Origin of the sequence: Microcoleus sp. Z1_B2, assembly GCF_036700325.1 — a bacterium.
GTDB lineage: Bacteria > Cyanobacteriota > Cyanobacteriia > Cyanobacteriales > Microcoleaceae > Microcoleus.
In genome coordinates this window covers 60,841-107,318 of the sequence record NZ_JAUBOQ010000025.1, presented here as the reverse complement: position 1 = coordinate 107,318, position 46,478 = coordinate 60,841, and the positions used below count along the sequence as shown (strand labels likewise).

Annotated in this window: 32 protein-coding genes and 1 riboswitch; of the genes, 11 read left to right on the top strand and 21 right to left on the bottom strand. The window is 46.7% G+C overall.

Annotation, left to right across the window (positions count from 1 at the left end):
- Positions 1-213: 213 nt before the first annotated feature.
- Positions 214-4,236, top strand: a complete 4,023-nt coding sequence (locus QT984_RS16530; RefSeq protein ID WP_333374472.1) for an FG-GAP-like repeat-containing protein — start codon at positions 214-216, stop codon at positions 4,234-4,236.
- 539 nt (positions 4,237-4,775) lie between these two features.
- On the opposite strand, the gene dprA is transcribed toward QT984_RS16530, so the two are convergent.
- The 3 genes from dprA to QT984_RS16515 form a co-directional block, all read right to left on the bottom strand.
- Complete coding sequence (gene dprA, locus QT984_RS16525) at positions 4,776-5,927, bottom strand: DNA-processing protein DprA (RefSeq protein ID WP_333211611.1); 1,152 nt, start codon at positions 5,925-5,927, stop codon at positions 4,776-4,778.
- A gap of 356 nt (positions 5,928-6,283) precedes the next feature.
- Positions 6,284-6,937: a YdcF family protein gene (locus QT984_RS16520; RefSeq protein ID WP_333340705.1), complete on the bottom strand. Its 654-nt coding sequence runs from the start codon at positions 6,935-6,937 to the stop codon at positions 6,284-6,286.
- A 127-nt stretch (positions 6,938-7,064) separates the two neighbouring features.
- Entirely contained in the window at positions 7,065-7,712 is a 648-nt protein-coding gene (locus tag QT984_RS16515) for a DUF2301 domain-containing membrane protein (protein ID WP_333055172.1), read from the bottom strand.
- 79 nt (positions 7,713-7,791) lie between these two features.
- On the opposite strand from QT984_RS16515, the gene QT984_RS16510 reads away from it, so the two are divergent.
- On the top strand, positions 7,792-8,469 hold the full coding sequence (locus tag QT984_RS16510; protein ID WP_333374470.1) for a calcium-binding protein: 678 nt from the start codon (positions 7,792-7,794) through the stop codon (positions 8,467-8,469).
- Positions 8,470-8,657: 188 nt separating this feature from the next.
- Here QT984_RS16510 and QT984_RS16505 read toward each other — a convergent pair whose 3' ends face one another.
- Both QT984_RS16505 and QT984_RS16500 read right to left on the bottom strand, forming a co-directional pair.
- The gene (locus QT984_RS16505) at positions 8,658-9,413 is read right to left on the bottom strand and encodes a DUF561 domain-containing protein (protein WP_333374468.1); all 756 of its coding nucleotides are present in this window, start codon (positions 9,411-9,413) and stop codon (positions 8,658-8,660) included.
- An 81-nt stretch (positions 9,414-9,494) separates the two neighbouring features.
- Positions 9,495-10,298, bottom strand: a complete 804-nt coding sequence (locus QT984_RS16500; RefSeq protein WP_333374466.1) for a creatininase family protein — start codon at positions 10,296-10,298, stop codon at positions 9,495-9,497.
- A 182-nt stretch (positions 10,299-10,480) separates the two neighbouring features.
- Here QT984_RS16500 and QT984_RS16495 point away from each other — a divergent pair, with 182 nt between their 5' ends.
- The gene (locus QT984_RS16495; protein WP_333374464.1) at positions 10,481-15,835 is read left to right on the top strand and encodes a PAS domain S-box protein; all 5,355 of its coding nucleotides are present in this window, start codon (positions 10,481-10,483) and stop codon (positions 15,833-15,835) included.
- Between the two features lie 340 nt (positions 15,836-16,175).
- Here QT984_RS16495 and QT984_RS16490 read toward each other — a convergent pair whose 3' ends face one another.
- A complete protein-coding gene (locus QT984_RS16490; RefSeq protein WP_333055180.1) occupies positions 16,176-16,487 on the bottom strand; it encodes a WGxxGxxG family protein in 312 nt (103 codons plus the stop codon).
- Positions 16,488-16,969: 482 nt separating this feature from the next.
- Between QT984_RS16490 and QT984_RS16485 the strand changes: the two genes are divergently transcribed.
- Together QT984_RS16485 and QT984_RS16480 are read left to right on the top strand one after the other, a co-directional pair.
- Positions 16,970-17,614, top strand: coding sequence for a hypothetical protein (locus QT984_RS16485; protein WP_190661578.1), 645 nt, complete (start codon positions 16,970-16,972; stop codon positions 17,612-17,614).
- A 20-nt stretch (positions 17,615-17,634) separates the two neighbouring features.
- Positions 17,635-18,384, top strand: coding sequence for a pentapeptide repeat-containing protein (locus tag QT984_RS16480; RefSeq protein ID WP_333055181.1), 750 nt, complete (start codon positions 17,635-17,637; stop codon positions 18,382-18,384).
- A 385-nt stretch (positions 18,385-18,769) separates the two neighbouring features.
- Here QT984_RS16480 and QT984_RS16475 read toward each other — a convergent pair whose 3' ends face one another.
- Complete coding sequence (locus QT984_RS16475) at positions 18,770-19,297, bottom strand: hypothetical protein (protein WP_333233264.1); 528 nt, start codon at positions 19,295-19,297, stop codon at positions 18,770-18,772.
- Positions 19,298-19,966: 669 nt separating this feature from the next.
- Here QT984_RS16475 and pyrE point away from each other — a divergent pair.
- The 4 genes from pyrE (at position 19,967) to QT984_RS16455 (ending at position 23,858) form a co-directional block, all read left to right on the top strand.
- Entirely contained in the window at positions 19,967-20,542 is a 576-nt protein-coding gene (gene pyrE / locus QT984_RS16470) for an orotate phosphoribosyltransferase (RefSeq protein ID WP_333374462.1), read from the top strand.
- A 120-nt stretch (positions 20,543-20,662) separates the two neighbouring features.
- Positions 20,663-21,715, top strand: coding sequence for a restriction endonuclease (locus tag QT984_RS16465; protein WP_333374460.1), 1,053 nt, complete (start codon positions 20,663-20,665; stop codon positions 21,713-21,715).
- A gap of 53 nt (positions 21,716-21,768) precedes the next feature.
- On the top strand, positions 21,769-23,055 hold the full coding sequence (gene dcm, locus QT984_RS16460; RefSeq protein ID WP_333374458.1) for a DNA (cytosine-5-)-methyltransferase: 1,287 nt from the start codon (positions 21,769-21,771) through the stop codon (positions 23,053-23,055).
- Between the two features lie 350 nt (positions 23,056-23,405).
- The gene (locus QT984_RS16455) at positions 23,406-23,858 is read left to right on the top strand and encodes a hypothetical protein (RefSeq protein WP_333211593.1); all 453 of its coding nucleotides are present in this window, start codon (positions 23,406-23,408) and stop codon (positions 23,856-23,858) included.
- 552 nt (positions 23,859-24,410) lie between these two features.
- Here the strand turns inward: QT984_RS16455 and thiC are convergent.
- From thiC to QT984_RS16420, 7 genes are all read right to left on the bottom strand, one after another.
- Positions 24,411-25,784, bottom strand: a complete 1,374-nt coding sequence (thiC, locus tag QT984_RS16450; RefSeq protein WP_333160705.1) for a phosphomethylpyrimidine synthase ThiC — start codon at positions 25,782-25,784, stop codon at positions 24,411-24,413.
- A 7-nt stretch (positions 25,785-25,791) separates the two neighbouring features.
- A riboswitch (TPP riboswitch) is annotated at positions 25,792-25,888 on the bottom strand.
- A gap of 299 nt (positions 25,889-26,187) precedes the next feature.
- The gene (locus QT984_RS16445) at positions 26,188-26,877 is read right to left on the bottom strand and encodes a hypothetical protein (RefSeq protein WP_333374455.1); all 690 of its coding nucleotides are present in this window, start codon (positions 26,875-26,877) and stop codon (positions 26,188-26,190) included.
- Positions 26,878-26,889: 12 nt separating this feature from the next.
- Complete coding sequence (locus QT984_RS16440; protein ID WP_333374453.1) at positions 26,890-27,144, bottom strand: HNH endonuclease; 255 nt, start codon at positions 27,142-27,144, stop codon at positions 26,890-26,892.
- An 80-nt stretch (positions 27,145-27,224) separates the two neighbouring features.
- Positions 27,225-30,095 carry a dynamin family protein gene (locus QT984_RS16435; RefSeq protein ID WP_333374451.1) on the bottom strand — a complete coding sequence of 957 codons (2,871 nt, stop codon included), beginning with the start codon at positions 30,093-30,095 and terminating at the stop codon, positions 27,225-27,227.
- A 367-nt stretch (positions 30,096-30,462) separates the two neighbouring features.
- Positions 30,463-31,023 (bottom strand): Uma2 family endonuclease, encoded by a 561-nt coding sequence (locus QT984_RS16430; protein WP_333374449.1) that lies wholly within the window; start codon positions 31,021-31,023, stop codon positions 30,463-30,465.
- 320 nt (positions 31,024-31,343) lie between these two features.
- Positions 31,344-33,527 carry a tetratricopeptide repeat protein gene (locus QT984_RS16425; RefSeq protein ID WP_333374447.1) on the bottom strand — a complete coding sequence of 728 codons (2,184 nt, stop codon included), beginning with the start codon at positions 33,525-33,527 and terminating at the stop codon, positions 31,344-31,346.
- A 252-nt stretch (positions 33,528-33,779) separates the two neighbouring features.
- Positions 33,780-34,652, bottom strand: a complete 873-nt coding sequence (locus QT984_RS16420) for a 6-carboxytetrahydropterin synthase (protein WP_333055196.1) — start codon at positions 34,650-34,652, stop codon at positions 33,780-33,782.
- A 102-nt stretch (positions 34,653-34,754) separates the two neighbouring features.
- On the opposite strand from QT984_RS16420, the gene QT984_RS16415 reads away from it, so the two are divergent.
- Positions 34,755-34,889, top strand: coding sequence for a hypothetical protein (locus QT984_RS16415; RefSeq protein WP_333211587.1), 135 nt, complete (start codon positions 34,755-34,757; stop codon positions 34,887-34,889).
- A gap of 204 nt (positions 34,890-35,093) precedes the next feature.
- Positions 35,094-36,593, top strand: coding sequence for a cyclic nucleotide-binding domain-containing protein (locus tag QT984_RS16410; protein ID WP_333055199.1), 1,500 nt, complete (start codon positions 35,094-35,096; stop codon positions 36,591-36,593).
- A 152-nt stretch (positions 36,594-36,745) separates the two neighbouring features.
- Here QT984_RS16410 and QT984_RS16405 read toward each other — a convergent pair whose 3' ends face one another.
- The 7 genes from QT984_RS16405 to psbD form a co-directional block, all read right to left on the bottom strand.
- Entirely contained in the window at positions 36,746-37,426 is a 681-nt protein-coding gene (locus QT984_RS16405) for a J domain-containing protein (RefSeq protein WP_333055200.1), read from the bottom strand.
- A 555-nt stretch (positions 37,427-37,981) separates the two neighbouring features.
- Entirely contained in the window at positions 37,982-38,944 is a 963-nt protein-coding gene (cysK, locus tag QT984_RS16400) for a cysteine synthase A (protein ID WP_333055201.1), read from the bottom strand.
- Between the two features lie 56 nt (positions 38,945-39,000).
- Positions 39,001-39,441: an RrF2 family transcriptional regulator gene (locus QT984_RS16395; protein ID WP_015176708.1), complete on the bottom strand. Its 441-nt coding sequence runs from the start codon at positions 39,439-39,441 to the stop codon at positions 39,001-39,003.
- A gap of 393 nt (positions 39,442-39,834) precedes the next feature.
- Positions 39,835-42,027 (bottom strand): iron uptake porin, encoded by a 2,193-nt coding sequence (locus QT984_RS16390; RefSeq protein WP_333233252.1) that lies wholly within the window; start codon positions 42,025-42,027, stop codon positions 39,835-39,837.
- Between the two features lie 292 nt (positions 42,028-42,319).
- A complete protein-coding gene (locus QT984_RS16385) occupies positions 42,320-43,972 on the bottom strand; it encodes an HD domain-containing phosphohydrolase (RefSeq protein WP_333374441.1) in 1,653 nt (550 codons plus the stop codon).
- A gap of 141 nt (positions 43,973-44,113) precedes the next feature.
- The gene (locus tag QT984_RS16380; protein WP_333374439.1) at positions 44,114-44,395 is read right to left on the bottom strand and encodes a 4a-hydroxytetrahydrobiopterin dehydratase; all 282 of its coding nucleotides are present in this window, start codon (positions 44,393-44,395) and stop codon (positions 44,114-44,116) included.
- A gap of 762 nt (positions 44,396-45,157) precedes the next feature.
- Complete coding sequence (psbD, locus tag QT984_RS16375) at positions 45,158-46,216, bottom strand: photosystem II D2 protein (photosystem q(a) protein) (RefSeq protein ID WP_333055206.1); 1,059 nt, start codon at positions 46,214-46,216, stop codon at positions 45,158-45,160.
- Between the last annotated feature and the right edge of the window lie 262 nt (positions 46,217-46,478).

The window sequence follows — 46,478 nt, the reverse complement described above, 5'->3', positions numbered from 1 at the left end:
CCGACGCCAACACCAACGCCGACAACTGGCACTCCGACGCCAACACCAACGCCGACAACTGGCACTCCGACGCCAACACCAACGCCGACAACTGGCACTCCGACGCCAACGCCAACGCCGACAACTGGCACTCCGACGCCAACGCCAGTCACTACAGGAACAGGCAACCCAAACATATTCCCGATCGGATTACCGAGCTCTAACGAAACTCCCTTGGGAATAACGGACTCTAATGCTCGGCATGAGGGGGAAGCGGATGACCACCCAGTATTCACCAACGAACTCGCCGCTCTGAAAATACCTGGTTTTGTCGGCCCTAATGCGTGGGGAGACTACGACAATGACGGCGATTTGGATCTGTTGGTGATGGAAGGAGGTAGTTCAAACTCATTTTCTTTTCCCCGATCGCAATACATCCCGAAAGTGTACAGCAACGAAGGTGATCAAGGCTTTAAACCAATTGATATAGGGCTGCCTCCCGTTTATGGAGGTGTGATTCAGGAAAATGGGAAGAATCATGATTCCAAACCTTCTGCTACCTGGGGAGACAGCGACAATGATGGCGATCTCGATATCTTGCTCACAGGCGTACAAGACAACTCCACCCCCGGTTCGCCCTACACCCCCATCACCAGCCTGTACCGGAACCCAAGGATTGATAATTTCCCGTCTCCTTTCCAAACTGAGCCGATCGACCTCGATAAATTTGATCTAGACAAAAATGTAAAGCTGCCTGGTATTTTCCAAGGTTCGGCGGCTTGGGGAGACTACAACAACGATGGCAGACCGGATCTCGTACTCACCGGCGACACGGGCGCAGGCGGCTACATCGCCAAAGTATTCCGCAACGAGGGCAGAAACTTTGAGGAGGAGACTGGGGCTAGCTTGCCGGGTGTTATTGGCAATGCGGCCTGGGGAGACTACAACAACGATGGCAAAATCGATATTTTGCTGGCAGGCGATACCGGTTTAAAAAGCGACAACGGTTCAGCAATTTACGTCGCAAAGTTGTATCGCAACACTGGCAATGGCTTTACTCAAGAGAGCAATTCACTGCTGCAAGATCCAAATTCCAACGAAGCTATTACTTACGGTGCATGGGGAGACTACGACAATGATGGCAAACTAGATATCTTGCTTACACCTGGACTATATAAGTTCGGTCCTACCAGAGTGATCCGAAACAATAGCAATGGGGATACTACTAGCTTTCAATCTTACACATTGGGGTTTTATGCTACGAGTCCTGGTGCTTGGGGAGACTACGACAACAATGGTAAGCTGGATATCCTGCTGACAGAATTGGGTACTTCGGGTGAGATCGCCAAAGTTTACGAACAAAATGATTCTGGCACCAATTTTGAACTCCTCAAGGATGCAGGGCTGCCTGATAATGTTGCCAGCCCGAGTTCTTGGGGAGACTATGACGAGGACGGCAGACTAGATATTGCACTCACGACAAAAGATAATTCACCTAGCAGTGGCAGCTTTGTCAAAATCTACCGCAACAACACCCCTGATGCGAACACGCCACCTTCTGCACCTCAAGTTTTAAATTCTCCTCATCCTCTGATTACTCAGGAAGGAGTTATCTTAAGTTTGCCCCAAGGATGGGGGAATCCGATCGACGATCAAACTCCAAATCAGGGTTTAAGCTACAATCTGCGAGTTTGGACTACTCGTCCCAATCCCACTCCCGGTGGCGACCCTATTAAAGAGTACATTGTTGGCCCAATGTCCAGTGATGACGGGACTCGGCAAGTAGTGCAGTTGGGAAATGTCCATCAAGGCAACCCCAACAGCCCCAGCAATTCCTACTGGCCTAATTGGCTGTTAAAACCAGATTACTTAATCCCTGGACAAACTTATAACTGGAGTGTACAGGCGATCGACGGTGCTTGGGCGGGTTCACCTTTTTCCGAAGTAAAAAGTTTTGTTGCCCCCGATATCAAACCAACCCTCACTATCACTGCTACAGATCCTTATGCGGCTGAAACACGTTGGGATGAACCCCCGAATCCGGGAAAATTCACCATTACCCGTACTGGTGGCAACCTAGCTAATGATTTGAATGTCCGCTACAAGTTCGATAATCTATTCGATAATCAACACTACCTACGGATACCGGGTACTGCTATACCTGGTATCGGTTACGAATTGTTTTCCGACTCCGAGCCCCGTCAGCAGTTACCCTACGCTGGCGATTACGGCTATGTCACCATTCCAGCCGGTAAACGCAGTGTCAACATGGTTGTCGATGTCCGCAATGACAGCCTAGTAGAAGGCAACGAAGCAGTGTTTATCAGCTTACAGACTCCCGACCCCCAAAAGATAGGCGAGCCCTATAGTGCTACTGTGACGATCGCGGACAACGACCCCAACAACCCGCCTGTCATCAATTACGGCCCCGATACAACCCCTTGGCATCACGGGTCCATAGTAAGCAATATCCCCTTCACATTCGAGTACCAATTTCCGCAGAACACGTTCACAGACCCCGATCAAGGTGACACGCTTACCTACACAGCAACTCTGATGGACGGCAGTCCCCTGCCAAGTTGGCTCACATTCAATCCAGATACCCGTACACTCAGTGGCACAAGTCCTGAACCGCAGGAATTCAGGATTAAGTTAACAGCAACAGACAGGGCGGGTCTTAGTGTCAGCGACGACGAGACGGGTCCATATACGGGTGACCCGATGGACCCATATGGGGGTAAGGGTATGTTGCTGCAATTTAGCAGCACGGGCGTAGTTATCGACGGTTATATCTCCGGTGCAACCCTCTTCCTCGATGCCAACAAAAACGGCGTCCTCGATACCAACGAACCATCCACCACAACCGATTCAGGCGGTAAATTCAATCTCAATATCCCCTTCGAGACATTCGACACCAACAAAAACGGAGAAATCGACCCATCAGAAGGCAATCTAGTAGCCACAGGAGGCATTGACACCGCCACCGGCTTACCCCTAGAAACACCAGTCACCGCACCCCCAGATTCTAGTGTAGTCACCCTCCTAACCAGCTTAGTCGCCGACTTAACTGACAAAGGAATTGCACAAGAAGAAGCCCAATCCTTAGTCAAAGCCGCCCTTTCTCTCCCCGCTGACGTTGACCTAACTAGCTTAGATCCAATCTTAGCGACCAACAACGACCAACCGGGCGGAGTCCAAGTCTTATCCGCAATGGTGAAAGTCCAAAACTTCATCACCCAAACCAGCGGTTTGATTGACGGTGCTTCCAGTGCAGTCAATACTGATATTGTCAAGGCTGTTGTCAGTTCAATTACGAATCAAATTCAATCCGGTACAGTCTTAAACCTCAGCAATGCCGCAGCTTTAGAACCAATCATTCAGCAAGCAGCCGCGAAAATCCAGCAAATAGACCCCAGTTTCAACTCTCAACAAATCAGCCAAATTACATCGCAATCCGCGACAGTAATGGCAACAGCCAATCAACGCATTGATGCGGCTGTCTCCAACCCAACAGCAACATCAATTCCTGAATCACTTGCCCGCCTCCAACAAGTAGCCTTGGGCCCAACTACTCAAGACTTCAAAGAAGTTGGTACGGGAAATAAACCAATTTCCCAGGTAGTTGCTGACAATACTGGTACTGCTTTAGATAGCAGAATTGAAGCTGTAGTATTACCTGTTGGGATTGCAACTCCTGTTGTCAGCGGCGATGCTGATTTGGGCAGCAATTCCCCGGATGCAATTCTCGGTACTAATGGCGACGATATCCTGACTGGCGACAGCGGGAATAATGTGTTGATGGGCATGAGGGGCAATGATTCCCTCGATGGAGTTCTGGGGAATGACACTATTTTCGGTGGCAAAGGTAGCGATACAATCCTCGGAAGTGGCGGTGATGATGCCTTATTTGGCAACCGTGGTGCTGACATCTTGAATGGCGATGATGGTAATGATATTCTTTACGGAGGTAAGGGAGATGATTTACTGTCGGGCGGTTTGGGAATTGATACTTTGGTAGGAGGAATGGGAGTAGATAAGTTCCTACTCTCTACCAATTCCGGTACTGATACGATTACTGATTTTGAAGTCGGTCAAGACTTGTTAGTATTGGGTAACGGGTTGAGTTTCTCGCAATTGGCTATTGCTCAAGATAGCGGTTCGACTTTAATCCGGTTTGCACAAACTGGGGAGATTTTAGCTTCTCTGGCTGGAGTTTCTGCTAGCAGTATTAGTGCTGCTAATTTCGGATTGATTTGAGAATTGGGCAGGGAAACGGCATTGCCCATTAGTGTCAACTTAAGCTTTTAGTCCGTTAGTCTTCTCGCTCATCCGTCAGTCCGCCAGGGGTTGAAACCCCTGTCTAATAGCTAAAGTCCTCGCTATGAGGACTAATGAGTTCTTCAGTCCTCTTCAGAGGACTTTAGCTTTGAGACAGGGAATAAATTCCCTGTCGGACTATCGGTTTTACCTTAAGTTGACACCAATTGCGCTGTTGCCGTGTCCTCAATTGCCGTGTTATCGATCGTTATATCCGATCGCCCAATCGGGCAATTTCATCATCCAATCCGGTTGATTTTACCCATTACCCGAAATCAGGATACGGCTGTGCCTTGTCCCTACAATCGATCGCGTGATGCTTAAATCCGAGCGAGGAAAATTGATTATTTTAGGGTAGGGAAACGGCAATGCCGTGTCCTCCGTTGCCTTCAATCCGCGCAGGGGGATTTTGTCTGTGTAGACGCGGTTTCAACCGCCGAGTATCTGTATAAAATGCGGATTTAATCTAACATTCCAAATCAGCACCGCTGATATCGCATTCCCGGTAACTGCGAAACTAATCCCAACAATTCCAACTGCAAAAGTATACTAGAAACTGTTCCCGCTTCTAATCCAGACACTTCCACAATTACATCAAAAGAAATCGGCCCAGATACGATCGCACTTAACACCTTAGCCAATTCTGGCTCCAACAGCGGCCCTTGCTTCTCAACCGTCGGATTTGGAGGAAATAGCGACAACTGCTCGGCTCTATCCAATTTTGGCATAGCTCCGAGCATTTCCAACAACCTGTCTTCGCTTAAGTGTCGATCGCTACTCGGCAGAATCGGATGAGCACCTTTACTCAGCAACTCCAAACACCCAAAGGAACGCTCATCATCCAATCTTGCTGTCAAAACATACACATCCCGACAAAAATCATTCGCTTGATAAGCAGTAATTAAAGCACCAGATTTATGCGGAGCTTCTATCACGATTGTAGCGCGACTTAAGCCAGCAATTATGCGATTTCGGCGCGGAAAATTAGTTTTATTCGGTTGAGTCCCCGCCGGATATTCACTAATTACCAATCCCTGCTGCAAAATGCGATCGCACAACCTCTCATTTTGTTTAGGATATACAATATCTACCCCCGTCCCCACCACTGCGAAAGTCCTTCCTCCCGCCTCCAAACAGCCTGTATGAGCCTCTGTATCAATGCCCGCCGCCAATCCCGAAACCACAGTAAAACCGCTTCTAGCTAAAGCCGTACTAATTTTGCGAGTCCACCTTCTGCCGTATTCCGTTGGGCTGCGAGTACCAACCATTGCCACCGTCGGCGTAATTCCTTGATTCTCTTTGCGATCGACATTACCGCGATAATACAACACTGGTGGCGGATTGGGAATTTCCAATAATAAGCGGGGATAATCTGAATCGGCGGGCGTCCAAAAACTGGGATTTTTTATAAGATGTTTTTCGAGAAATTCTTCAGGATTGAGTTTAGTTCGTTCTTGGGAAATTGTTTCAATTATCTGCTTACCAAACCCTTCGACTCGCATGAAATCTACTGGTTTTGCCGTCCAAGCTTCTGCCAAACTATTGAAATTTTGGTGCAATCTTTGCAACAAAATCGGCCCGATACCGTTAATTTGCGACCATGCCAACCAGTAAGCGCGTTCTTCTACCAAGGAGTTACCCTCAACTTATATGAAAATAATTTTATCATTTTTGGTTGAATATATAGAAATCCTAAATCATTTGTAAATTTCTTACTCCCTCCCCGAACCCGCGGGGAGGGTTGGGGTGGGGCAAAAAAATACTACTCCTGCAAAGATTGCTATAAATATTTTTTACGAACCGCGAAGGCGCTAAGAAGGCGAAGGGAATTAAGAGGGAGGTTGACAATTACTGGCTAAGGATCGCGAATTAAATAACTTACAATTTTAATTGTTATTGTGGGATGGGCTCTTATAGCCCGTCCACTCATGACGGGCTCTTATAGCCCATCCCACTTTCAAGAGTGGAAGTTATTTAATTCTCATTCCTAAGCTTTCCAATCAACGAAACGCACGTAAATATAACCAATAATTTCTCCGATCACAGTCCGAAAACCTTCGCTCGATTTCCACCATTCTTGGGGATTGTAATCTTGCGGTTCAGCAGCTATAATCCCGACTTTAATGTCAGGATTCAGCACTTCTTTGAAAATAATCCAACTTCTGCGGGCGTGAGGGCCAAAAGAATAAAGATTAATTGACTCAACTTTTATGGCAGAAGCACCTAGCCAATCCTGAAGTGCGATCGCAGAAGCAGCAGTGCGGTGTTTGAGAACACTCGCTGCTGGTACTGCTACTACTTTGTTTTTATCAAATCCTAGCGCAATACAAGTCGCGGCAGCTAGTTCGGCATAATTTTTATATTCAGCAAGATAGTAGCCTTTACTTAAAGGAACTCCTGTGGTAACTAATTGGCGGTATTCGCCTTTTTTGAATTCGGCGATCGCACTTTGGATCGCATAATCGGGCAACCAGCCTTCGACAACCAAAACATCTGCTTTAATCGGCGCATTTACCGCCAAAAATGGATGGATATTTGTGAGAATTAAGATCATTGCAATTATTAATCCCATCAGAGCAATTACCCAACCTTCCTTGGTAACTGCCCACATTTCTCGGCGGCGGATTAGACGAATTCTCATTTTAACTAGCTCTAGATGTTTTAGGCTATGGAGGCAGATTCGGCGAGACTGAGAAAGAGGGAAATAGTGGGAAAGTGATAGAATTTCCCAATGCCCCATGCCCCATTCCCAATGCCCCATTCCCAAATTATTGGTGTTTCAGATACTCAAAAACGCTTTTATCCCCGATATCCTGCGGCATTGGTTGAAAAAACTTACGCACAGCAAAGATGATAAACAAAGCCGCCCAAACAGCCAGCAAAAATTGTTCATTTTCGGCTGACAAAAATCCGAAAATATGTCCTAAAATTAACAGAGGGACTCCCGGAGTCAAAAACTTAGTTTCGAGGCGATTAAAGCAGAATGCTTCCTTAAAATAAATGCCATTTAAGGCTGCAAAAGTAAAGCCAATTCCCCACAATGTGGCGGGATGTTCGTACACTGCTAAAGCTAGAGGTTGGCTGCTTTGTAGGGCGACAAACAATGCTGCCGCGCCGCCGATCGCCCAAAACGCCTGTAGTGTGCGGTGCAGCGCAATCATGTAAATGTGAATAGTTGCCAAGCTGACGCCTAAAGCTATCCAGAAACAAGCAAAAACAGGCGTTACAGCTTGGATTGCCATCGGGTTGTCGCCCTGTTGCAGCACCAGAGTAGTGCCGATCGCAAAACACAGCGCCGCCACCCCCAATCCGGCGCGGTAAATCAACACTCCCGTGCGATCGTTTTGAGTAATCGTAAACTCGCCGAATTGTCCTTGATAGACTGGCGATTCATCAGGTGATTTCAGTAGTTGCATTACAGCTTCCTCCTATCAGACACAATGTACTTCTGCCAAGATATACTTTATTGATAAACCGAGCCAGCGAGACCGAGCGATGCCTAAATTTAACAAGCCTAAACTTAACCAGCCTAAAGTTAACAAATCTAAAGTTAACAAATCTAAAGTGGACGATCGCCCAGAGCAAAGCCAATCCCTTCCTTCACAATCCGAACTTCCTCCAGTTCAGCTTGATGAAACCATTGTAGCAGGCAGAAGACCCAAACCGGTCAACGACTTTCAGAGGCTGCTGGAGGAATTATCCGAATTGAGAGCGGGGTTCGATCCAGAAATGTTAGCGCATCTCGATGAAAATCTCCCATTTAATACCAAGCAATTTGAAACTAAAATCAGTAAAATTTTGGGGTCAAAAAATATTGATTTCAGCCTAAAAAATTCCGTCAAATATCTAGAGTACATCAAGCAAAATATTCAACTACCCTGCCACGTTACCGGCATAGAAGAGTTTGAATGGGAAGAAGAATATACAATGGGTTCGGGCAGCAAAAAAGAATATGCACGGCTCAAAAAAACTCAACCTTCTTATACTGATAGATTCACAATTAATCGGTTGGAGGATTTGGTGCTTCAGGAAGAAGGCATATTTGTGGAAGTGCAGCGCGTCGGCGATCGCCAAAAGTTTATGTTGCCTTTATCAGAGTTAGAATCAGTTGATGTAACCTCCCGAAACAATCAGTTATTAGATGATTATGCCGTGTGGTTTATCAATTATTAAGGAAGAGTGGAAAAGTGGAAAACTGGAGGAGGGGAAGAGGGGAAGAGGGGAAGAGTGGGGATGGGAAAAATCTCCCTTCTTCCTTCTTCCGGACATCCGTTACAGAATCCGTTGCCGAACTTCCTTCTTCCTTCTTCCGGACATCCGTTACATCCGTTACAGAATCCGTTGCCGAACTTCCTTCTTAATTAAATAGAAGCCGGCAAGTGCGATCGCGAAACCAAAGCCAAAGCTTCAACCAAACTGCGAACAGCCGCAATCATCGCCACTTCGCTATTAAGTTGGCTAACAGCAGAACCGACACCAACACCCGCAGCACCGGCTCCAATAGCGAGGGGTGCGGTGACGCTGGAGATACCGGAAGCGCAGAGTACGGGGACGGATACGGCGCGGGAAATTTCAAAGGCTGCAGCCAAAGTAGGCGCTGCTTTTTCAATTAATCCCAAGGTGCCGGCGTGAATTGGTTGAGCACTGGTGCCACCTTCTGTTTGGATGATATTAGCCCCAGCTTTGACTAATTCAATTGCTAATTGCACTTGTTTGTCGAGTGTCAAAATGTGGGGAACTGTCACAGAAAGAGTGATGTTTGGAAATAGCGATCGAGTTTCGCGAGTCAACTGCAAAACTTCCTCAGCTTCAAAGCGGCGGCCTTCTGCGTAGAAAGCATCAAAGTTACCAATTTCAATCAAATCAGCGCCGGCTTCTACCGCAGGCACAAACTTTTCCGGTTCCACCGCCGATACACAAATTGGCAAATTTGTCAACTGTTTTGCCATCAATACCAAATCGCGATCGGCAGCAATATCGACAAAGGAAGCACCGCCGAGATCCGCTGCTTTGACGACAGCAGCAACGTTGGCGGCATCAAAATTATTTAAACCGCTGATAATTTTCAGGGCGCGACCTTGCTCAAAAGCGCGCTGCAATTTAGAATTTACACTCATCGTTAGTTTTCCAACTCAAAAAATTTCTTAGACTCATTTTGACACGAATTAGAACAATTTTTGATTTTTAATTCTTAATTTTTAATTACTACGCGGCTGGCGAAATTTGTAAACATCTTTGATAACTTGTGCCCAGCCGTCAGAGAGAGATTCGAGAATACGAGAGCCCTTTTCTTTCGTCGCCACCGTCGCATCGCCCAACACACCGCTTTCAGTCAACTCTCGCGTCAGCCAAGCAAAAGGCAAATTCCCTTCCATACTCAGCAAACTGTCTTTTGGTAAACCCTGCGGGTACTCGCAAACGGCCAGTTCCATTTTCACCTGTTCGGGCAAAATTGCCAACATCAAACTCGTTTCTGCATCACCCGCGTGAATCCCAAACTCCAACTCCTTGGCAGTTAATAATTCAGCAGCCACATTAGGAACCCGCCAAACAAACAGCGGAAAAACAGAGAAATCCTGATATTTTTGATGAATATCCCGCGCCGCAATTTCCATCACCTGTGGCTGTCCGCCGTGACCATTCATTAACACTAATTTCCGAAAGCCAGCCTGATAAATACTGTCCGCAATTTCACTGATTACTGCTAAAAGTGTCTGAGCACTGAGCATAATTGTACCGGGAAAATGGCAGTGTTCGTTTGACTTACCATAGTACAAAGGTGGCAAAGCATAGGCGGGAATATTTGCCTCTAACTTTGCCAGGGCTTGGCCTGTAACTGCCGCGCTAATTGCCGCATCTACAATTAAAGGCAAATGGGGGCCGTGCTGTTCGATCGCACCTAGCGGCAGAATTATCACAGTATTTTCCTTATCCGGCATAGACTGAATTTCTCTCCAAGTCAGATATGGAAAAAAGCGCGATTCTGGAATGAAATTGTGCATAAGGCGGCGACAAGAGTAAAGGCAACTAAGGCAATCCACTAGCCTGAAAAATAAAAAGTAATTACCAAGATAGATAACTAATTTTGTCTCTGGGTAAATGCTATAATTTGTAGCAGATGGTTGAAGAGGGCGCTGATATACGCTCGCCAGCTCAGACCGAAAGACATAGAGACCACTAATTGATGGAAGCTTGGCACACCCCACAAACTAATTTAACCGACATTCCGATCGCCGATGAACTGTCGCGCCGCATCCCTCGATCACACGATCGAAAAGCAGAAAACCGAGCGCTGCAAACGCTGGCTCGACAATTGGCAACCTCACCGCACAGGCTGCTAAAAACACTCGTTGCGATCGCTCAAGATTTGTGCGACGCCGGAAGCGTCGGAGTCTGCTTGCTAGAAGAAAATGCAACTTCCGAACAAATATTTCGCTGGGAAGCCTTAGCGGGCGCGTGGGAAGCAGCAGAACATAAAAACACACCCCGCAAATTGCGTTTGTCGGGCACCGGGATCGATCGCCAAACTCCCCAGCTTTACTTTGCTCCCGAACAATATTTTACCGACTTACAACAGTTAGAATTGCCGATCGCCGAAGCGTTAGTCGTGCCACTGCAAGCAGAAAATCAATCGCTGGGGGCAATATGGATTGTATCTCACGAGGACGATCGCCAATTCGATGCCGAAGACTTGCGGATCGCGATCGCCTTAGCAGACTTTGCCGTTGCCGCCGTACAAATCGATCGCGCCCATCAAACCAAAGAAGCTTTGCGAGAAAGCGAAGAACGCTGGCAGCTAGCCTTGCAGGGCAACAACGACGGCATTTGGGATCAGAACCTGCAAACGAATTGCCAGATCCTGAGCGATCGGTGTTTAGAGATTTTGGAACGTCGGCCCGAAGAAGTCAAAAACTTCAGCCAATTTTTGAGCTACGTTCATCCCGATGATGTGGAGATCGTGCAAAGCAATTGGCAGCAGCACTTGCATCGAGAAACCTCACATTACTGCTGCGAGTACCGCATCCGTTGTGGGGACGGGCGCTACAAATGGGTTTTAGCCAGAGGGCGAGCAATTTGGGACGAGTCAGGCAATCCCGTGCGCGCCGTGGGTTCCCTCACAGATATCAGCGAGCGTAAACAAACAGAAATTGCCTTAAAACAAAGCGAAGAACGTTTGAGCATCGCCATCGAAGGCTCAGGCATGGCAACCTGGGATTTAGACGTGCGAACAAATCGAGTAATTTGGTCGGCGACCCATTTCAGCATTTTGGGCTGCCAACCGGTACCAGGCGGGGAAGCAAGCGCGGTTGTGTGGGAAAACTGCGTGCATCCAGACGACTTCAAGCAAGTCATGCAAGCAGCCAAAACAGCTCGGCAAACCCGATCGCTCTACTCCCCCGAATACCGGATCATCCGCGCCGACAACGGAGAAATCCGCTGGTTGAGCGCGTTCGGGCGCTATCTCTACGACGCAGCAGGCGAAGCAGTGCGGTTTATCGGAGTATTATTTGATGCTACCGATCGCAAAAAAGCCGAACTCGCCCTACAAGAAAGCGAACAAACCGTGCGGCGTCAACTTGTAGAGATAGAGTCGCTCTACCAAACAACTCCCGTGGGTTTAGCCGTTTTAGACACAGATTTGCGGTTCGTGCGGATCAACCAGCGGTTTGCCCAAATGAACGGCTTGGCAGTAGAAAGGCACATCGGCCATACCCTGCGCGAAATTGTCCCCGACTGGGCAGACACAGCCGAACCTTTGTTGGGACACCTTCTAGACACCGGAGAACCGATCCGGAATTATGAACTCACCGGTGCAACTAGGGATCAACCCACAGTTGTTCGCACTTGGCTCCAGAATTGGTGGCCGCTCAGAGACAGGGGCCCAGAGATTGTGGGGATTCATATCGTGGTACAGGAAATTACCGCTCGCAAAATGGCAGAACTCGCCTTGCAAGAAAGCTACAACCGTTTCCAATTAGCTACAAGGGCGATCGACGGCATGGTGTTTGAGTGGGATTTGGCAGCAAACTCAGTTTACCGTTCCCAGGGACTGTGCTCGATCGTCGGTGTCTACCCAGAGGATGCACCTGCAACACCAGAGTGGTGGAGAGAACGCATCCATCCGGTCGATTTGGCACGCATCCAAGCCGGGGGGCAATCAATCTTGAATATTCCCGATCGCTATGAAATCGAGTACCGAGTCCGGCACGAAGACGGGCGCTGGATCGATGTTTGGGAGCGCGGCTGTTCGATCCGCAACCAGCAAGGTGAAGCGACCAAAATAGTCGGCTTCACCAGCAACATTACCCAGCGTAAACAAGCAGAAGCAGCACTGTGCGATCGTGAAACCCACCTGCAGTTGATTCTCGACAGCGCCAAAGACTACGCCATCTTCACCATTGACACCGACGGACACATTACCAGTTGGAACGCAGGGGCCCAGAGATTGCTGGGCTATTCCGAAGCCCAAATCGTCGGGCAGCACGGACGCATCATCTTCACCCCAGAAGACTCAGCAGCCCGGATGCCGGAAGCAGAAATGCACAGCGCCCTGACTCAAGGAAAAGGAGAAAACGAGCGCTGGCACCTCCGCAAAGACGGCAGCCGCTTTTGGGGCAGCGGGCTGGTGATGCCCCTGCGCGACGCAGCAGGCGAGGTGCAAGGTTTCCTGAAAATTATGCAGGACAAAACCGAGCGCCGGCAAATAGAAGAAGCACTGCGGCACAGCGAAAATCTCTACCGCACCCTCGCCGATGGCGTCCCGGAATTAATGTGGATCAACACCGCCGACGGCAGGTTAGAGTTTTGCAACCAACACTGGAAAACCTATACGGGCATGAGGCCAGAATTGCCGATGCCTGCGCCGGTGCTGCAATTATTTCATCCTGATGATCTGCCAGCAGTTGTCGCCACGCGCACTCCTGCGATTGCAGCCGGGGAAGCCTACGAATTCGAGTGTCGGGTACGCAGGTTTGATGGTAATTACCGCTGGCATCTAGCGCGACTTGTACCCGTCAAAGACAGGAAGGGAAAGGTGGTGCAATGGGCTGGTATCGGCATTGATATTGACGATCGCAAACGAGCAGAAGAAAGCTTAGCAGAAAGCGACCGCCGCTTTCGCTTCCTCGCTGAGTCGCTGCCCCACCTGCTTTGGAACGTAAGTTCCGGCGGGGAAATTCGCTTTACCAATCAACAACAATGGTTGGAATATCTGGGAATGTCTTACGAGGAAGCCGCTCAAAGCAATTGGCAATACCTAGTCCCGCCCTCGGATTTGGCAGAATCTTGGGCCCGCTGGGAAGAATGTCTAATCAGCGGAGAAGTTTATCAAATTGAGCTGCGCCTGCGGCGGGCAGCAGACCAAATGGAACGCTGGCATTTGTCCCGCGCCGTGCCAATTCGCGACGCAGGGGGGCAGATTGTCGAGTGGATCGGCACAAACACCGATATTCACGATCGCAAACAAGCCCAACTCAACGAGCAGTTTCTCTCCGATCTCGAAGCCCGCTTGCGACAGCGCTTCAACCCCACAGAAATGTTGTGGGAAGCCATGAAAAGTCTGGGAGAATATTTAAAGGTCGATCGCTGCATCTGGCACGAAATCGATTTAGAAGCCGATCGGGCAATTGTCCACCAAGACTGGCACCAGTCCGACATTGCCAGCGCCGCCGGCACCTATCAAATCTCAGACTTTAAGACGCCAGAACTGAAAGCTCTGTCTATGGCAGGTCAAACCCTTGTCATCTCAGATATCGCTACTTACCCCCATACAGCGCATTTATTCGATAACTACGGTGCCGTTTGTATTCGCGCTTTGGTCGATGTTCCCTGCCTTCAGGAAGGGCGCTGGGTGGCTCTTTTGCTGGTGACATCAAGGGTGGTGCGGCACTGGCGGCCCGATGAAGTTTGGCTGATGCAAGAAGTGGTGGCTCGCCTCTGGACGGTGATCCTGCACGCGCGAGCTCTGCATGAGCTGCACGAAAGCGAGGCTCGGTTCCGCGCTCTAGCTGACAACATCGCTCAGTTGGCTTGGATGACAGATGCTGCTGGGGGGATTTTCTGGTATAACAAACGCTGGTTTGACTACACAGGCACCACCCTAGAAGAAATGCTAGGCTGGGGCTGGCAAAAGGTGCACCACCCGGAACACCTCGATGGCGTTGTGGAAAAATTTAGGCGCTGCATTGAAACAGGCGAACTCTGGGAAGATACTTTCCCCTTACGGGGCAAAGACGGATCGTACCGCTGGTTTCTCTCCCGCGCCGTGCCGATTCGCGACGAGCAAGGCCAGGTGCTGCGCTGGTGTGGCACTAACACCGATATTACCGATCGCAAAGTTGCAGAAGCAGAACGGGAAAGCCTTCTAGCACGGGAAAAGGCAGCGCGGGAAGAGGCAGAACAGGCTAACCGCGTCAAAGACGAATTTTTGGCTGTTTTGTCCCACGAATTGCGGACTCCCTTAAACCCGATTATGGGCTGGGCGAAGCTGCTGCAATCGAATCTTCTGACACCCCAAAAGCAGCGTTATGCCTTAGAGACGATCGAGCGCAACGCCAAACTGCAAACCCAGCTTATCGAAGATTTGCTCGACGTGTCGGGGATTCTGCAAGGCAAGGTTAGCTTGAATATTGCACCTGTGGATTTAGCCGAGGTCATCGGCGCTGCTATTGAAACGGTGCGTCTGGCGGCCCAAGTCAAGTCGATTCAAATCACCACTCAATTTGCACCGGATCTGGGCCCGGTGTTGGGCGATGCGGGCAGACTTCAGCAGGTAGTCTGGAATTTGCTGTCAAATGCCGTCAAGTTCACCCCGCCGTCGGGCAAAATCCAAGTCGTTCTCGATCGGGTGGACACCTTGGCCCAAATTACTGTAACTGATACGGGAAAAGGTATCGAACCTGATTTTCTGCCCTATGTATTCGACTACTTCCGGCAAGCTGACAGCTCGATGACGCGCAAGTTTGGCGGATTGGGTTTAGGATTGGCGATCGTCCGCCATCTCGTCGAACTCCACGGCGGCACGGTGAAATCCGACAGTCCCGGCGAAGGAAAAGGTGCAACCTTGACCGTCAGGATACCTCTGATGCCCGTGCAATCTCAGACAAGTCCTGCGGGAACTGCGGCGCCGGACCCATCCTTCAATTTAAGCGGTATCAGGGTGTTAGCGGTGGATGATGATGCCGATGCGCGAGATTTGGTGGTTTTTCTGCTTGAGGATTGTGGGGCAAGTGTTACAGCAGTTGCTAACGCCGCCGATGCTTTGGCGGTTTTAACCCAGTCTGTGCCGGATTTGCTGTTGAGCGATATTGGAATGCCCGATACTGACGGTTATATGTTGATGCGACAGGTTCGGGCTCTAGCGCCCGAAAAAGGGGGACGGATTCCGGCGATCGCCCTCACGGCTTATGCTGGAGAGATTGACTATCAGCAGGCCCTGGCTGCGGGGTTCCAGCGCCACATTTCTAAGCCTTTAGACCCCGACAAGTTGGTGCAGGCGATTGGGGAGGTACTCGAGCGATCGGGCAAAAACCTTATTTAAAGTGTTTTTGTGTCGGAAAAGTCTTTATTTAATGAACCGCGAAGACGCAAAGAACGCGAAGGAGGGAGGGAAGAAGATAGGAAGAAGTTAATAATCTCAATTCCGCTTATATCTGAGATATTGCACCATTTTTATGAACAGGCTTTCCGGCCTGTTCATAAAAATCTGATTGACAATGGTACAATATCTCAGATGTAACCAATTTAATCGTCGATCGATCGCGCATCATCTCCAATAAAAAAACCTCACAGATGGAGGTTTTTTGATGATTATTGGTGCTAGTCGGACAGGTTAAAACATCCTGTCCCTGCATGATGCCCACAGCACTAAGACTCAATTCTTAGCGGTAGTCACTTCGCACGGCAGGCTCGCGATCGCTGGTTGTAGTTGTATAGCGGACATTTTCTTCACGTTTGCGGGGAATCAAGCCCAACAAACCAGACAAACCTAACAATCCCAACCATCCCCAATCAAAATCGCGATCGTTCTCAGCATTGTAGACATCGGAGCGAGGAGTGGTGGTGGTTGTAGTGTTGTTAGTACCGCCAGTTGTATCTGTCTGAGCTGAAGCAGGCAGATGAGCTGGTGCTAGGGCTAACCCAGCAGCTATAATACCTGCACCGATTGCTTTGGATAAATCAGAACGTTTCATAATTCAAATGCTCTCTGTTGGCTAAAATCTTTAACTATCAAAACTATATCGATTGGCTTTTAAAGTTAAATCCATCTCTAGCGGTAAACATTGCTAAGTTCCACGTATAACTACAGATTGATATCAAATTTTTAGCAGGCGCACAAAATTAAAAATTGCTCGCAGAGGCACTCCGACACTAGAAATAGCGGGTCTGACCGAAAGCATCCAGGATACCCGCCACGTGATTCATTCCGAAAGCAGACTCAGGACCGGTGAAATAAAAAACCTATATCCGATGAAACTTGCCGAACGTATTTATCCGTAAGGTCAATGCTTCAATCTAAAACCTAAAATCTAAAATCTAAAATCGATTGACACCTCACCCGGTTGTGAGGCAGTGCGACAGTCTCGACAATAGACAAGGTGTTGTTGACAAAAAAAGGTAAACTCAGATATTGCACAGATAAGTGTTGGAACTCGATCGACGGAGATAGAAACTTTTGGGTATAGAGCTACGCAGCTACGTATTTCTAGACAACTTGCAGCCACAGCACGCAGCATACATCGGCACAGTCGCCGCCGGATTCTTGCCGCTGCCGGGGGATGCGTCGCTGTGGATAGAAATCTCGCCCGGTATCGAAATTAACCGAATTACCGATGTCGCCCTCAAATCTGCCTCCGTGCGCCCGGGAGTGCAGATAGTCGAACGCTTGTACGGCCTTCTGGAAGTACACTCGAGTCAGCAGGGGGAAACGCGGGCCGCAGGCAAAGCAATTCTAGAATTCATCGGACTCCGCAGAGAAGAAGGTATCAAACCGCGAGTGATTTCCAGTCAAATTATTCGCAATATTGACCCCCACCAAACACAATTAATTAACCGCACCCGCCGCGGACAGTTGCTGCTGGCGGGACAAACGCTTTACGTCTTAGAAGTAGAACCGGCGGCCTATGCAGCGCTGGCGGCCAATGAAGCAGAAAAAGGCGCATCTATTAACATCTTAGAGGTTCAGGCTGTAGGCAGTTTCGGACGGCTTTACCTCGGCGGCGCAGAACGAGATATTATAGCAGGTTCCCAGGCAGCAATTGCGGCGGTGGAAAACGTGACGGGTCGAGAAAATCCAGCAATTGTTGGTCGCAAGGAATAGCCGTTAAAGGAGATGTAATTATGGCAAATACACAGCATTTAGCGCTGTTAAAAAAAGGTGCAGTTAGTTGGATTGAATGGAGAAGTCTCAACCCAAATATAGAGCCGGATCTCAGCGAAGCTAACCTCGCCGAAGCAAATCTCAGAGGTGCGTATCTTTGGCGCTCGAACCTTTTTAAAACAGATTTGTTTAAGGCTAAATTAATTGCGGCAAACCTCGCAGAATCTAATTTTAGTTTAGCAAATCTTGCAGGAGCGCAACTGCTGGAAGCTAATTTAATTAAAGCTAATTTAACTGGAACCAACCTCCAAGCGGCTGACTTCAGAGGATCTGATTTGAGCGGTGCTAATTTAATTGGGGCGGACATTAGCGGTGCCAATCTCCAACAAACCGATTTTGGAGAGGCGAATTTAATCGGTGCGGTGATGTTTCGAGTTAATGCGATGGGCGCGAACCTCAACTGTGCTAATCTCAGTCAAGCCAATCTGACTCAAGCCGAATTGATTGAAGCACATTGCTATGCAGCCAATTTCTCTAAAGCTAACCTCGCGGAAGCTCACTTCACAGCAGCATATCTTTTCCGGGCAAATCTCTGTTTTGCACAGTTGAGCGCGGCAGATTTCCGGTGGGCAAACCTCGGCAAAGCTGATTTGAGAGGGGCTAATTTGACCGGGGCAAATCTCCGGGGAGCGAACTTGGCGGGAGCGAATTTGGGGGAAGCTATTTTGAAAGGAACAATCATGCCTGACGGCAGCATTGTTTCATCATAAGTCTGAGCAACGGAGGACACGGCATTGCCGTTTCCCTACCCCAAAATAATCGATGGCGCTCGCGAGAGATGTAACTATCGCCCGATTAATTGCAGGAAACGGCATTGCCCATTGGTGTCAACAAACACGTTAAACCGATATTCCGACAGGGGTTGAAACCCCTGCCTCAAAGCTGAAGTCCTCTAAAAGAGGACTAAGGAATTATTCAGTCCTCTTTGAGAGGACTTTCGCTATTAGACAGGGAATTCATTCCCTGGCGGACTGCCGGGTAGGCGGGAGGACTAGCGGACGAAAAGCTTAATTTGACACGCCTGGGGCATTGCCGTGTCCTGACTGTGGGTAATATTAATTCGGATGCAACCGGAAACTTATACCGAACTGGCAGTTAATTTCTACCAGGGGGCGATACTTGATAAAGTCCTCTAACGGGCCCTTGATCGGTCGGTGAATTTTGCTGCTGCGTTGGAAGTGTAAACTGATCTTGGAGTCCGCCGGGAGTAGGGAAACAGCCGCTTGGTTGAGGTCCTAGCTGACAAGCTGCAGGCAGTGCCATGATTGAGGCATCGAAGGGATTGACGGCATCTGGGACGCGGAGAATCGGGTCGCTGGAAACTTGCCGCTGCATGACTCGTCGGTAAAGGCCGCTGAGGCGACTAGCATCCCGCTCGATTTCTTTTTCGGGAAAGGCAACGACGCCGCTGGGGGAACCGATGCCTAAATAGTCGCCCAAGTAACCTTGCAAGCTGACGTTGTGGTAAAAGTCTCCTGAAGCTTCAAAGTATTGTCGGTTGAAGTCGTCGGCAATCGGGTGAAATCGCTCTGTTTGTGCTTGAGCTGGTTTGACGTATGCCAGTGCGGCAGAGGCGACAGCGAGAATCAACGCGCCGCTTAGGCTTTTTAATTTTTGACTCATATATTTGGGCCTCCTTAATTAATTCCGATTCCAATTTGACACTCCCTGACCTAAAGGACAGGGATTCTTAATTCAGCGACTGACCTTAAAATGTTGCGTCCTTTCGGCAATCCTTAAACTTTTCAACCGTGCAATTGCACCAATTGACGAGCTTAACTCACAACCACCCCAGAGGGTCTATCTCCAAAAGCGTACTAGGATACGAACCTAGAGTTCGGGTGTGCCCCACCCTACTTGATTGAAACAAATTATTGATTTTCTGGTGCGTGAGAATGCGTTGATTCCCTAGCTCTGTTTTACAAGGTTTTCGCTACCCTTCTTTTTGCTTTTAAAAAGCTTTCAGGTTCGAGGGTGCCGACTAAAAGCCGCTTCACAACCGCCCACCTTGGGAATTACAACCATGTCTATTCTATCAAAAAGCCGTCAAGCGATTTTAGATTTTAGATTTTAGATTTTAGAATTGAAGCATTGACCCCACGGATAAATACGTTCGGCAAGTTTCATCGGAGACAGGTTTTTTATTTCTGGGTCCTGAGTTGGCGCGTTGGAATGAATCCGGGGGCTTTTATCCTGGATGCCTTCGGTCAAGCGAAGGACGGGATTTTCAACCCAATTTTTTGATAAACTGATTATCGGCGGATTATTTGTGTTTTTTACAGGGTGTGAGTTATGGATGCTGCGGATTTAAAGGTGTTGCGCGATCGACTTCTAGATTTGTTGTGCGAGTTTGCCTATCGCGAAGGCGATTTTATGCTGTCTTCGGGGCAGAAAAGTTCTTATTACATTAACTGCAAACCTGTGACGCTGCACGCTGAAGGTGCTTTGGCAACGGGACGTTTGTTGTTGTCGATGCTGTCGTCGGATGTGGAAGCTGTGGGCGGTTTGACTTTGGGTGCTGACCCGATTGTAACTGCAGTAAGCGTGGTTTCGGCTCTGGAAGGTCGATCGATTCCGGCGCTAATTGTCAGAAAAGAGACAAAGGGACACGGGACAATGGCTTATATTGAGGGGCCGCTGTTACCAGAGGGCACGAATGTGGCGGTTTTGGAGGATGTTGTGACGACGGGTAAGTCGGCGATGCAGGCGGTGGAAAGGTTGCGGGCGGCTGGTTATAAGGTCGATCGCGTGTTGTCGCTGATTGACAGAGAGCAAGGTGGTGCCGAGTTTTATCAATCTGTTGGATTGGACTTTGAAACAGTTTTTACGATTAACGATCTGCAAAAGTGGATGGCTAGCAAAAAATAGGCAAAAGTGCGATCGCCAGCCTCCTCCTCAGAAGAATCCCGTCAACCGCCCAACATTTAATAGCGACCGGGGGGGCGATCGCATCAAACTCACAGCATTTAATACCACAAAAAACCAAAAATGTCAACTCAAAATTACAGAAGAACAGTTGAAGAAATCCGTGAGTTAGCTTCTATGTTTTGGCCTTCCGACTTATCTCAAAAGGAAGCAGAACTCAGTGTCATACCAAAATTGATAGAAACTCAAGAGCAATTTATTGCTATTCTTAGCGTCCCAGTTTCGGAGTTAAGCGGATTATTTCAAATAGTAGAAGCTTCAACACTTTCTGCAAATATGTTCCTGAAGCATTTAATTGTACTGGCGGACTTTGGGGGAGAAATGATAAAAAGAGTGAATAGTCAGTTTAATTCTATGTTTCCCTTAAAGAGATTAGATTACCTTTGGAACCTGCAAACTTACTCTTATCAATTCACTTTTCTACCAGCATCAGGTCAACTAACCAATAATAAACTAGGGATTGACGGTAAAAAAATACTCCAAAATCAATCTCTGTCTTTGGCACATAAAGATTTAATAGCAATTCTTCTGTTCGGCGCTAGTTCACTGAATGAAAAAAGCGCTGAGGTTCTAGCTAAATGTGAAATTGGTAATTACTTAGGTCAACCCGATAAATTAAATAAGTTTATTAAACAACGATATATCTGGGTTAGCCGGATAACCTCTGGGTCACAATCCAACACTTTAGGTCAAATCGCTCAAAACTTTGTCAAAGAATACTTACAAGATAATTTAGGGGTTATAGATATAGCTATTAGACCTAACGGTCATTTACCCGGCGTTAGACATACTGACCAAGAAAGCGAAAAAGGACTAACAACATTTGATCTGGTTATTTCTAAAGAAGATAAGTTTGTTGCAATAGAGATTAGCTTTCAGGTAACAACAAATAGTGTAATTGAACGTAAAGCTGGACAAGCAAGAGCTAGATTTGAGCAGATTGAAAATGCAGGTTATAAAATGGCTTATGTCATTGATGGCGCTGGTAACTTTGAGAGGGAAAATGCAATCAGAACCTTGTGTACGTACAGTCATTGCACTGTTGCATTTTCCCACAATGAACTTAATGTACTTTGCGATTTTTTGAGGGATTACTTTGTGCCTAACAATGAGTAAAGAGATGGTATACTGAAGAAATGGTGTTAAAATCTAAACTAACTAAAATTATTATGCCAAAAATCCGTTTTATTGACTTATTCTCAGGAATAGGCGGCATGAGATTAGGGTTTGAATCCGCCGCTCGTTCCTTGAATCTGGAAACAGAATGCGTATTAAGCAGCGAAATCAATCCCGACGCTCAATTAGTTTACCATAAAAACTTTGCCGACACACCTTTAGGCGACATCCGATTAATTGACAAACTGCCTGAACATGAAATTTTACTAGCGGGATTTCCTTGTCAGTCTTTCTCCTATGCGGGCAAAAAAGAGGGCTTTGGAGACACCAGAGGCACCCTATTTTTTGAGATTGCAAGGTTAATTGATACCTTTAAACCTCAAGCATTTATTTTCGAGAACGTGCGGGGGCTTGTCAGCCACGACGGCGGCAGAACCCTCGAAACTATTAAGGGCGAAATTAAAAGCCGAGGTTACAGCTTCGATTATTTCTTGCTCAACAGCTCTAACTTTAGTTTACCTCAGAACCGTGTCCGAGTTTACCTAGTAGGAATTTTAAATGCTTCGCCCCAATTTAAGCTAATTACCGACGTAGGCCCAAAAGATTCGCATTCCTCTAGTCATCAACAGCTATCGTTATTTTCCCCGTTAAGTCAACCTGTCACAGTTGCAGATATTTTGGAAGACAATCCAGATCCAAAATATGATTGTTCGCCAGAATTTGTTAATGCCTTGAAACAAATAGTTAACAATGATTTCAGCCGACTGCACGGTAGGCGGCTAATTGACTATCGCGGCGGCAATTCGATTCATTCTTGGGAACTGGGTTTGCGAGGCGAGTGCAGTTTAGACGAAATTGAATTAATGAATCTTTTTATCTTGAAAAGGCGCAATAAAGAATTTGGAGCTGACCAAGATGGCAAGCTATTAACTAAAGAGCAAATAGCTACTTTTTTTGCTCATCCCAATCTCGATGAAATTCTGGATTCCTTGGTAACAAAAAAGTACCTGCAACGGAACAACAATCAATACAAACCTGTATCCGGTAACTTTTCCTTTGAAGTCTATAAATTTCTAGATCCGCAGAAAATTTCTGTAACAATTGTTGCCAGTGATGCTAATAGATTAGGAGTTTACTATCATAACCGAGTTCGCAGGATTACTCCCCGCGAGGCGGCGCGGTTACAAGGTTTTTCCGATAGTTTTATTCTGCATCCTAATGATGATAAAGCTTATCATCAACTGGGTAATAGTGTAAGTATTAATGTAGTTAAAGCTGTTGCTCTAGAAGTTATCCAGAATGTTTTGTGCTCTACCAAACAAAAAGTTAGCGCCTGGTAAATTGGGAAGGGTGGGCGGAGTGTTTCCGCTCACCGTAGCAACTAGCTTTGCGCTACAGGTTCCTTAGCCAAAAAATTATCTAATTCCGCCAAAGCATCGGCATCAAGGTTAGATCGGTGTTTTATGGGGTGGGATTAGAAACTATGTCTGCTCTAATTTTATCAAAATCAGCTCAGGCACTTGGAGGACAAGGGAAAATAAAGTTTTCGGTGCTAAACAAGCGCAAGCTTTCAGGTTCAGAATCTATACCAATCGGCTGATTTTAGCAGAGGGAAATTATAACCTGAGTGAGATATTAACTAGAGAAGATTGTTTTAATATATTAGATGACGACGCAAGGAGAAGCAGTAATGATCTTACCTGCATCTATTAAAAGGAAATGGAAACTACTGGCAACAGCCTTTATTTGTCCTCTGACACTAATTGGTGTTGGCATTCAGCCACAACCCATTCAAGCACAACAAAATCCATCGAAGACTAATGTTGCTGCTTTGCCAGATGGTATTTACCTGTACGGAGATTCGCCACAGCCCAACCAAGTTCTTCAAAACTATATCGTGTTTCAACGCCAGGACGATCGCGTCGTTGGTGCAATCTACGCGCCGCGATCGGACTTTGCGTGCTTCACTGGTAAAATTGAGGGAAATACATTGTACGGGAAGGCAATCTCAGCCGGAAAAGTTCAAACAATTGAAGTCAATACTCAGCTAACAAATCTGCATTCTATTCGCACAATTAGCTCAAACGATCGCCGCATTCTTTCAATGTGCCAAGATACAGCGCAAGTTAACATACCCAGGTAAATCTTTTACCAAGAAATTGGGTCTAAAGCCCCGTCATAAGCTTGACGGCTTTAATTAATTATCAACTTTTGTTAATTGTTTTCTTGAACTTTTTTGCATTGTGTTCATTGTAGAGTACAATAACTAGACTACAGGTTGAATAACCGCCGATACACATGAGACACCACGCTCAAACGACTGGTCGGAAAACAATAATGGTTGGTGGGTGGCGAAAACCACGAAAAACATAGCTGGGCTAACTAATGTAAGCCAAAATCAGAGACTAAACTTTTTATTTCTAAAATGTACTGTGGGGCACACAGAAACAAGAGAAGCAATTCTCGAAAGCTTGGGGAGACAAACCCTCGCGAGGCTATCTAAATTAAGCTCGATATTTGGTTCTTTTGAACGGATACCAGGTTTAAACACTGCCGCAAGGATAGATAGTTTTAAGGTATGTCGCAGAACCAAGAATCCCCTCGCCTTCAGGCAGGGGAGTGTCAACTAGCTAAAATGGTGCATGAGGCTGGCGGTGCGTTACACGGCGTTAACGCACCCTACGAATTAATCCAATTAGCTTTGGGCTACAGGTTCCTTAGCCAAAAACTTCTCTAATTCTGTCAAAGCATCCGCATCAACCTTAGTCTGCATCGGACAGAACTTAGGCCCGCACATCGAACAGAATTCAGCAGTTTTGTAGATATCAGCCGGCAAAGTTTCGTCGTGATATTCCTTTGCCCGTTCTGGATCTAATGACAGCTCAAATTGACGGTTCCAATCGAAATTGTAACGCGCTTTCGAGAGTTCATCATCGCGATCGCGCGCACCCGGACGGCCCCGTGCAATATCTGCAGCGTGAGCCGCGATTTTGTAAGCAATCAGCCCGTTTCGGACATCCTCAGCATTCGGCAATCCTAAGTGTTCCTTCGGCGTCACGTAACACAGCATTGCAGTACCGTACCAACCAGCCATCGCCGCCCCAATTGCTGAGGTAATGTGGTCGTATCCAGGCGCAATATCTGTCACCAACGGCCCCAAAACATAGAAGGGTGCTTCCGAACATTCCTCCATTTGTTTCTTGACATTAAACTCAATTTGATCCATCGGCACGTGGCCGGGGCCTTCCACCATTACCTGCACGTCATGTTCCCAAGCTTTGCGAGTTAATTGTCCCAAAGTTTTGAGTTCAGCTAATTGAGCATCATCCGACGCATCGTGAGTGCAACCGGGGCGTAGAGAATCTCCCAAACTAAACGAAACATCGTATTTTTTGAAGATTTCAATGATGTCGTTAAAGTGAGTGTAGAGAGGATTTTGTTTGTGGTGATGCAGCATCCACCGCGCCAAAATGCCGCCACCACGAGAGACAATCCCAGTCAACCGATTTTTCACCAACGGCAAATGCTCGATCAAAATTCCGGCGTGAATTGTTTGGTAATCCACACCTTGTTGAGCGTGTTTCTCAATGATGTGAAGAAAGTCATTTGGGGTCAGACTTTCCATATTACCATGAACGCTTTCTAAAGCTTGGTAAATTGGTACAGTACCGATCGGCACTGGTGAAGCTTTGATAATCGTGGTGCGAATTTCATCCAAATTCCCGCCGCCGGTGGACAAGTCCATCACGGTATCAGCGCCGTATTTCACTGCTAATTTAAGCTTGTCAACTTCTTCTTCCATATTGGAAGAGTTGGGAGATGCACCGATATTAGCATTGACTTTGCATTTAGACGCAATGCCGATCGCCATCGGTTCCAAATTCGGGTGATTGATATTAGCGGGAATAATCATCCGTCCCCGCGCTACTTCCGCGCGGATAAGTTCGGGCGGGAGATTCTCTCGCTTAGCAACAAAGTGCATTTCCTCAGTAATTACACCTTGACGGGCGTAGTGCATTTGAGATACATTGCTCTGGCCCTGACGCTTAGCGATCCATTCGGTACGCATATTTAATTTCCTTGATAAACAGCTTCCCTCCGCTGGTATTACCCAGACTCAGGTTCTAAGGGTGTTTTCTCAGCCCGGATATTCGGGCACCCCTAGCTAAGCTGTTGATTGTATCACCGATTTCTGTACCAGATCAAAGCAATTAAGGAAATCTTAATATAAACAATGGGGTGAGGAGATCGAAAGTGCGAGATCCCTTTTGGGGTTTCTGATATTTCTGCTGTTTAAAAAGTACACGCCAGCGAAGCTATCCCGAAGGGAATCGCACCCCATTTAACAACCTAAAAATAATCACACCTCATCAGGATTAATCCCCATTTCGCGCAATTTTGCTGCTAGGCGAATCGTGTTATATTTTGCGCGAATCTCTGATTTTTTCCCCTTGCTGTCGTCGCTAATTAGTCTAAAAGCTACTTAAAACCTTTATAATTTTCAATATTTTTTCTCGGATTTCAGAAATTTGAGGTAGTAATTCTTGGGAGTCTTCTGGAGAGTTAGCAAGTTTTTTAGAGAGTTGAGCGTTGTATTTTCTAATTTTAGAGTTGAGAAGTTTCAGAGGCTGAATATATTTTTTTGTATTAAAATATAGTTTTACCAATTTAATTGAATTCACTTCTTGCGTTTCAGCAATAAGATTAACTAGAGATTCTAGTTTAATGAGATTTAATACTAATAAGGGAGAATCGACTTTCTCTTGAATTCTTGTTGTATTTGTGTTCAATATCTTAAGGTTCTCCCAGCACTCTAGTAAAAGAGAGTTTGCTAAAATCTTATCTCTTTTTATTGAGTCGGATTTTTCTTTTCCCCGGGCAATCACTACACCTAGAAGAAAAGTAAATATTGATAAAACTTGTTTAAACGCTCCGGTTAGTTCATACTCAGGCAGCGCAAGACGAGTCAATATAAACGGAGATATTAACACTATTAATGAAGGTAATATTATCGGTTTTTTATTAAAAAAATCGCTCGATTTTGATAAATAATTATTATACTGTTTGCTAAATCCAATGGATAATCCTGTATGAATAAACCATAAAACAGCTATGCTTGTACCCAAGATAGCAGGCGAATAATTAGGAGTTGTTTCAGGCATACTTTTTCCTTCTCATTTGCTGAATCTACGCTTGAACCGGGGGTCAATACGGTCTTTTTTTCGTCTATTGCAATCGAAGCAAAGCGTTTGCAGATTGCTGATGTCATTTGAGCCTCCAAGAGCTAAGGGAATGATGTGATCGATCGTAAGATTAGTCTCTTGGTCTGTTCTGCAGCAGCTTTTGCAGCAATTTTCATCGCGCTCAAAAACAAGTTTTCTCACCTTTGGTGGAATTAAAATTCGCGGAGTTTTTCTCGTCAAAGACATTTTTGGTAGAGATTATAAAATCAGACACTTCCAGGCTGGTTATGTGGGGGCATATTGCCAATACGCCCCTGTACAAATGCTTATGGCTTAGGCAGTTTTTTAAGGGCTTTAGGAACACGAGCCTCTGCATCAGCCATCACCTGCTCCATATTTTCCAGGATCTCCCCCTTATAATTTTCCAAAACCTTAGTAGACAAAGAAATCCGACCCTTATCATCATTCAGTGTAACAATCATTACCTTGATTAGCTGAGCTTCCTCAAATAGATCCGGGAGAGATTTAACAAAGGCGTCGCTAACGTTCTTTATGTGGAGCAACCCAACTGTACCATTCAAATCGACGACTACGACATCTGGCGTGACTTTAGTAACTCTCCCCTCCACAAGTTCACCCCTCTCTAATTTTTTGGAACTTTCGGATTGAGCAGCCTGGTAATTAGGTCGCGCTAGCTGATTGGCACTCGCTTCAGGTTCGGGGCTGTCATCTGACTCTACAGGATTTATCTCACTATAACTTTGTGTAGCACTCGAATCATTTTCTGAGTCGAAACTGGAAGCCGATTCTGGTGGGATGTTATTTGAATCAACAGAATTTGTGTTAGTGAGAATTGATGTTACGCTCGAATTATCTTCCGGTATTATACCCAGCTTGTAGTCGTCTAATTTCATAGCCTCTAAGCAGCTATTGATACCTTCAACAGCTTGGTTATAGTCGGAAATCTTTAGCTCCACTTCTCTCAACTTCTGGTTACGCTCGTCGATTTTAGCTTGAGCCTCTTTTTCTATCGCTTGCCGTTTGTTGGCGCGAGCGCGAGCGGATTGCTGCCAAATCAATTGCCGTTTATTTTCAGCCATCGACAACAGATATTTATTCAGCATTTTGATAATTCTTGAACCAAAATTTACTTCTATTGTTTGTTTGAATTTAGCTTGAAAATCAATCTCTAGCAGTTGACGTATAGGTTCTTCTGCTTCTACCATGCGTTTGACATCTCGACTGTTAGATGCTTCTTGCAAAGTTTCCCGGAATTGATAGAGCCAAACGCTATCTTCGTAATCATAAAGATCTGGGCTTTCGATGATATAAAAGACACATTCTGCACTCGCCAATACCTTTACTCCCTCGATAATTTTTATTTGTATATCCTGTATATCTTGGACAATTCCACAATCATCACCTAACAATAAATTACCAAGCTGACGGTGGTATTTTTGCTTACGGACTCGCTTAATCAAGCGTTGGAAAAAGCTAACAATCAAAATTTCTGATTCCTTAACCAGAACATCCTCTAATCCATTGGCAATGTCATAAAAGGCTTGTCCCAAAATGGCTACCAATGGTGCTGTGACATGACGATGATTGCGGCAGGTATTGGCGAAGGCATCTAATATAGAAAAGTTTTTTATCAACTCGGTGAGATTTTCCTGCATATTCTGGCGAAGGTTGTTAAAATCATGCTGAAAATCTTCGCAACTATCCATCACCAATAGTTTAATTTCTTCTTCTATTTGTCGGTAAAATGCTTCGCCCACCTCCCATACTTCTTTCTCGATCTGTACCAAATCTCGTTCTGTCATTTCTGCAATATTTGCAGGTTTCTTTTTCCACTGACGGCGCTCTTCTAAGTAAAATTCACGCAAGTCGTTACAGAGTTCACTAATATCGCTAGCTAGGTTGGCAAATAGTTCGGGTCGCTTTTCTTCGGTTAGATAGCGGGTGATAGCATTACTAAATTCCTGAATACCGCTATCCTGAATTAACTGCTCGATTATACTGGTTTTATAACGATTAATAATCTCCAAATATTGCTCATTTTTAGTTTGAGTTTTACGCCGTACAATATCAGTAAATTTATCAACTGGTAGTTTATCGGAATCACAATAATCAAGGAACTCCAACACAAATGAAGGGGTTCCTTCAACCCCATCTGAGCCTTTACTGGTTTCGGCTTTAAATATAGTATCTAGTCCCCAGCGATCATCGCTTTCACTTATATTTTTGAGTTGACTAGCCCAGAAACCCAGCAATGCGCTAGTTTCATAAATTCCCCTTCGTGTATTACTGAAATCTTCACTAATCAGATCGTCCAGTTCTTGTTTCAGTTTGGGGTCACGCCAAGTTTTGTCGATGCGGTTAAAGACGTAAAAGACGCGATCGCCAATTCCTGAGTTTTCCCGTATTGCTTCTGTTAGTTTCTGTTCTGCTTGCATTGCCTCCCCTTCTTGATCAGCCTTCATCACACAGATGACAGCAGAGGTGTTCGTATCTTCAACCTTGCGATAGGTTAATTCTGCATCTCTTCGCACTGGGGCATCAATCCCTGGCAAGTCAACTAGGACGTTACCATCCTCTAACAGGGGATAATGGCAGTAGTATTTAATGCGCTTGAGAACAGCACTGTTTTTGCCACGACGAGCATAATCATGTGCCTTCTTGTTGGAAAGATTTAACTCTTCCATCCCATAGGTTTTATTGTTCGATGAGTCGATATATTCGCGGTTCTCCTCAAATCCCTTAAGTAATGCCAGCAGTCCATCTGCTTCGCCTTCCTTCTCGGTTTTGCCAGATCCCTTATGCTCTTGAGTGATTTTTTCACATTGTTCCCTTAACTTTTTAATTGCCCCCTCTTGAGTAATGTCAACTGACTGTAGTTTCAGAGTCTTGCACCTGTCATTTACCTCTTCCTGCACTTCTGAGGTGCTAAGAAAGGTAAGATCAACTCGTTCTTCCTCGGACGACTTGGCATACTCTATGTAGCATTCGATGCCAGTAGCATGACCTGTACTGCTGTAAAGCAAATCTTGCCCTAGCAAAGCATTGATCAGCATCGACTTACCAGCACTGTACGTCCCCGCAAAGACAATCTCGAATCTGGGAGCAATTGCCTTATTACGGCAAGCCTTAATTGCGGCAATATCGTGCTGCCCTTTCAAAGATGGTTCCTTTTCCACCAGCCGCAACAGACGATTTACATCGGCTTCTAAATTTTCACATTGATGTGGTTTTTGGGTCATGTGGAAAAAGCACTCTAATTTTCAGACAATTATCAGAAGAGCCGGACTCCATTAGCAACTCAGGCCCCCCTGGCCTATCTAACCACCAGTTAGTCTCGCCAGGTCAACCGTACTAATCGCGATCGCGCTCACCTTATTTGCCCCTAAGTCAGTATAGCGGAATTTAAGTCTCTTTTTCACCCGATTAAATTTTGTCTGTATCCTGTTTTAATTCGGATACAACTGCGCCGCGATCGCGCCAAGCTTCCGCATTCTCAGGCTTAATGGCGATCGCTCGATCGTAAGCTGCCATTACTTATTGATACTAACCCAATATAAAATCAACGCTCACTTCTAAATCGGGAAAAGCCAGCGGCGCAACTTGTTGACCGCGCCAAAACTTGAGCATTAAACTATAACCGTTCGGGCCGGGCTGACGGTAAACTTCCAAACAATTTTCAACTAAATCTACCAGCCAAACTTCCTGAATGAGCGATCGCGCGTAAATCGATACTTTCACATCTCTATCATAATCAACCGTACTATCTGAAACCTCAACTAACAGCAAAACTTCAGACGGTATTGGATGGGCTGTGGCGTAGTAATCAGCGCGAGGTTGCAGCAATACAACATCCGGTTGAGGTTCAGTGCGCTCCGTCAACTGGATAGGGTCTTGGGCACCTATAATCGCACGTCTTCTCTCCAAATCCGAGAACACAGCGATCAGACGCTTAACAGAACTTGCGTGACGAGTACCAATTGCAGCCATTTTAACAATCTCTCCTTCTATGAGTTCTACCCGATCGCCCTCCGAGAGAATACCAACCTCAGTCATTAAATGATATTCTTTTACTGTAAATAACCGTTTTTGAAGCTGAACAGACATATAACTATTCTCCTTGTTTGCAGCTTACCTAAATTTACCATAAAAAAAAACCGCCCCAAACGCAGCGGAAAAAAAACGAAAAATTTAGATGACAATCCTTAGACAAAAAGCATTTAAATGCCCGCTATCAAGTCTCGTTAAATACTCGTCAACAACGGGAGGGATGCACCTATAAATTTTGAACAACCGGATTGGGACTGAATTTAATAGTCGTGGACGCATAAATACCAAAGAAACCGGGTTTTTACCAGTTTTAAAGGTCGGGATGCAGTATTTTCGCAAAAAACCCGGTTTCTGACCACCCGTGCATCCAGGACTATTTAAGTCTCTTTTTCACCCGATTCATTTCCGTGTGTATCCTGTTTTAATTCCGATACAATTGCGCCTCGATCGCGCCAAGCTTCCGCATTGTCAGGTTTGATGGCAATAGCTCGATCGTAAGCTGCCATTGCTTCCTCATAGCGCTTTAATGCTGACAAAGCTGTGCCCAAGTGATGCCAAGCATCGTAGGAGTCTGGCTTAATAGCAATCGCTTTCTCATAAGCTGCGATCGCTTCTTCAGGGCGCTGCAATTTTGCTAAAGATTCCCCTTTGGCAAACCAAGCTTCGTAACACTCGGAATTAAGGGTAATTGCGGAGTCGTAAGAGGCAATTGCTGCTTCGTGCTGCGACAGTTTGTCGAAAGCTACGCCTCGGTTGTGCCACACTTCAAAATCCTGCGGTTTAAGGGCGATTGCTTTGTCGTAGGATTCGATCGATTCTTGATATCGTTGCAATTTTCCGAGCACAGCCGCTCTATTGTACCAAACTTCGTATTTGTCTGGCCGGATGCCGATCGCCCGATCGTAAGAATCAATAGCATCGCTGTAGCGGAGTAGTCTCCACAGCATATTGCCTCGATTGTACCAAGTTTCGTATCTGTTGGGATTGAGTTCAAGAGCGCGATCGTAAGAATCAACTGCGGCTGCGTACTGCTGTACTTTGGCCAGCATCGCGCCTCGGTTGTGCCAAATTTCGCTGTCGGTTGCTTTGATAGCCAGGGCGCGATCGTAACTGGCGATCGCTTCTTCGTAATGCTGCAATTGACCCAACAAAGCCCCTATGCTGTGCCAACAAGCGTATTTTCTGGATTCGCTCAAACTTGCTCGCTCGTAACAGGCGATCGCCTCTTCGTACTTCTGCAATTTTGCTAGCAAATGCGCTTTATTATACCATGCTTCGTAGTTATCCGGTTTAATAGATATTGATTGGTCGTAACAGGCGAGTGCTTCTTCCGGGCGCTGCAATTTTATTAACACATTTCCGCGCCAATACCAAGCCTCATGCAAAAATTTATTCGCTAAAACAGCTTTTTCCAAACAGACTAATGCTTCATCATAATTGCCTTGAAAATAAAGCCCTTCGGCTTGCTTGATATAATCGTCAGCAATCAAATTTTCATTGCTAGCCGGCGCTGTTTGCGAATTTTGGGAATTGTTTAAAGCCGGTTGATGTGCGACTTTGAGAGCTTCTTTGGCAACAACTGCGGGAACTTGGGCAATTTCTTGAACAATTTGAGATTTTTTATCGTCAACTTCTCTCAGCAAAACTTGCAGGTGCATAATAAATTGAGATTTGAGAGTCTCAATTTGCTCCACGGAAGATTTGGAAAGTTCAGTTTCTCTAGTTAAAAAATCAAGGGATTGTTTAGCTGCACCCATTTGCGCGGCTAATTCATCCCTCAACTTTTGATTCAATTGGCTAGAATTTATGAGTTCTGATTCCAATACACCAATACCCTGCAATCGTTTATTGGCATCAGCCACCAACTGTTTGATTATCAGCCGTCGCATCATCCAAAAAAATGCAATTGTCACCGGTGGAAATACAGTACCAAGAATTAGTAAAATATTGAGGAGAGTTATGGTACTATTAAAACTATATCCAGATTCAGCACTGCCACTAGACGGGGAGATAAAAGCGAAAACCTCCCGAACTTGAGGATTGCTTTCAGCCCCGGTTTCGATTAATTTAGCTAGCCAGGTTTCTTGTAAAGATTTTGTTAGTTCATCGTCGGATGCAGCCGGAGGATTCGCCTTGGTTTTTGCACTAGCAGATACATCCGGTTGAGCGGCAGCTACGAGCAAACCTGTCGGCGATTTTACAGCAATTCGCGGGGAAAATTGTTCGTGAGCGATCGTCTCAGGCTCGCTAATTGACTCAGCCCGACGGGATACAGTAATATTTGGGGAAAATTGTTCGTGGGCGATCGTCTCGGGCTCGCTAATTGACTCAGCCGGACGCGATTCAGTATTATTTACCGCATCAACAAAGTTGCTAGCCTGCGGTGTCTCAGGAGAAATAGGATGTGCAGCAGGATTGGCGCTAGTATTAGCAGTTAAATTGTGGGATGCGAGGGCAGCCAGAGTCAAGAGAGCTAGATTAGAGACGCGCATAAACGTCAACTCATTTACATTTAGGAGAAATTGGTGCTTGGTTGTCAGCGATCGGGCGATCGACCTCATACTCTCAGCAGTTAGAATAGCTGACTAGAGGAATGCTGACTTACTATCTCCAAAATACGCGCGCAGCCTGACTTTTCAGGAAAAGTGCCAATAATTCTGGCTGTGGAACTTTTGTCCAAAAATATATTCTCGCGCCTAATCCGGTTGAAAAACTCTCGGAATCATCATTAGGCTGGTAGGGCGGGCTTCACCAATCTGCACAATTAGCCAAAGATCCGGGTGAACCCGCCCCAAACGATGCGATTTTTAAATCTAAACCTTAGCTAAAATCGCTTCCGGCTGCTGACTTTGTGCCGCCACTTCCTCTAAATCAGCACCGTAAATTTCACAGCTATTATTCGGACTTTCAATCAGTTTAATCTTGTGCAACTCGGCGCCCAATTCCCGAACGGGCGATCGCAATAATTGCCCGATCCGAACAGCTATATTCTCCGCAGTAGGCACAACCTTCTCAAAATAAGCAATATCCTTATTTAAAAAAGTGTGATCGAACGGTTCAACAACATAATCATCAACGGCTTTTTGCAAAGCTCCCAAATCAGCAATCATGCCAGTCCGCGCATCCATTTCCCCTTTAACAGTCACCTCTAAATGATAATTGTGACCGTGACCGTTGGGACGAGCACATTTGCCGTAAATTTCCGAGTTTTCTTCAAAGCTCAAATCGGGACGAGCCAACCGATGAGCCGCGCTAAAATGAGTGGACAAAGTTAGATAAGCTTCCATTCCGTTTCCTAAATATTCAGCCCAAAGTTCGGGATGTTCAAACAATTGAATTTTGGTCACAGGCAAATGAGGGGCTAGGCGCAGCCAAATTTGCCGTGCTATGTTTTCGGTAGTTGGCAGAGTCTGCTCAAATTCCGGCCACGCTTCGTTGAGAAAGGAAAAATCGAGATCCTTGATAACTTCCCGCTTGATGACGTGCTTGACATCAGACAGGTTGAGCACCATGCCGTACTCGTCGAGTTCGCCTATCATGGAAACGTAAAGAACGTAATTGTGTCCGTGTCCCGGTGCGCGGGCAGTTGGGCCAAACCGCTCAAAGTTCTCGGCTTCGCTTAACTCCGGCAGCCAGTACCGGTGACTCGCCGAAAACTGTGCCCGACGATTGATGATGCACTGCATAAAAGTCAAGTAGGGTAAGCTTGTTAAGTTCTGTAAAGGACTCGCTTCTTAAGGATAAACTAATTTTTGCTGGAATTTTTCGATTATTTGAGGGTGCTGTAAATGAATTTCTACCAATTTTCCCAATATTGGCAACAAGTCGGCGATCGATCGAGCCACAGATCCCATTTTACGCCACAACACAGATATCCGGCAGAAAATACCGCTACAAAACAGTTTCTCGCCATCTGTTACTAACCCATCAGTTACGAGTCTTTGAGAAAGTACGCGCGTGCGTATCTATCCCCTTGGCGAAGCGTTCCCGAAGGGTAGGGAATAGACCTTTTTTGCCACACAGGACACTCCACAGTTCGAGTTTTTCCCCTAAGCTCTGCAATAGTTAGCAGTTTGCGGTTCAGTTGCGCTAAAAACTAATCACCATTTACCCATTACCAAATATTAATGAATTCGATTACTGCACGAGCCGATCGCTTTTTTGAACATTTCTGGGGTGCGATGACAACCCCGCTATTCTATATCGGGGACACTCATCTGTCCATCAGTGCGATCGTCAAACTCATAATCTTAGCTATATTTGCCTTGATTATAGCTAAGATTATCAGTGAAGGAATCAAGCGCAGTTTGCTAGTTCGGATGGGATTGGATCGTGGCAGTCGAGAAGCAATTTCCACCATCATTAGCTATATTTTAGCAACTCTTGGCTGTATATTTGTCCTGCAAAGTGCCGGCCTCAACCTCACGTCTCTCACCGTTTTAGCTGGGGTTGTCGGCATTGGTTTCGGCTTCGGCTTGCAAAATCTAGCCAGCAACTTTATCAGCGGTCTCACCCTGCTATTTGAACACCAAATTAGAGTCGGAGACTTTATTGAAATAGACAATTTATTAGGAACAGTCGAAACAATTTCGATCCGTTCCACAATTATTAAAACAATTGACGGACTATTTGTGATCGTACCAAATATTAAGTTTGTCGAAACTAACATTATTAACTGGAGTTACAGAGACCCCAGATGTCGCCTCCACATCCCCGTCGGCGTTGCTTACGGATCTGACCCAGTAATAGTTACGGAAGCACTATTAATTGCGGCGCGGATGGAATCGAATGTCTTGTCCCATCCTTCTCCTAAAGTATGGTTTCGCGGTTTTGGAGATAACGCTTTAAATTTTGAACTTTTAGTTTGGATTGACCAGCCACAGGAAAGCGATGCTATTAAAAGTGCAGTAAATTTTTTAATAGATTACGAGTTTCGCCACCGAAATATCGAAATCCCTTTTCCACAGCGGGATTTGTGGCTGCGAAATCCGCAAGAGTTAACTCATTTTTTTCACAATAACAAAGACGAGAATTCCAACGGCAAAGTTTTTCCGCAGAATACCAAACATTCAGCAGATTTAAAATCTAATTCCACCCTTTCTGAACCTAAAAATCCCGTACCTAAATCCCCTAATAATTGGACGCTGCGAGATTTATTGCGGCGAGTAACTTATTTTGAACAGTGTACGGATTTAGAACTGCGGCAGTTAATTGAATATGGCTACCGACAACTGTTTCCAGCGGGACAGGTGGTATGTAAAGAAAATGACCCAGGCGATTCTTTTTATATTATTCTTTCGGGTACTGTAGAAGTTCTTTCTCAAAAAGCCGATCAGTATATTGCTACGCTTCATGAGGGCGAGTTTTTTGGGGAAATATCTTTGCTGTTGGGTACTCCGAGAACGGCGACTGTTAAAACTAGCGAAGATGCAATTTTGTTTGTGGTGGAACGTCACGATTTGCAAAAACTTTTAAGAGAACAACCCAATTTAGCCGATCAGATTGCTCAAAAATTGTCGGAACGCCAGCAAGCTTTGAGAGACTTGGGATTGTTGGATGGCGACTCTCTGGGACAAACTCCTTTTATTAAAATTCGCAAGCGCATTCAAGTTCTTTTTGGAATTTGAAAGAGGGAAGTTCGGCAACGAGCAATGTACGGGATGTAAAGGATAGAAGGAAGAAGGAAGAGGGAAGTTCGGCAACGGATTTTGTAACGGATGTAACGGATGTAAAGGATAGAAGGAAGAAGGAAGAGGGAAGAGGGAACAATCTGCTTTTATTAAACTTTAATTTTTAATTCCTCCTGCGCTTCCCGCCGCAGTCTAGCGGCAATTCTAAACAGTTCTTGACCGGTGTGCAAGTGGCGATCGTCATAATTGAGGGTAAATAAATACAATTCTTCTATGCCGTCTCCGACTTGATTGATAGAGTAGTAGAGATGAGCGGCAACTCCGGCTACATTAGATGGATTAGGCATTGATGTAAGAAAGTTATGAGCTTTTTTGAGGAACTCGCGGCTGGTTTCGATATAAAGTTGAAACTTTTCTATCAGTTCGTCATCAAATGGATCTGCGGACAATTCGTCTATTTCTTTTTTAAGCGGCTTCAAGATACTGTTGAGCATTCTATTGACGGGTTTGTATACTTTAATCAGCCACTGTTCCATTAGTTCATCCGCGTCCCTTGCTGTTTGTGTTTGCTGGCGGCTGACGTTTGGTGCGGCTGGTGATTGCTGTTCGGTTTGCTCGGAAAATTGGCGATCGTAAGATTGTCTGTGCTGGGGGTCTCCTAATATTTCATAGGCTGCATTGAGGCGGACAATCTCTTCGTGACCCGCTGTGTCGCTGCGACTGTCTGGATGAAATAATTTGACTAAACGGCGGTATGCTTGTTTAATCTCGGCTTGTGTTGCGCTTGGGCTAATCTTTAGGGTTTTGTAGTGATTGATAACGGAAGACACGCTGTTATTTCCTTGAAATCTGGATAATCTGTGAAAAAGTGCTTGACAAAAATATCATTTTTTGCTAAGTTTTTAAGTATTTATCTGATATAAATGTCAAAGATTGTCAGTAAAAAAACTCAGTTTTCAACTTATCATAAATCTATTTTAGAAAAACATTGAGGCTTTGGAAGTGGTAAGCCGATCGACCTTGGGAACTCATATAGCGCTGCTCCCGCCAACAGTTAGCTCCTTCTTTTCTTTTCTCTTCCTTCGCCACAAAAGCGGTCAGCGCCCGCTTCGCTAACACGCCGAAAGCGGTTCAAAAAAAAGCGCCTTCAGAAAATCGGCATCATATCAAATCCGGTAGCATCGTCCTGTATTCATCTCTGTATTCTCTCCCTCTGCGTTCTCTGCGCCCTCTGCGGTTAAATCATTCCGATGCAACCGGAAACGATATCGATCGCGATCGAGAAAGCTACAATCTATCGCCATTCTTTCATCTACTAAAAAGCCAAGCAGAGCGTACAGTCTACGCCCTGCCCTGTGTTTCTGCGACTTGGGCCGGAGGCTAGCCTAGTTGAGGGCCATCGCCAGATTGAGTTCTGGATCTTGGAACAAGGGAGTGCTCAGATAGCGTTCGCCGAAGCTAGGCTGAATCATCACAATCAATTTCCCTGCATTTTCGGGACGCTTGCCGACTTTCACCGCCGCACATAGTGCCGCACCGCTGGAAATACCCGACAAAAGTCCTTCTTCTCTGGCTAAGCGACGGCCGTAGGCGATCGCCTCGTCATCCGTAACAACTATAATTTCGTCGATCGAATCCACATTCAGCACCGGCGGTACAAAACCAGCACCGATACCTTGAATTTTGTGAGGCCCAGGCTTTCCGCCGGAAAGTACCTGACTGTTAGCCGGCTCAACTGCGATCGCCTTAAACTCGGGTTTCCGGGACTTAATCACCTCCGAGATACCCGTAATCGTACCGCCAGTCCCAACCCCAGAAATCAGGAAATCCACTTCGCCGTCTGTATCTTCCCAAATTTCCTCAGCCGTTGTCGAACGGTGAACCTGCGGGTTTGCTGGATTCCGAAACTGCTGCAACATATAGGCATTGGGAGTTTTGTCCACAATCTCTTGAGCGCGGCGGATGCAGCCACTCATGCCCTCAATTCCGGGAGTCAGTTCTAGTTGGGCCCCGTAAGCTCGCAGCATCGATCGGCGTTCCGTGCTCATCGTATCCGGCATGGTCAAAATCAACTGGTAGCCCTTAGCCGCTGCCACCATTGCCAGAGCAATTCCGGTATTGCCAGAAGTCGGTTCCACTAAAACCGTTTTTCCCGGAGCAATCAGCCCTTCGGCCTCGGCTTGATTGACCATATTCACACCGATCCGGTCTTTCACCGATGCTGCCGGGTTCATGCCTTCGAGTTTTACCACAATCCGAGCCAAGCAGCCTTCGGCTTGGGGAATGCGGTTGAGTTGCACCAAGGGCGTCCGCCCTACCAATTCTGTAATGTCGCCAGCAATACGCATAATCTTTGTCAGTTTGTGGTTGAAAGTAAATGTTAATTCCTAGTTGGCAATATTAACTAGATGTAATACATGATATCGAGCTGCCGTCTGCCATTGCGCTTTTCGCACAGATCCTGTAGCGTATATTTTTGCAAAACTGAGTTGGCAATCGATCGAGCTTCTTGCCAAACTTCCCAAATCACCGCACTTTCTACAGTTTGAGCGGGCGAGTCTTTTTCAGAGCGATCGAACTCTGAGCCTTCGAGACAGTTGATAATTTCTAGGAGTGTAATTTTCCACGGTTCCCTCGCCAATATATAACCTCCCTTAGCTCCTCGCTGGCTACGAATCAGCCCGCAGCGTCTCATGGTAGCCAGCAACTGCTCTAAATATCGATCGGGAATATTTTGCTGAGCCGCTATCTGGCGAATTTGCAGAGGCTCGCCTTCATCGTAGCAATCGGCAAGCTCCAGCAAAGCTAAGATTGCGTATTCGCTTTTACAGGAGAGTTCTACCATAATTGCTTCCAATACCAGAATTATCAACTCCGAAGTCAGATGTTAAAATTCTCCTCAATGTTGAGTTCCCAATTCTAACTTCTAACTTTACCTTTTATTATACCCCGGTTTTCCACTGAACTTAATCGACTTTCATCACTTCATCCTTGGAACGATCGGCAATCTGAAACCAACAAATCCAGTTTCTCGTTTCGGCTCCCTCCGCTTCCACCCATGTCTTACCTCAAGAAATTGGTTGTCTGCCTCCATGACTGATAATTTTTAATTTTTAATATATTCTTGACGCCCCCTTCGTCCCGCAAACAAAAAAGCCCTGCGCTCGGCAGGGCTAAACTTGGCCTTTAGAGTAGCCAGCAGAGAGGGTATAACCTCCCTGCCTCTTCTAACCCGCTCTTAGAACGTGAAAGTAGTTCTCAGAGTACCAATGATGATGTCATCATTACGGTCATCTTGATTAGGATTTGTCACCCAAATCACGCCCGGAGTAACAGAAATGTTGTCCGAGAGCTGAAACTTGTAGAACCCTTCAACGTGATAGGAATCATCGTTGCGGAAGCTCCGCAAACTGCTTGCAGCTTCAAGTTTATCCAAGTAAGGCTCACGACCTACCACGAACCCTAGCAAGTTGCCTTCTTTCCCTAAATCAGGCAAAGCCAAGGTAACAGCGTAGTTCCAGATTCTCGCATCGCCGATGCCGAGAATGCGGGCATTGGTTAAACCAGCCCAGCCACCAAGGATAAATCTCGGGCTCAGTCGCAACGAAGCCTGAGCACCGTAGGAGTTGCTGACAACTTTGCGAGCATTGAAGCCCTCAAAGCCTTCGCTCAAACCGTTGAGAGAATTAGCCACGCCGGTACCGGTGAAACCGCCGGAGACGCTGGACCCGAAACCGTTGTCAAACCCGAAGTTACCTCGGTTAAAGTAACCGTGGTTATAGTTGAAAGCAACTTGCAAGTTGCGTCCGGGGGTAAAAGTCAACTGCCCCATCGCGGCGTAGTCGCCGTTCAACAAGCCCGCGCCCTTGCTAGGACTGGCTGCATTTGACGCCAAATAGCCGAAGGACAGAGAAGTCGGGCCGAACACGCCGCCCAGCAAGCCCCTGCCGCCGAAGGCGTAGTCAAAGCCGATACCTGCACCGCCACCTAAGCGATAAATCGGGTTCCGCTGTCCAAAGGCGCTCAATGACCCGTTGCCACCGTCAAAGTCTTCAAAGTAAGGGTTGACAGTCGGGATAAAGTCGTCCCAAACGACATTGTTGGCTGCAAGGGTAACGTTCAGTCGCTGACCGACGGGGAACTTGTACAGCAAGGTGTCGAGGGCAACAACGTTGTCGGTTCTGCCGACTACATTCCAAGTTTGAGTGCCTTCGCTGGTAGCCCCAAGATTGAAGTTACGACCGTTGCCAACTTGAAGCCTGGTCAGGAGTAAGTCTCTGCCGGTGAAGCTCGTATTTAAATTCAGACGCACCCGTTGTTGGAAGACAGCTTGGTTGTTGTCGCTACCGAGGGTTCTGTTGTCTCTGCCAAAAACGCTAATGTCGCCACCAAAGTCGTCGCTGAGGGCAAAAATTGCTTCCCCAGTCAGCTTGGTAGTAGTTGAGAATTGGTTGGCTTCGAGTTCAGATGTCCGAGCTTCTAGAGCATCGACGCGACCGCGCAGGGTTGCCAGTTCCGCTGCAAATTCTTCTTGGAGCCGTTGGAGGGCTGCCAAGTCATCTCTCGTCGCGAAGTTGCCCGTGCCTCCTCTAATTAGTTCGCTCACCTTATCCAAGCAAGCATTCAAACCGGCGGCAAATTCGTAGCGGGTCATGGCCCGGTTGCCGCGGAATGTGCCGTCGGGATACCCGGCAATACAGCCGTAGCGCTCGACTAGGGATTGCAGTGCTTGGAATGCCCAGTCTGTGGGCCGCACGTCTGAAAGTTGGGAAACAGAGGTAACTTGACCTTGAGTTTCGCCACCGGCAGCACCTTCGCTGCTGTACTGGTTGAGCTGTTCTAATGTGGCGGCTGGGTTTTGCTCTTGTGGTGCGGCAGTTTGGGCTAAAGATTCAGCCGGTTGTGGCAAACTTTGTTGGGCCGACTCTGCCACTGCCGGGGCTGGAGTTTCTAATTGAACTGCACCGATTTGCTCTGGGAGAGCGGTAGCTGCCGGGGCTGGAATTTCTAGTTGGGCTGCCGGGGCAGAATTTTCTACTGGTTGAGCGACTGTTGGCTCAACTGCGGCTAAAGATTCACTTGTAGGTTGTGATGCTGCTTGGGGTTCTACCTCAGCAGGGGCTGTGTTGGCTCCGACGATCGCACTTTCAGTTGCAGGCGTGGCCAAATCTGCCATCGCTGCCTGGGTTTCGCTGCCAGCGGCTTGGGAAATTTCTTCTACTGGCTCGGAGGCTGCAGTTGTTTCGGAAACAGCAGCTAAAGCATTTACTTTCGCTTCGGAGGTTTCAGCGGTTTCAGCTTTGGCGACAGCGGGATTGAGCGCATCAGCAGCCTGCTGAGCGTCTGCTGCCATCGCGCTCGAAGAAACTACTAGGGTAGCTCCTAAGACTGCTGGGCTGATTAGTAAGTAACTCCACAAAAATTTCGACATATTCACTCTCATCCTCACACCGATTACAGAGAAACTTTTCTAGTCTTCTATGTGGTCAGTCGTTGCTCAACTAGCATACTCTAAAAAAAGACCTAAAATTCACTTTTTCTTTTGATTCTTTCGGGCTGACCGAGTATATAGATGTGACTGACGGCTGCAGAGAGCCTGTTTTTTAACCTGTACTCAAAGGCGTCAAAACCATGCCAGGATTGGGCTGTGGCTTGATTTGACGGATGACACTAGACAGCACCCGATCGCCTATTTACTTTTTAGCACAGCACGCCCGACTCGTCTAGGCTGATTCGACTTTAACATCCAAGCTGTGTCCGAGAACGCTAAAGACTTGGCGGTTATCGAACAGTTCTAACAAATCCCCGTTTATTTTATTGTGAGCTGCTTCTTGCCGCAAAATTTTCATCGCTGCCTCTGTTCGCAGAGCTCGCTTGTAGGGGCGATCGCCTGCTGTCAGGGCGTCGTAGATATCGGCGATCGTCATCAATTGCGCTTGAATTGGAATTTCTGACTTGTTTAAACCTCGCGGATAGCCTGTGCCGTCGAGTTTTTCGTGATGTCCGTAGGCAATGTCTGGAACATTCTTTAAATCCTTTGTCCAAGGAATTTGTTTGAGAAACTCGTAAGTGTGAGTTACATGAGATTCTATTTCCGATCGTTCTTCCGGCGTCAGGTTGCCCCTTGATACCATCAATTGCACGATCTCGTCTGGGTTCAGCAGGGGTTTCCTTGCCCCATCTATATCTCTATAAGTTTGTTGAGCAATCTCTCGCAGTGGAGCTAGGGGTTCTGCTGCCAAAATGTGAGGCTCGTTTGCCTCTAGCAGCACTTCCCAGTATTCTGCTAATCTGGTTTTCGCCTCTGCTAGCTTAGTGTCTAGCTGTTCGATTTCCTGGCATTGAGCGCACTCTGGCTCCTGGAGCGGGTGTTTTCGGTAGGCTGAATGCTCCAGCAAGTATTTATATTTAGACTGGACGCATTCCATTTCCATCGTCTGCAGAGCTAAGCCAAAGCGGTGGCGAATGATTTCTAGCTGTGCGGGGTAGAGCTTTTTCTGTTTGGTCAAAACTGCTTCGGGCACTCCAATTTTGCCAAAATCGTGCAGCAAGGCGGCGTAGCGAATTTCTTGAATTTGGCGGTTATTAAAGTAAATAGAGCGCAGTCGTCCGCTGCTGACGGTGTTTACTTCTTCTGACAGGCGTACTGTGAGGGCTGCTACTCGTTCTGAATGGCCGTAGGTACAGGGGTCTCTGGCTTCTATGACTTGCACCGAGGCTTTGACGAAGCCCTCGAACAAATTTTCTATGCTGTCTTGGAGTTGATTGCGCTCGATCGAGATTGCTGCTTGAGAAGCGAGCGATCGAACTATCCTTTCTTCCCACTCCGAATACTGCTGCGTCGCTTCCCAGGCATTGTCTGCTGTCAGCACCGTATCTGGCTTTGTTTTGCGGTTGATCAGTTGCAGTACACCTATTGTCTCCCCCTGTCGGTTTTGCATCGGCAGTACCATTACCGAGCAAGTGCGGTAATCAATATCCCTGTCAAAACTGCTATCTAGCCGATAGGGTACGCCGGGGGGTAAGTCGTAGGCATCAGATAGGTTCAAACTTTGACCGGTAATTGCCACGTATCCCGCCAAACTTTTGTCTGTCAGTGGCAGGGCAAACTCTTTAAACGACAGGCTCGGTTTAGAAGCATTTTGGGCTACCTTGAACAGCAGCTTAGATGTATCGTCGCTGTGATCTACTAAGTAAACGCTGCCAGCATCGCTGTAGGTAATTTCCCTACTTTTGGATAAAATTAAGTTTAACAAGTCGCCCAAATCTTGGGCGCTCGACAGAGCAGCGCCAATATCTAAAAGCTTTTCTATCAGATCGGTTTTTTCGGCTGCAGCAGACTCGTTCTTGAACTCTGGCTTTTCAAATACGATCATGGTCGGATGATGGGGAATAGCCTGTTATACATTGAACGTTGGGCCTCTCGACTTTTTCACACCCGATTTTAACCCCAAGTCGATTTTTTATTTGCGAGCTTTTCTCTAGCGGGGACTCTTGTTGGGTCAACTGGCACTCTTTTAATCTAGCGCAGAAATCTCTTGGGCTAGCGCAAAGTCTTTCTCAGTTAAGCCTCCGGCATCGTGGGTTGTTAAGTTAACTGTAACTTTGTTGTAGGAGATTTCTATGTCGGGGTGATGTCCTGCGGCTTCTGAGGGGGCGACCAACTTATTTACAAAGGCGATCGCTTCGATAAAATCTTTAAATAAACGCGTACAACGCAGTTGTTTGCCTTCAATTGTCCAGCCTGACAATTGACTGGCGCGCTCTTGAATTTCAGTATTGTTAAGTAGGTCAGCCATAATTTTGTTCTTTGGGATTAGCAATGGCAGATTAACTGCCCACGTGTAGAAACCTTGACCAAAAACTATCCGCTCTCACCAATAGTGTTGAGCCTCAAGTTTTAATACTCAAGATTTAACACTATTTGAGGTGAGAGCGGTCTAGCGGGTCTTCAGATTAGAACCTGACTGCCGGGAGAATCCCTAGCTCAGCCTGGTTCCCCGTGGAAGTCGTTTCCCGTTGGAGACGACGGCTGACTGCTAGTGAGCGGCCCCGGCGCACAGCCGGTAGTTTCCAATCTGATGACCCATGCGTTTACTACTTTCTATCATGGGCATCACCTCCAGGTTTTACTAAATGGTTTATATTTGAACGCACCTCATCCTAATCTGAGATTAAGTATGAGGATTTGTGTGCTACCGATTGGCAGCATTACCAGAAGAACCTGCGTTCTGAGTGTCATTCCGGTATGCACATTTACTAGAATAACACAAGGAATCTGAAATGGGGGGATACAAAGTAAGATTTTTGCAAGATGAAGGCAAATTGCTGCTGCAAGGTTTTCGATCAATCTCTACAGCCAGCGGATTGCAGATCTTGGATTCAAGAGCTGGGCTGTGGGACGATCGGGTGTAAAGCGGGTTTAAATGTGCGATCGGTTTAGATGAAACAAAAAGCTCCCGCCGATAGATCGGCAGGAGCTTTTTAAGCATTAAGGGTAAAGCCTAAACTGCTTTATCTTACCCTTTTAAAATGCTGGAAATTTGGATATTTCGCGCTGATTAAAGTGCGTTACCGCGAGGCAGAACTTCTTCAGGGAAGATGAAGTTTTCGTGGGGTTGGTCTGTCGGAGCCATCCAAGCACGAATGCCTTCGTTAAGCAGAATGTTCTTAGTGTAGAACGTTTCAAACTCAGGATCTTCAGCAGCGCGTAATTCTTGTGATACGAAGTCATAGGCGCGCAGGTTTAATGCTAAACCGACAATGCCAATGGAGCTCATCCACAAGCCTGTGACAGGTACGAACAGCATGAAGAAGTGCAACCAGCGTTTGTTGGAGAAGGCAATTCCGAAGATTTGCGACCAAAAGCGGTTAGCTGTCACCATCGAGTAGGTTTCTTCTGACTGAGTTGGGTTGAAGGCGCGGAAGGTGTTTGAGCCTTCGCCGTCTTCAAACAAGGTGTTTTCTACGGTTGCACCGTGGATGGCGCACAACAGCGCACCGCCCAAGATGCCTGCAACGCCCATCATGTGGAAGGGGTTGAGCGTCCAGTTGTGGAAGCCTTGCAGGAATAGCAAAAAGCGGAAAATTGCTGCGACCCCGAAACTGGGGGCGAAGAACCAGCCTGATTGACCCAAGGGGTAAAGCAGGAACACCGAAACAAACACGGCGATGGGGCCGGTGAATGCTAGGGCGTTGTAGGGACGGATGCCGACTAAACGGGCGATTTCAATCTGACGCAGGCAAAAGCCGATCAGTGCGAAGGCGCCGTGGAGGGCGACAAATGTCCACAGTCCACCGAGTTGGAACCAGCGGGTGAAGTCCCACTGTGCTTCGGGACCCCACAGGAACAGCAGGGAGTGTCCGAGGCTGTTGGCTGGGGTGGAGACTGCTACGGTGAGGAAGTTGGCTCCTTCGAGGTAGGAGCTTGCCAAACCGTGGGTGTACCAGGATGTGACGAAGGTGGTGCCTGTTAGCCAGCCACCGATGGCTAGGTAGGCGCAGGGGAATAGCAGGATGCCAGACCAGCCTACGAAGACGAAGCGATCGCGTTTGAGCCAGTCGTCGAGGACATCAAATATGCCTCTTTCGGTCTGGGCGCGTCCGACTGCGATTGTCATTTACGCAAATCTCCAAATGGATATAATTACAACGGACGTTGTTCTAGTCACAACTTCCCACCTCATAGCTCTGCTGTAGCATAAAATGAGTGGAGTGTGAATATAATTTACGTTTCTTTACCGCTGATGATGATTATAAAGGGAAATCTTTACAATAGCAAGAGCGAATTTTAAGTTTTGAGTAAGTTGGTAGTTCTGACGGGCAAGGCAATAGATCAACTGGGTTTCGGAGCGATCGGGCGATCGCTCAAAGCAGGAAAAT

Coding starts and splice junctions, on each gene's coding strand:
- QT984_RS16520 (WP_333340705.1), bottom strand. CDS start 6,937: ATGAGAATTCGTCTAATCCGCCGCCGAGAAATGTGGGCAGTTACCAAG.
- QT984_RS16515 (WP_333055172.1), bottom strand. CDS start 7,712: ATGCAACTACTGAAATCACCTGATGAATCGCCAGTCTATCAAGGACAA.
- QT984_RS16510 (WP_333374470.1), top strand. CDS start 7,792: ATGCCTAAATTTAACAAGCCTAAACTTAACCAGCCTAAAGTTAACAAA.
- QT984_RS16505 (WP_333374468.1), bottom strand. CDS start 9,413: ATGAGTGTAAATTCTAAATTGCAGCGCGCTTTTGAGCAAGGTCGCGCC.
- QT984_RS16500 (WP_333374466.1), bottom strand. CDS start 10,298: ATGCACAATTTCATTCCAGAATCGCGCTTTTTTCCATATCTGACTTGG.
- QT984_RS16495 (WP_333374464.1), top strand. CDS start 10,481: ATGGAAGCTTGGCACACCCCACAAACTAATTTAACCGACATTCCGATC.
- QT984_RS16490 (WP_333055180.1), bottom strand. CDS start 16,487: ATGAAACGTTCTGATTTATCCAAAGCAATCGGTGCAGGTATTATAGCT.
- QT984_RS16480 (WP_333055181.1), top strand. CDS start 17,635: ATGGCAAATACACAGCATTTAGCGCTGTTAAAAAAAGGTGCAGTTAGT.
- QT984_RS16475 (WP_333233264.1), bottom strand. CDS start 19,297: ATGAGTCAAAAATTAAAAAGCCTAAGCGGCGCGTTGATTCTCGCTGTC.
- pyrE (WP_333374462.1), top strand. CDS start 19,967: ATGGATGCTGCGGATTTAAAGGTGTTGCGCGATCGACTTCTAGATTTG.
- QT984_RS16465 (WP_333374460.1), top strand. CDS start 20,663: ATGTCAACTCAAAATTACAGAAGAACAGTTGAAGAAATCCGTGAGTTA.
- dcm (WP_333374458.1), top strand. CDS start 21,769: ATGCCAAAAATCCGTTTTATTGACTTATTCTCAGGAATAGGCGGCATG.
- QT984_RS16455 (WP_333211593.1), top strand. CDS start 23,406: ATGATCTTACCTGCATCTATTAAAAGGAAATGGAAACTACTGGCAACA.
- thiC (WP_333160705.1), bottom strand. CDS start 25,784: ATGCGTACCGAATGGATCGCTAAGCGTCAGGGCCAGAGCAATGTATCT.
- QT984_RS16445 (WP_333374455.1), bottom strand. CDS start 26,877: ATGCCTGAAACAACTCCTAATTATTCGCCTGCTATCTTGGGTACAAGC.
- QT984_RS16440 (WP_333374453.1), bottom strand. CDS start 27,144: ATGTCTTTGACGAGAAAAACTCCGCGAATTTTAATTCCACCAAAGGTG.
- QT984_RS16430 (WP_333374449.1), bottom strand. CDS start 31,023: ATGTCTGTTCAGCTTCAAAAACGGTTATTTACAGTAAAAGAATATCAT.
- QT984_RS16425 (WP_333374447.1), bottom strand. CDS start 33,527: ATGAGGTCGATCGCCCGATCGCTGACAACCAAGCACCAATTTCTCCTA.
- QT984_RS16420 (WP_333055196.1), bottom strand. CDS start 34,652: ATGCAGTGCATCATCAATCGTCGGGCACAGTTTTCGGCGAGTCACCGG.
- QT984_RS16415 (WP_333211587.1), top strand. CDS start 34,755: ATGAATTTCTACCAATTTTCCCAATATTGGCAACAAGTCGGCGATCGA.
- QT984_RS16410 (WP_333055199.1), top strand. CDS start 35,094: ATGAATTCGATTACTGCACGAGCCGATCGCTTTTTTGAACATTTCTGG.
- cysK (WP_333055201.1), bottom strand. CDS start 38,944: ATGCGTATTGCTGGCGACATTACAGAATTGGTAGGGCGGACGCCCTTG.
- QT984_RS16395 (WP_015176708.1), bottom strand. CDS start 39,441: ATGGTAGAACTCTCCTGTAAAAGCGAATACGCAATCTTAGCTTTGCTG.
- QT984_RS16390 (WP_333233252.1), bottom strand. CDS start 42,027: ATGTCGAAATTTTTGTGGAGTTACTTACTAATCAGCCCAGCAGTCTTA.
- QT984_RS16385 (WP_333374441.1), bottom strand. CDS start 43,972: ATGATCGTATTTGAAAAGCCAGAGTTCAAGAACGAGTCTGCTGCAGCC.
- QT984_RS16380 (WP_333374439.1), bottom strand. CDS start 44,395: ATGGCTGACCTACTTAACAATACTGAAATTCAAGAGCGCGCCAGTCAA.
- psbD (WP_333055206.1), bottom strand. CDS start 46,216: ATGACAATCGCAGTCGGACGCGCCCAGACCGAAAGAGGCATATTTGAT.